This window comes from Nesterenkonia halobia, assembly GCF_039536005.1.
GTDB lineage: Bacteria > Actinomycetota > Actinomycetes > Actinomycetales > Micrococcaceae > Nesterenkonia > Nesterenkonia halobia.
Map to the genome: position 1 here is coordinate 234,395 of NZ_BAAAYG010000005.1, position 57,671 is coordinate 292,065.

Below are 57,671 nucleotides of genomic sequence, written 5' to 3' on the forward strand. Positions count from 1 at the left end.
CCCCCCGCCGCCGACCTCCGGTAGATTGGGCACTGTTCCGCGAGCGGACTGCTCCGATCGAGCCCGGCCCCGTCCGGGGCCCGACGGGGCGACGCTCGGCGAGGCGGCCGGTCTGTGCACCGCCGACCTCGACACCTGCTGATCCCGACCCCAGACCCCGAGGGAGACGTTCCTGCCGATGACGAAGATCATCTACACCCACACCGACGAAGCGCCGCTGCTGGCCACCTACTCGTTCAAGCCGATCGTCGAGGCCTTCGCCTCGACCGCCGGGGTCGAGGTCGAGACCCGGGACATCTCGCTGGCCGGGCGCATCATCGCCCAGTTCCCTGATCGGCTCACCGCCGAGCAGCGCGAAGAGGATGCGCTGGCGGCGCTGGGCGAGCTGGCCAAGACTCCCGAGGCCAACATCATCAAGCTGCCCAACATCTCCGCCTCGGTGCCGCAGCTCAAGGCCGCGATCGCCGAGCTGCAGGCGCAGGGCTACGACCTGCCCGACTACCCGGAGGCCCCGGAGTCCGACGCGGAGCGCGACGCGCGCGCCCGCTACGACCGGGTGAAGGGCTCGGCGGTCAACCCGGTGCTGCGCGAGGGCAACTCGGACCGCCGCGCGCCGGCGTCGGTGAAGGCCTACGTGCGGCAGAACCCGCACCGGATGGGCGAGTGGAGCGGCGACTCGAAGACGAACGTGGCGACCATGGGCGCCGACGACTTCGCCGCCAACGAGCAGTCGGTCGTCGTCGAGGAGGCCGGCACGCTGCGCATCCAGCTGGTCACCGCCGCCGGCGAGACTCAGGTGCTCAAGGAGGAGCTGCCGGTCGAGGCCGGCGAGGTCGTCGACGGCACCGTCATGAGCGCGCAGGCCCTGGACGAGTTCCTCTCCGCCCAGGTGGAGCGCGCCAAGCAGGAGGGCGTGCTCTTCTCCGCCCACCTGAAGGCCACGATGATGAAGGTCTCCGATCCCATCATCTTCGGCCACATCGTCAAGGCCTTCTTCCCGCGGCTCTTCGCCGAGCACGGCGAGACGCTAGCGCAGGCCGGCCTCTCGGCCAACGACGGACTGGCCTCGATCCTCTCCGGCGCCGAGGAGCTCGGCGAGGCCGGCGAGGCGATCAAGGCCGAGGTGCAGCGCGGCCTCGAGGAGGGGCCGCGGCTGTCGATGGTCGACGACTCCAAGGGCATCACCAACCTGCACGTGCCCTCCGACGTGATCATCGACGCCTCGATGCCGGCGATGATCCGCAACGGCGGCAAGGTCTGGGGCCCCGACGGCGAGACCGACGACACGCTGGCGGTCATCCCGGACTCCTCCTACGCCGGCGTGTACCAGGCCGCGATCGACGACTGCCGGGAGAACGGCGCGCTGGACCCGGCCACGATGGGCTCGGTGCCGAACGTCGGACTGATGGCGAAGAAGGCCGAGGAGTACGGCTCCCACGACAAGACCTTCGAGATCGCCGAGGCCGGCACGGTGCAGGTCGTCGACGGCGTCGGCCACGTGCTCATCGAGCACGAGGTCTCCCCGGGCGACATCTGGCGCGCCTGCCAGACCAAGGACGAGCCCATCCGCGACTGGGTCAAGCTGGCCGTCTCCCGCGCCCGCGAGTCCGGCGCCCCGGCGGTGTTCTGGCTCGACGCCGAGCGCGCCCACGACGCGAACCTCATCGGCAAGGTCGAGTCGGCGCTGCAGGAGCACGACACCGACGGCCTGGAGATCCGGATCATGGACCCGGTGGCCGCGACCCAGCACGCGCTGGGCCGTGCCCGCCGCGGCGAGGACACCATCTCGGTGACCGGCAACGTGCTGCGCGACTACCTGACCGACCTCTTCCCGATCCTCGAGCTGGGGACCTCGGCGAAGATGCTGTCCATCGTGCCGCTGATGGCCGGCGGCGGGCTCTTCGAGACCGGGGCCGGCGGATCCGCGCCGAAGCACGTCCAGCAGCTGATGGAGGAGGACTACCTGCGCTGGGACTCGCTGGGCGAGTTCTTCGCACTGGTGCCCTCGCTGCAGAAGTACGCCGAGCAGGCCGACGCCCCGCGGGCGAAGGTCCTGGCCTCGGCGCTGGACCGCGCGACGGCGACCTTCCTGATGGAGGACCGCTCGCCGGGCCGGAAGGTCGGCACCGTCGACAACCGCGGCTCGCACTTCTACCTGGCCCTGTACTGGGCGCAGGAGCTGGCGCAGCAGGACGAGGACGCCGAGCTGGCCGAGGTCTTCGGCCCGGTCGCCGAGCAGATGACCTCCCAGGAGGAGACCATCGTCGGCGAGCTCGCCGGCGTGCAGGGCCACGCAGTGGACCTGGCCGGCTACTACCGTCCCGACGCCGAGAAGGCCGATGCGGCCATGCGTCCGTCGGCGACGCTCAACGGCATCGTGGACGCGCTGAAGCGCTGACCTCGACGCCTCCGACCGTCTCCGACGGCGATATCTGAGCACGGGCCGGCTCCCTGCGGGGAGCCGGCCCGTCGTCGTCTCGTAGGATGGTGACTCGGAGCACGCCGGTGCTCCGCAGCTGAGCGCCAGTTCATCGTCTACCCATCGGAGGGGCCGTGACTTCCCGGATCCATCTCACCCACGCAGCACCGGAGCCGCTGATCGAGGGGCTGAGGGCCCAGGGGGCCGAGATCGTCGGAGCCGACGAACGTCCCACGGGGGTGATCGTCACCGGGATGTTCGCCGAACTGGATCTGGATCGGCTCCTCGAGGACAACCCGCAGGCGGAGTGGGTGCAGCTGCCCAGTGCCGGCATCGAGGCCTATGCCCCGTCGATGGCGCGCTTCCCCGAGCGGACCTGGACCTCGGCGAAGGGCGCCTATGCCGAACCGGTCGGCGAGCACGGACTGCTGCTCACCCTGGCGGCGCTGCGCCGGCTGACCGAGCGGGCCCGCGCGAAGACCTGGGGCGAGGCGCACGGCGAGTCGTTGCACGGGCTGCGCTGCGTCGTCGTCGGCGCCGGGGGAGTGGCCTCCGAGATGGTCCGGCTCTACAAGGCCTTCCGCACCCATGTCACCGTGGTGCGGCGCAGCTCCGCCCCGCTCGACGGCGCCGACCGCACGGTGAGCTTCGACCAGCTGGACGAGGTGCTCGACGGCGCCGACGTCCTCGGGCTCGCCGCCGCCGTCACCCCGGAGACCGAGCGGATGATCGGCGCCGCGCAGCTCGAGCGGCTCGCCGAGTCCGCCGTGGTCGTCAACGTCGGCCGCGGCCGGTTGATCGACCAGGAGGCGCTGGTCTCCACGCTGCGCGCCGGACGGCTCGGCGGCGCGGGACTGGACGTCACGGATCCGGAGCCGCTGCCCGACGGTCACCCGCTCTGGGAGCTGGAGAACTGCCTGATCACCCCGCACACCGCCGACACCCCGGAGATGGTGGCGCCGCTGCTGCGCGAGCGGGTGCTGGCCAACCACCGTCGGCTGCGCGACGGCGAGGAGCCGATCGGCGTGGCGAGTCCCGAGCGAGGCTACTGAGCCGCCGGCCGTCGCGCGCGGCGGCCTGGGCGGCGCCCGGAGACCCGAGGAGGGAGCTCGGCGAGGAGCTCCCCAGGAGAGGAGAAGCAGAGATGGCCCATGTGCTGACGATCGACGGGCGGACCCCGAGCCTCGGCGACGGGGTGTTCCTGGCCCCGACCGCCGCGGTCACCGGAGACGTGGCCCTGGCCGAGGGAGCCTCGGCCTTCTACAACACCTCGCTGCGCGGCGACTCCGCGCCCATCCGCGTCGGGGCCGGGACCAATGTCCAGGACGGCGCGGTGCTGCACGCCGACGCCGGCTTCCCGTGCACGCTCGGCGACTCGGTGTCGGTCGGGCACGGTGCGGTGGTGCACGGATGCACCGTCGGCGACGGGTCGCTGATCGGCATGGGCGCGACGGTGATGAACGGCGCCGTGGTCGGCGAGCAGTCGTTGGTCGCCGCCGGGGCGGTGGTGCTCGAGGGCACCGAGATCCCGCCGCGGTCGCTGGTGGCCGGGGTGCCGGGCAAGGTCCGTCGGGAGCTGACCGACGAGGAGGTCGCCGGCCTGGCCCGCAACGCCGAGACCTACCACCGGCTGCGCGATGCGCACCGGGCGGCGACGGGGGACGACGCGCAGGACTGAGCGCGGCCGGGCCGGAGGGTCCGGATCGGAGCATTCCAGGCCGATGGAGCGGCCCGGGACGAGTGCGAAGGGCCTGTGGAGATCGGTTTGCTCCGTTTTCGGTGATCCGGAACGATGATCGGGTGCGTCCCTCCGGGGCGTCACTGCCGTGCCCCGATCACTCGTCTCAGGAGAGGACCTCATGCCTCAGATCGTTCCGCCCTCCGCCCGCCTCGCCCCGCGCGCCGCCGCCGGTCTCGCCGGCGTCGCGCTGCTGACGCTGACCGCCTGCGGAGGCGGCGGCGAGGATCCCGCCGCCGAGGAGAGCCAGACCCCGGAGGTGCCGCCGGCGCCGGAGTACACCGAGATCGAGTCCGACATCTGGGACACGATGCTCGCCGCCGAGTCGGTCACGCTCTCGGTGGAGCTGTCCGCCGCGTTGATGAATCCGCAGGCCTCGTCGGATGCCGTGGTGGAGCAGGAGTACACCGGCAGCCTCGACGGAACGGCGTCGACGTTCCACGAACTCAACGACGGCGTCACCACGGAGATGAACATGCTCGAGGACGCCATCTACGTCCCGGGCGAGCTGGAGCTGGAGTCCATCGCTCGAGCCTCGGGAGACGCATTCTCGGCTGAGGACTTCGCCGCCGAGTTCGAGGGCAAGTGGGTCGACTACAGCGGACAGGTCGATCGTTCGCAGGCCTCCACCGCCGCCTTCCTGGAGCAGATGCGCTCCAGCATGGAGGACAACGGGGCGGCGAGCAGCCTCGAGGGCGAGGCCGAGACTCGCGAGGGCGAGGACGTCTGGGTCTACACCGGCGGTGGCGTGGAGGCCGTGGTCCGTGCCGGCGACGAGCCCGTCCTGCTGAGCTATGCCGGCGAGAGCGGCGGCGAGTCCGTCGACCTGACCTTCGAGGACTGGGACGCGTCCGAGGGGCCGGAGGAGCCCGCCGAGGAGGACGTGCTGTCCCTCGACGAGGTCCGCGCCATCGTGACCGGCTGATCGGCGGGAGCTGCTCGTGGCCCCGCTGACTTCCGCCGAGCGCCTCCAGGGCGTGCTCTTCCGCAGGAAGGACCCCGACCGACTCATGGTCCGACCCCGACGTGCCGATTCCGCCGGCGTCGTGCTCGCGGCGCTGCTGGCGCTGACCGGCTGCGGCGCCGGAGGAGACTCCGCATCCGGAGAGGAGGCCTCCTCCGGCGGTCCGAGTGCCGAGTCCTCCGCGGAGGATGCGGACACTCCGGACGTCCCGGAGGCCCCGGCCTATGCGGAGATCGAGACCGATCTCTGGGACACCATGCAGCAGGCCGACTCGGTGGCGATCACTGGCGAGATGCCCGGCACTTTCCTGAACTCCGAGGACGACGGCGAGGTGCGGTTGGTCTATGAGTTCTCCGGCGCGGTGGACGGCTCCGACGCGACGTACCGCGCAGTGCGTGACGAGACGGTGATCAGCAGGGCTCGGCTCGTCGGCGACGCCTACTATGAACCGGCCCCGATTCTGCTGGGCTCTCTGAGCCGGGCCGTGGAGAGCACGGAGATCCCCGAGCGCGCCCGCGACGAGGCCGCGGGGAAATGGGTCGAATGGGAGGAGGAGGAAGGCGTCGAGAGCCGGACGACCGAGCGCTTCCTGGAACACCTCCGCCGTGCGCTGGAGGGTCGGGATCCGCTCGTCACGTTCGACGGCGAGACTCGGACCCGCGACGGCGAGGAGGTCTGGGTCTACTCGGACGGCGTCTTCGAGGTCGTCGTCCGCCCCGGGGAGGAGCCGGTGCTGCTGAGCTGCGTCGGGGACGCCCGCGACGGGACCTTCGAGCTGACGTTCAGCGACTGGAACTCCTCGGAGGGGCCGGGGGCGCCTCCCGAGCAGAAGACGATGCCGCGCGCCGAGCTCGGCGAGCTGCTGGCCGGCTGACCCCTCGGCCGGCCGCGGTCAGTGGACGGCCAGGATCCGCCGAGCAGGTGGGCGGCTCCTCGACGCCTCGTGGGAGCTCGCCCAGAGTTCGGCTGAGGACCCGCTCTCGGCCTTTCCTCGAGCCCTCGGCGATGACCATCATGGCCACAGACCGTCCGCCCGGACGGTCTCCACGACCACCCGCGGAGCCGTCCGCGGCGGTCGTCGGCAGAGCCTCCGCGGAGGCATGACGAGGGAGGTGCAGACGTATGGCCGGCACCGATGCGAGCCGGATCCTGTCCGCCGCCGGCGCGCTGGGCGTGGCGTCGATGGCGGTCTTCGGCACGACGGCCTGGGACGATCCGCCCCGGCAGACGGCCGAGTCCGCGGCCGCCGAGGGCGGCGCCCCGGCGCCGTCGTCCGAGGACGACCTCGACTCCGGTGCGGAATCCGGCGACGCCGGAGCGTCCGGCCCGGAGGGCGACGAGCTCGACGGCTGACCCCGACCCTTTCCCACGCGGCCGCGCGAGTCCTCAGCCCGCCCTGCACACGAACGGCCCCTCGTCCGACCCGGCGGAACCGGGCGGACGAGGGGCCGTCGTCATGCGCGGCGGAGCCGCGGCGCGGGAGGATCAGCCGTTCTTGACGGCGTCCTCGATGCGCTGGCCGATCTCGGCGTCGACGTTCTTCCAGTACTGGAAGGCGTTGGAGAGCACCGGCTCCTGCACGCCGTCGGAGAGCGCGCCGGAGACGGTCTCGACCAGGCGGTCGCGCTGGGCGTCGTCGAAGACCTCGCGGACCAGGATGCCCGGCTGGCCGAAGTCATCGTCGTCGGCGCGCAGCGTGTAGGCCTGGCGCACCAGCTCGCCGTCGGTCTCCCAGCCGTTGTCGACCGGGCCCTGCTCGTCGGACCAGGTGGAGCCCTCCACCGTGTTCGGGGCGTAGACCGGCTTGGTGCCGGAGTGGTCGAACCACATGTTGCCCTCGAAGTTGTAGGTGTGGACCTCGTTCTTCGGCCGATTGACCGGCAGCTGCTGGAAGTTGGTGCCGATGCGGTAGCGGTGGGCGTCCGCGTAGGCGAAGTTGCGGCCCAGCAGCATCTTGTCCGGGGAGTTGCCGGTGCCCGGGACCATGTTCGCCGGCGAGAAGGCGGCCTGCTCGATCTCGGCGAAGAAGTTCTGCGGGTTCCGGTTCAGCGTCAGCGTGCCGACCTTGATGCGCGGGTAGTCCTGCTGCGGCCAGATCTTGGTCAGGTCGAAGGGGTTGATCCGGTAGGTCTTGGCGTCCTCGTACGGCATGACCTGCACGTAGAGGGTCCAGGACGGGTGGTTGCCCTTCTGGATGTTCTCGTAGAGGTCGCGGCGGTGGAAGTCCGCGTCGGCGCCGGCCAGGCGCTCGGCCTCCTCATTGGAGAGACCCTCGACGCCCTCGTCGTTGATGAAGTGGTACTTCACCCAGAAGCGCTGACCGTCGGCGTTGTTCCACTGGTAGGTGTGCGAGCCGTAGCCGTTCATCAGCCGCCAAGACGCCGGCAGGCCGCGGTCGCCCATCAGGTAGGTCACCTGGTGGGCCGACTCCGGGTTCTGCGTCCAGAAGTCCCACTGCATGTGGTTGTCGCGCAGGCCCGAGGACGGCAGGCGCTTCTGCGAGCGGATGAAGTGCGGGAACTTCATGGGGTCGCGGACGAAGAAGACCGGCGTGTTGTTGCCGACCAGGTCGAAGTTCCCCTCCTCGGTGTAGAACTTCAGCGCGAAGCCGCGCACGTCGCGCCAGGTGTCGGGGGAGCCCAGCTCGCCGGCGACGGTGGAGAAGCGCAGCAGCGTCTCGGTCTTCTTGCCGGGCTGGAACAGGTCGGCCTCGGTGTACTGCGAGACGTCCTCGGTGACCTCGAAGGTGCCGAAGGCGCCGGCGCCCTTGGCGTGCGGGCGACGCTCGGGGACGTTCATCCGGTTGAAGTGCGCCAGGGTCTCGACCAGGTGGTGGTCGTGCAGCAGCAGCGGACCGTCGGGGCCGACGCTCAGCGAGTTGCGATCGCTGACTGCGGGGATGCCGGCCTGGGTCGTCGACCCGGTGCCGTGCGGGGTGGAGTCGGTGCTCATCACACGTCCCTTTCTTCTCTGCTCGGGTGGATCCTCGGGTGGACGGGGTCAGCGGGAGGCCCCGGAGACCGGCGCGCCGGCCTCCGTCTCGCCCGGGTGCGCCGTGCCCCTGCGTCGCGTCGTGCCGCCGCTCCCGGCGTCGCTCGGACCCGCCGCGGAGGCGCAGTCGTCGCAGATCCCGCGGAAGACGACGTCGGCCACCTCGATGGCCATGCCCAGGCCGTCCGGCGGCGTGAGGCACGGGGCCTGGCCGTGGAGGCACTCGACATCCTCGATCCGCCCGCAGACGGTGCAGATGGCGTGGTGGTGATTGTCGTCGGTGCGGGTCTCGTAGCAGGCCGGGGATCCCGGCGGGTCGACACGGCGCAGCAGCTCGGCGGCGGTGAGGTCGTGCAGCACGGTGTACACCGACTGCACGCTGATCTCGGGAAGGCGCTCGGTGACTGCCGAGTGGATGGCCTCCGCCGGGTGGTGCGGCAGGCTCGCGACGGCGTCGAGCACGGCCAGGCGCTGCCGGGTGACGCGCAGTCCGCGGTCACGCAGCAGACTGCGCCAGTCCGTCTCGGTCGTCGAGCTCATGGCATCCAGTGTGCCGCAGATCTGAGTGATTCACAATAACGCTCGGTGCGGTCGTCAGGGCGGGGTGCGGCCGCGCGGAGTGCGACATCGCTCAGACAGGTCCGTCCTGCCTCACGGGGGTTTAGCGAACGTTGCCGTGATGTTTTGGAACTGCCCGGGGGAGTTTGCCCGCCGTTCATGCTCCGGTGGTGTCGGGGCATGATCGGACTGTCACGGTGATCTGCGGCGTCACCCCGGGAGGCCAGGTCAGCCGCACGTCGGCGCTCTGTGCCGGCGCTCCGCCGGCACGGCGGGCATTCCGGACCAGCCCACGACACCCCTGAAAGGACCCCTGAGTGCCAGTTCGCGAGATGCTTCCGATGCTCGACCACGTCCGTGGCAAGCGCAGCGCCGTCACCTGCGCGCTGAAGTGCGACAACATCTGTGCGCGCGCCGCCTGCAACACCTCGGACAACGACTACTTCCGCGACGTCGCCTCCTCGGCGCTGTCCCGCCGGCAGATGCTCGGCGCCGGAGCCGCCGGCGCGCTGGCCCTCGCCGTCGGCGCCGCCTCCGACGTCGCCGGCGCCCAGCCCGCCGCCGCGAAGTCCTGGGGAGCCTCGAAGCTGACGTTCACTCCGATCGATCCGGTGCATCACGCCGTCGACGGCCTCATCGTCCCGGAGGGCTACACCTGGGAGCCGGTCATCCGCTGGGGCGACGGCCTCTTCCCGGACTCGCCGTCCTTCGACCCGGAGAACCAGAGCGCCGACTCCCAGGCGAAGCAGTTCGGGTACAACAACGACTACCTGGAGATCCAGGAGGTGCCGGGCAGCAACGGCCGGCGCGGCCTGCTCTTCGCCAACCACGAGTACACCAACGAGAACCTGATGTTCCCGGACTCGACGGACGAGGCCACCCGCCGGGCGGTGGGCATGGCCGCCCACGGCATGACGGCCGTGGAGGTCGTCCGGAAGAACCGCAACGACGCCTGGAGCGTCGACGTCGCGGGCTCGCGCAACCGCCGCTTCACCATGCACACCGAGTACACCTTCGACGGCCCGCTGCGCGGCTCCGAGCTGCTGGCCACTGCCGACGACCCCGAGGGCGTCTCGGTGCGCGGGACGATCAACAACTGCGCCGGCGGGCTCACCCCCTGGGGCACCATGCTCTCCGGCGAGGAGAACTTCCACGGCTACTTCGTCTCCGCCGGGACCTCCGAGGCCGACCGCCGCTACGGGATCACCGCCGAGGCCACCGCCCGCGGCTGGGAGATCGACGAGCCGCGCTTCGACGCCCGCAACGCCGGGCATGAGCACGAGAAGAACAAGTTCGGCTGGATCGTCGAGGTCGACCCGTGGGACCCGGAGTCGACCCCGGTCAAGCACACCGGCCTGGGCCGCTTCAACCACGAGGGCGCGACGGTGATCATCGCCGACTCCGGCCATGCGGTGGCCTACTCCGGCGACGACGCCCGCTTCGAGTACCTCTACAAGTTCGTCTCCCGCGACACCTACGTCGAGGGCGACCGTGAGCACAACAAGACCCTGCTCTCCGAGGGCGACCTCTACGTCGCCCGCTTCACCGGCAACTCGCCGGCCGGCGAGATCGACGGCTCCGGTGCGGTGCCCTCCGACGGCGCCTTCGACGGCGGCGGCACCTGGCTGCCGCTGCTCGTCGACGGCGCCTCGCAGGTCTCCGGCTTCAGCGTCGAGGAGGTGCTGGTCCACACTCGGCTGGCCGCCGACGCCGTCGGGGCCACCAAGATGGACCGCCCGGAGGACGTCGAGCCCAACCCGGTCACCGGCCGGGTCTACATGGCCTGCACCAACAACGACGAGCGCGCCACGGCGGGCCACGCCGGCGTCGACGAGCCGAACCCGCGGGCGAAGAACCGCGACGGCCACGTCGTCGAGATCACCGAGCAGGGCGACCAGACCGCGACGTCCTTCGGCTGGACGCTGGTGCTGGTCTGCGGCGATCCCGCGCAGGGCGATGCGACCTACTTCTCCGGCTTCCCGGCCGACCAGGTCTCGCCGATCTCCTGCCCGGACAACGTCGCCTTCGACTCGGTGGGGAACCTGTGGATCTCCACCGACGGCGCCCCCAGCGGCATCGGCTACTGCGACGGGCTCTTCCGCGTCCAGCTGGAGGGCGAGGACCGCGGGCTGGTCGAGCAGTTCCTCTCCGTGCCGGCCGGCGCGGAGACCTGCGGCCCGGTCATCCGCGACACCCAGCGCACCGCCTTCGTCGCCGTCCAGCACCCCGGCGAGGACGGCAGCTGGCAGACCCCGCAGTCCTTCTTCCCGGACTACGTGGACTCCGACGGCGACGGTCGGTTCGCCATGCCGCGCCCGTCGGTCGTCCAGGTCCTGAAGGGCAAGCCCAAGCGCGGCACCGCCGACCGCCGGCAGCGTCAGCTGATCGGCGAGGCCCACTCCGGCGGCGCGCTGCGTCAGGGGCCGGCGCTGGGCTGAAGCACCCGGCCCGTGGCCCGACCGGTCGGTAGAATGGCGCGGAACGACATCGAGGAGCAGCCGGCGGCGCCGGCCGTCGGCTGCTCCGCCCCGCGACAGGAGCGTTGGTGAATCGGGACACACGACGACGCATCACCGCGGCCGAGGTCGCCGAGCGTTCCGGTGCCTCGCGCAGCGCCGTCTCTCTGGTGCTCAACGGCCGAGCCGACGGCAACGTCGCGCCGTCGCTGCAGGAACGGATCCGCGCGGCCGTGGACGAGCTGGGCTACGTCCCGCAGAGCGTCGGACGGTCTCTGCGCTCGCGGAGCACGCGCACCGTCGGCGTGATCACCGACGAGATCGTCACCTCTCCCTTCGCCGGGGGGATCATCAGCGGCGCCGGCGTCGTCGCCCGAGAGCACGGCTTCATGATCATGGTGGCCGACACCGAGGGCGAGGAGGACCTCGTTCGGGAGATGTCCGAGGTCTTCTTCTCGCGCAGTGTGGACGCCCTGATGCTGGCCACCGGCGGACTGGTCGACGTGGCCCCGCCGCAGGAGCTCCTGGCCCTGCCGGCGGTGCTGGCGAACTGCCTGGGCCCAGCCGACGGGGCGCCGAGCGTCGTCGCCGACGAGGCCGGCGGGTCGGTGCAGGCCGTCGAACACCTGCTGGCCCTGGGCCACCGAGACATCGTCCAGCTGGCCGGCACCGAGGACTCGCCGGCCACCGCGCGGCGGCGCGCGGGCTTTCTCCGGACCGCCGAGGGGCGCGCTGCCCCGTGGACGATCCCCTGCGGCTGGGAGATCGACGAGGGATACCGCGCCGCGGCCGCGCTGTTCGACGACGGCGATCCGGACGGTCGACCCACCGCGATCCTCGCCTCCAACGACCGCACCGCTGTCGGTGTGCTCCTGGCGGCGGCCCACCGGGGAATCCGAGTGCCGGAGGAGCTCTCGGTGGTCGGCGTCGACGACCAGGCGCATGTCGCCTCGTGCGTGGTGCCGGCGCTGACATCGGTGGCGCTGCCGCACCGCGGGATCGGTGCCCGGGCCATGGAGATCCTGCTGCACCAGGTGCCGGGCGTCGCCGTCGAGGCGGGGGCCGCCGGGCCCCCGGCTCCCGGCGACGTCGGCGCCGCGGAGCTGATCAGTACGGAGCTGATGGTGCGGGACTCCACTGCCGCAGCTCCCACCAGGTGACGGTGGCCTCCTCCTCGGCCTCCAGCCGCCAGAGCTGTCCGTCGTGCGGTTCGACGCGGAGCGTGCAGGGGGCGTCGTCCGGTCGATAGATCTCCACGATGGAGTGGTCGATGACCAGCCGCTCAGCTCGTCCGGAGAACGCGGTCTCGAGAGGGTCGCCGTGATCGTCGAGCATGATCAGTCGGACGGATGCTCCGCCGGGCGTGTCGGCCTCGACGAGGGCGTCGCACGCCGAGGGCAGGTCCACGGCCGGGGACGTGCCGGTGCCGATCCTGTGTCGGAGGGCCTCGCCGGCCCGCCAGCCCTCGCACTCCGGCGCCGGGGTGCTGATCAGCCGTCCGTCGCGGAGGAACAGTTCGCGCGGCCAGGTCAGCAGGCCGGCCCAGCCGGCGGCATCCGACGCCTCCTGCGAGCGCTCCTCCCGGGCCCAGCCGACGAGCAGGGCTCGGTCGTCGTGGACCAGAACCTGCGGCGCATAGAACGAGTCGCCGTCGTCGACGGCCGCTGTGCTGCGCACCGTCGGTCGCGGCACGGGGTCGTCGCTCGTGGGTTCAGCCACGTCGAGCAGCAGCGCCCGGGTGCTGTTGCGCACGGTGACGCCGTCCTCGTCCGAGTGCCAGCGGCAGATGATCAGCGCCCAGCATCCGGCGTCCTCGAACGGCACCAGCTGCGGACACTCCCAGATCTCGGCGTCGACGTCGGCGGGCGTCTCGGAGGAATCGAGCCATATGCCGCAGTAGGTCCAGTGCCAGAGGTCGGCGGCGTCGTAGAGCAGCACTGCGGCCCGGCCGTCGGCCAGACCCGCGCCCTGCAGCGCCCAGCGGCGTCCTCCGATGGTCAGCAAGAAGGGGTCGCGGACAGCCGTGACTCGTTCGTCGTCGGGCATGCCGGCCGCGACGTGACGATCCGGCCCCCACCGGCGCAGGTCCGAGGATCCGCGGACCAGCGTCACGCGGGAGGAGCCGTCGAACCGCTGCACGCCGCTGTAGACCGCCACGGGGCCCTCGCCGTCGAAGCCCATGACTCCCGACCAGCAGCCGGCGCGGTCCGGTCCCTCCTCGGGCGGGGCGAGGGCGACTGGTTCCTCCGTCCAGGCCACCAGGTCCGGGGAGGAGAGATGGCCCCAGTGGACATTCCGATGCTGCGCCGAGTCCGGGTTGTACTGGAAGAAGACGTGCCAGACGCCGTCGACGCGGCAGAGTCCGTTGGGATCATTCAGCCACCCCGAGGCCGGGCGGGGGTGTGCGACGGGGAACGCCGGGTCCGTGGACGATCGGAGGGTCGCCGCGGGCGAGTCGTGGGGGGAGGAGGTGGTCATGGGGTCCTTTCAGGAGATCGGAGCGGGGATCGGGGCTGGGGACTATTTGCCGGCGCCGGCGGTGAGCCCCTCGCGGAGGTAGCGCTGGCCGAAGAGGAAGACGATCAGCGCCGGGATCATCGACAGGATCACTCCGGCGAGCACCACGGAGATGCTGCCCGTGCCCAGGTTCCCCTGCAGCGAGACCAGCCCCAGCGGGAGGGTGAAGTTCTCCTGGGAGCTGGTCAGCACCAGCGGTCGGAAGAACTCGTTCCAGTGATAGTTGAACGCCAGGATGCCGACGATCGCCATCCCCGGGGCGGCCAGCGGCAGGTAGACGGAGAAGAAGATCCGCCACGGCCCCGCGCCGTCCAGCGAGGCGGCCTCGGCATAGTCGCCGGGCAGGTTCAGGAAGTGCTGGCGCATCAGGAAGGTGCCGAAGGCAGTGGGCACCGCCGGGATGATCAGCGCCAACAGAGTGTCCGCCAGGCCCATGCCGCGGATGAGCATGAACACCGGCACGATGGTGACCTGCACCGGGATCATCATCGTGGCCAGCACCAGGGCGAAGAGCAGCCCGGAGCCGCGGAAGGGCAGACGGGCGAAGACGTAGCCGGCCATCGCCGCAGTGATCATCTGGCCGCCGGCGATCAGCGCGGTGACCAGCGCGGAGTTGGTCACCAGGCGGATGACGTCGATCTGCGCGAACACCTCCGTGTAGGCGGTGAGGTCCGGGCTCAGCGGCAGGAAGTGCGGCGGCAGGTCGAAGGACTCGGCTGGGGCCCGCAGCGAGGTGGAGAGCGTCCACATCACCGGCCCGAGCACCATCAGCGCCGCCAGGCCCATGAAAAGCAGCGCCGCGGCGCGCGACGGCGAGGGCAGACGGAGCCGACGACGTCGGCGCGTCGACGGGCGGCGGGCGGGGGAGTCCGGGGCGGACTCGGAGGCGGCGCGCGGGGCCGCCTGCTCGGAGGTGGACGGGAGAGTGGTCATGACAGGCTCCTCTCGATGGAGAGTCGGCGGGCGGGACGCCTCACTGGTAGAAGACGAAGCGGCGGGAGAGCCGGAACTGGATCCAGGTGATGAGCATGATCAGGGCCATCAGGACCAGCCCTGCGGCCGAGGCGAGGCCGAACTCGAGACGCTGGAACGCGGCTTCGAAGACGACCATCACTGCCGAGCGGGTGGAGTCGCCCGGGCCTCCGCGAGTCAGCACGTAGGGCTGATCGAAGACCTGCAGGGCGGTGATCATCGCGGTGACCGAGGCGACCAGCAGCGAGGGCGAGATCAGCGGCAGGGTGACGTTCTTGAAGGCCTTCCAGCCGCGGGCGCCGTCGATCTCTGCGGCCTCGTAGAGCTCTTGGGGCACGGCGGCGATGCCGCCGAGCAGGATGAGGAAGGAGAATCCGAAGTTCTGCCAGACGAAGACGAAGATGACCACCGCGGCGGCTCCGGTCGAGGTGGTCAGCCAGGGCACCTGGGCGATGCCCACAGTGCCGAGCAGCCAGTTCACGACGCCGAACTGTTCGTTGAACATGTAGCGCATGAAGATCGAGACGCTGGCCGCGGAGAGCACCAGCGGGAAGAAGAACGTCGAGCGGAAGAACAGTCGCAGCCAGACCGGCATGCGTGACTGCACCATCACCGCGAGGAACACCGCCAGGGCGAGCTGCAGCACCACGGCGACGACGACGAAGACGATGGTGTTCAGGAAAGCCGTGCGCACGGTGGCGTCTGCGCCCAGGGCGATGAAGTTGTCCAGCCCGGCGAACTCCGGGGCGGTGATCAGGTCCCACTCGAAGAACGCCAGCGCCAGTGATCCCACGATCGGCAGCAGGGTGAAGATGCCCATGCCCAGCACGGTCGGGGCCAGCAGCAGGATGATGACCCAGCGCTCGGAGCGGCGGCTCCTCCGCGCGCGGGTCTGTGACGGGGAGTCGTCGGCGGAGGGACGCGAGGTGGGGCGCGACGTGCTGCGGGTCGGTGCGGTGTCGATGCTCATGCTGCCTTCTCCATCGCTGCGGTGAGTTCACGATCGAGCCGCTCGAGAGCGGCGTCGAGCTGCGCCGGACCGCCGCCCATTCCGCTGGCGACGTTCCGGGCCAGGGCGTTCTCCACCTCCGCCTGCTGCGGCGGGGCGGGGATCGGACCGGAGGTGGGGAACTGGTCGAGGGTGTCGTAGAAGACCTTCCAGTTGTGCGGTCCGGTCTCGCTGTAGAAGGCTTCGTCGACCATGGAACGGCGGGTCGGCGTCGTCGACGGCGTCGGGAAGGCCGTCTCCATGGCCTCCTTGCGGGCGGTGAAGGAGAGCCAGCGCCAGGCCTGCTCCTTGCGCGTCGACGAGCGGAGGATCGAATAGCCCGCCGTGCCGAACTGGTGGCGCTGTGTCCGCCACTGCGGGAAGTACTGCACGTCGAACGCGTCGGGTGACATGCCGGCTTCGTGCAGGCCCTGGGCCCAGTAGCCGCCGGCGGGAGTGGCGCCGATGCGCGAGGAGCCGAAGAGTCCGACCAGCGCATTGCCGCCGCCCTCCTCCGGGCGGACGCTCAGGTCGTCGGCCACCCAGCCGCGGAGCCGCTCGAAGGTCTCGTGGACCCGGTCGGAGGAGACGTTGGAACCGGTCCACCGATAGCCGCCGCGGCGGGAGGCCGTCTTCTCCGGCGGGTAGAAGGTGTCCCAGAGCCAGTCGCCGCCGTCGAACCGCTCCTCGGTGAGGATGCTGGTGTCATTGGCATAGAGCCAGGGCACGATGCCGCCGAAGAGTCGGTTGGTCCAGTAATAGGGCACGAAGTTCTCGGGCGACTGCGCCTGCATGGTGCGCAGCATCCCCTCGAACTCCTCGACGCCCCAGTCCGGCGCGGGGAGCTCCAGTCCGGCCCGCTGCAGCGCGTCCCGGTTGAGGTACATATTGGCCGCGTTGAAGTCCAGCGGCAGCGCGTAGAGGCTGCCCCGGTACATGAAGGCCTCGACCAGCGCGGGGTGGACGTCCTGGAAGTAGTCGACCATCTGTGGAGCCTCGGAGGTGATCCACTCGTCGAGCGGCTCGGCGAGCCGCTCGGCGAAGAGCTGGGCGCCCTCGGTCGCGAGGTACACCACGTCCGGAGCGGTGCCCGAGGCGACCATCGTGAGCAGCTTGGTGAAGAACCCGCCCCAGTCGGCGGACTGGATGGCATCGATCTGCACGGGGATGTCCGGGTTCTCCGCCATGAAGGCGTCCGCGAGGTCCTGTCGCGCGGCGGCATCCTGGGTGGTCCCCTGGATGGCGACGCGCAGCACGTCCTCGCCGCGGCCGGGGATGTCGGAGCCGGTCAGCCGCGGCCATGCCGCGACGGTGGCGCCCGCGGCGGCGAGCCCGCCGGTGCCGAGCAGAGCTCGACGAGTGATGGACCTGGTGGTCGAGGGGTGGGGCATGAATCCTCCTAACACGTGTGAGGAAACCTACTGTGAGCCGCCCCACATGTCAACGAGGTGGTGAACGGCCGAGAGGTCGGCGGGAGTGCGAGGAGTGCGTCCCGGGCGGGCCCGGCTCGTGCGGGGCGTCCGGTGTGCGGACATCATCGGAATTCGTCCGTCGCGCGGCGCCTCCGGCGTTAGACTGTCTGCGGACTGCGGCACCACGCATGGGCGGCATGCCCACCGGCGTGGCTCCGGGAGCGGGCCCGGCGCGCGGCCTCGGCGAGGCGCGCGGGGGTCCGCGGCGTCGTGCCGCCGTCGTCCCCTGAACTTCCCAGCGAGGAGACCGCGTCGATGACTGCAGCTGAGCCCACCCTCAACGTCAACACCGCGCCCCTGTCCGACGTCGACCCGGAGATCGCCCAGGCGATAGACGCCGAGCTCGGCCGCCAGCGCGGGACCCTGGAGATGATCGCCTCCGAGAACTTCGTGCCGCGAGCGGTCCTCGAGGCCCAGGGATCGGTGCTGACCAACAAGTACGCCGAGGGATATCCGGGACGCCGGTACTACGGCGGCTGCGAGTTCGTCGACGTCGCCGAGAACCTGGCCCTCGACCGGGTCAAGGAGCTCTTCGGCGCCGAGTACGCCAATGTCCAGCCGCACGCCGGCGCCCAGGCCAACGTCGCGGTGATGACCGCCTTCCTCAAGCCCGGCGACAAGCTGATGGGCCTCTCGCTGGCCCACGGCGGCCACCTGACCCACGGCATGAAGCTGAACTACTCGGGCAAGTTCCACGAGGTCGCCGCCTACGAGGTCGACGCGGAGACCGGCATGATCGACATGGAGAAGGTGCGCGAGCAGGCGCTGGCCGAGCGGCCGGACATGATCGTCGCCGGCTGGTCGGCCTACCCGCGGCAGCTCGACTTCGCCGCCTTCCGCGAGATCGCCGACGAGGTCGGAGCGATCCTCTGGGTCGACATGGCCCACTTCGCCGGACTCGTCGCCGCCGGCCTGCACCCGAATCCGGTGCCCTACGCCGACGTGGTGACCTCCACGGTGCACAAGACGCTGGCCGGGCCGCGCTCGGGGCTGATCCTGGCGAAGGAGGAGCACGCGAAGAAGCTCAACTCCGCAGTCTTCCCGGGTCAGCAGGGCGGGCCGCTGATGCACGCGATCGCCGCGAAGGCCATCGCCTTCAAGATCGCCGGCTCCGAGGACTTCAAGCAGCGTCAGCGGCGCACCGTCGACGGCGCGAAGACCCTGGCCGAGCGCCTGACGGCCGACGACGTCACCGCCCACGGGGTCTCGGTGCTCACCGGCGGCACCGATGTGCACCTGGTGCTGGTCGACCTGCGCGACTCCTCGCTGGACGGCAAGCAGGCCGAAGACCTGCTCCATTCGATCGGCATCACCGTCAACCGCAACGCGGTCCCGAACGACCCGCGTCCGCCGATGGTCACGTCCGGGCTGCGCATCGGCACCCCGGCGCTGGCCTCCCGCGGCTTCGGCGACGCCGAGTTCCGCGAGGTCGCCGAGATCATCGCCGAAGTGCTCAAGACCGGCGCCGAGCACGCCGAGGACGGCGTCCCGGCCGCCGAGCTGTCGGCGCTCCGCACCCGCGTGGAGCAGCTGGCGGCCGACTTTCCGCTGTACGAGGGCCTGGAGGAGTGGTGATGGCCGAGCAGATCACACAGACGGCGCAGGTGCTGGACGGCCGCGCCACGGCGAAGGCGCTCAAGGAGGAGCTCACCGAGCGGGTCGCGGCGCTGAAGGAGCGCGGCGTCGTCCCCGGACTCGGCACGGTGCTGGTCGGGGCCGACCCGGCCTCGCAGACCTATGTGGCCGGCAAGCACCGTGACTGCGCCGAAGTGGGCATCCACTCGATCCAGCGCGAGCTCGACGGCGACATCTCCGAGGAGGAGCTGCTCGCCGAGATCGCCGCGCTCAACGCCGACGACGCCTGCACCGGCTACATCGTCCAGCTGCCGCTGCCGGGTCACATCGACACCCAGCGCGTGCTGGAGGCCATGGACCCGGACAAGGACGCCGACGGCCTGCATCCGACGAACCTCGGGCGCCTGGTGGCCTCGGTGCGCGGCGAGCTGCAGTCCCCGCCGCCGTGCACTCCGCAGGGCTGCCTGGACCTGCTCGAGCGCCACGGCCTCGACCTCGACGGCAAGCACGTGGTCGTCGTCGGCCGCGGGGTGACCATCGGTCGGCCGATCGGGCTGCTGCTCACCCGCCGTGAGGTGAACGCGACTGTGACGCTGTGCCACACCGGCACCCGCGACGTCGAGACGCACCTGGCCCAGGCCGACGTCGTCGTCGCCGCGGCCGGGGTGAAGCACATGGTCGACCCGCAGGTGCTCAAGCCCGGCGTGATCGTCCTCGACGTCGGCGTGACCCGCGAGGAGGATCCCGAGACCGGCAAGGCGACGATCTTCGGCGACGTCGCCCCCGGCATCGAGGATGTGGCCTCCTGGTACTCGCCGAACCCCGGGGGCGTGGGTCCGATGACCCGCGCGGAGCTGCTGGCCAACGTGGTCGAGTCCGCCGAACGGCAGGCCGGCTGACGCGCTGAGCGCCCTCCGTCATCGAGTGGCGGCTCCCAGCGGCATCTGACCTCGCGACACGGCGTGTCGGAGGGAGGTTGCCGCTGGGAGCCGCCACTCGATATGTGCGGGGAGGGGCGAGGGGTGCCCGTTCAGCTCCTGCACATCCCGGGGGATCCGCGCGACGACGCGCCGTGCCGTCCCCAGGGCCTGCTCGTCGCCCTCGCACAGGACGGATCATCGGGTCTGCTGGGGCCATGGAGTTCCCGCTGGATGACCGACGCCGCCGACTGCCGTCCACTGTGCCGCCCGGCGGACACACCGTCCGAGACCTGCACGACGCCGCCCTGGACGCCGGGGAGATCCGGCATGCTGTCGGGTACGGTACGCTCACGCCCCTCGGCCGCGGCATCTACGCCGCCGGCGACGTCGACAGGGCCGCGGCTCTGCTCGAGGTCCTCACCGACGAGCGGTGCGCGGCCAGCCACGGGACGGCGGCCGCGCTGCTCGGGCTCCCCGAGCACGAGCTCAGACTCCCGGTCCACCTGACGACGCCGACGGCCGGCTTCCGCGTCCAGCGTCCCGAGGTCGTCCCGCACCGGTCGGACGTCCCCGAGGACCAGATCGTCGAGCGTGCGGGGATCCGCTGCACGAGTCCGGCGCGGACCTGGGTGGATATGGCGCAGACGCTGCCGCCGCTGGGCGCCCTGGTGCTGGCCGATCAGATCCTGCGGCCGCCGCGACGGGAGTTCGGCGAGGTCGGCGAGGCACTCGCCGGTCCCGAGGAGCTGCATGAGGCCGTGGCCCGGCGCCGGGGATCCCGCGGCATCCGGCAGATCCGCCGGGTGGCTGAGCTGGCCCGGGTCGGGGTGGACTCGCCGCGGGAGACGGCGCTGCGCTACGCCGTGCATCGGGCGGGGCTCCCGGATCCTCGGGTCAATCCGCGGATCGGCGACGAGCCGGGGTGGACGTTCCAGCCGGACCTGGCCTTCGACGCCTTCCGCGTCGCCGTCCAGTACGAAGGGACCGCGGTCCACTCGAGGTCCGACCAGGTGCTCCGCGACGTCCGGCGGGCCGATATCGCCGCGGCGCTGGGCTGGCTGGAGGTTCGCATCACCAAGGAGCACAGCGTCGACGACTGGCGGCCGGCGATCCGCAAGATCGTCCAGGCGCTGCTCTCCCGCGGGTGGACCGGGCGCTGAACCGCTCACCGTCATCGACTGGCGACTCCCAGCGGCATCTGACCTCGCAACACGGCGTGTCGCAGGGAGGATCATGCTGGGAGCCGCCACTCGATGCACCGGAGAGGGCCGCCCCGGGCGGAGAGGCTCCCCGGACCCCTCGCCGCTCACCGCAGGAAGAGCCGGCGCATCCGCCACGTCGCCACGCTCAGCCCGACGACGACCATCACCACGTAGTACCCGATGTGCACCAGAGTCATCGCATCGCCGGTGCGGAAGGCGATGTCGCGCATCAGCTCGACGCCGTGCCAGAGCGGCATCGCCTGCACCAGCGCCTGCACGCCGGCGGGATAGACGTCGATGGGGAAGAGGGTGGCGGAGAAGAGGAACATCGGCATCAGCACCATCATCATCCAGTCCATCTGCTGGAACCGGGTGAAGAACGAGGTCACCGCCATGCCGACCGCGGCGAAGCCCAGCGCGATGAACAGCGCGGTGACCCACATCAGCGCTGCCGAGACGCCGTCGACCAGCCCGGCGCCGACGAGCACCGCCAGGAACCCGACCGAGTAGATCGCCCCGCGGAAGAGCGCCAGACCGATCTCGCCGAGCGCGACGTCGACCGGTCCGAGCGAGGTGGCCATCATCGTGCGGAAGAGCTTGGTGATCTTCAGCTTGAAGAACACGTTCCAGGTGGAGTCGAAGATCGCCCCGTTCATCGCCGAGACGGCCAGCAGCGCCGGAGCGATGAACGTCGCATAGCTGATCGTGCCGTCCTGCCCGACGCCGGCCTGCTCGGCCTGGATGCCCGAGATCATCGGGCTGATGCCCAGTCCGAAGGAGGCCAGGAAGAGGATCGGCTCGAGGAAGCCGGAGACGAACAGCACGCCGCGGTTGTTCCGGATCGCCGAGAGCCCGCGGGCGAAGACCGCCCGGATGTTGCCCGAGTACCAGCCGGCGCCCGCCCCGGTGCGGAACTGGGCGACCGGCGCCGGCCCCGCGGGCCCGTCGTCGTCGCGCAGCTCGGCCACCCGGGCCTCGCGGCGGGCGTCGGCCCGGGCGCCGGGGGTGCGGCCTCGCCACTCGGCGAGACCGAGTCGACGGGTGAAGACGTGCACCGTCGTCCACCAGGCCAGCAGCGTGACCATCACGAGGTAGCCGAGATGCGCGGCGATCATCGCCGGCGAGGTCGGCTGGTCGAAGCTGAGCACCCGGCCGAGCTCGTTGGCGTGCCAGATCGGCGAGATCCAGCCGATCGCCTGCAGCGGGCCCGGCAGGTTCTCCAGCGGGTAGAAGGTCCCGGAGAAGAGGAACAGCGGCATGATCACGAAGCGCTGGATCAGCGCGCCGTGACCCTTCTCCTCGCGCAGCGTGGAGATGTAGGCCATGATCGGCACGCCCAGCGCCAGGCCGCCCAGCGTCGCGGTGAGGATCTGCAGCCAGACCAGCGGCGACGACGTCGCGCCGACGAGCACCAGCACGCCGGTGAAGACCGCGGAATGGAAGAGGAAGCGCACGCAGACCGCGAGGATGTGGCCGGACGCGATCTGCGCCGGCGTCAGCGGCGTGGCCTGAGCTCCGTAGTAGAGCCGGCGCCAGGTGAAGCCCTCCAGCACCGGGAAGGCGAACTCGATGCCGGCGGTCATCGCCACTGTCGCGGCGAGCACGCCGGGGCCGATGTACATCAGGTACGACTCCGCGCCGAGCTCCGCGACCGCGGGGGCGTCGCCGACGAGCAGGCCCAGTCCCAGGCCCATGGCCAGGATGTACATCAGCGGCTCGGCGACGGAGCTGGTGACGATGACTCCGGCGTAGGCGCGCATGCTGCGCAGCGTCCGCTCGGCCTGGTGCAGCGCGCCGAGCCGGCGGGTGCGGCGGGTCAGCCGGTCCTTGTCGGCGGTCGGAGAGTAGGGCGCGGCGACGCCGGCGGCCGGGGCGCCCTCGGGACCGGCGTCACTCAACGAGACTCCTGCCGGTCAGCCGCAGGAAGACGTCCTCGAGCGAGGAGCGGCGCACCAGCGAGGTCATCGGGCGCAGTCCGGCGGTGTGGACGGCCTCCAGCGCGGACTCGGCGGCGTCGGCGTAGACCAGCAGCCGGTCGGGGAGGATCTCGACGTGGCTGTAGCCCAGCGGCTCGGCGCGCGGGGCGAGCAGCGTGTCCAGCTGCTCGGCGAGCTCGGCGTTGCGGTCCATCCCGAAGCGCAGCTCCAGCACCTCGCGGGTGGAGTGGGCGCGGATGAGCTCGGACGGGCCGCCCTCGGCCATGATGCGGCCCTGGTCGACGACGATGAGCCGGTCGCAGAGCTGTTCGGCCTCGTCCATGTGATGAGTGGTCAGCACCAGCGTGGTGCCCCGCTCCTTCAACCGGAAGAGACGGTCCCACAGGATGTGCCGGGCCTGCGGGTCGAGGCCGGTGGTCGGCTCGTCGAGCAGCAGGATCTCCGGATCGTTGACCAGGGCGCGGGCGATGGTCAGCCGGCGCTTCATCCCGCCGGAGAGATCCTCCACCCGGGATCCGGCCTTGGCGGTGAGCTGGGCGAACTCGAGCAGCTCGGCGGTCTTGGCGCGCAGCCAGCGCCGGGGCAGGCCGAAGTAGCGGCCGTACATGATGATGTTCTCCCGGACGCTGAGCTCCTCGTCCAGGTTGTCCTGCTGCGGGATCACGCCGAGTCGGGCGCGCACCGCCGGACCCTGCCGCTCGGGGTCCAGGCCGGCGACCCGCATCGTGCCGGAGGTGCGGGCGGCGACGGCGGCGATCATCCGCATCGCCGTCGACTTGCCGGCGCCGTTCGGGCCCAGCAGCCCGAAGGACTCGCCGCGGGCGACGCGGAAGTCGATCCCGTCGACGGCGGTGAAGGTCCCGTACTGCTTGGTCAGCGCCGTCGCGACGATCGCCGCGTCCTCGGCGGCAGCTGATCCGTCCGCGGGCCCGGCGGGGGCGGCCGCGGACTGCGGGCCGGCTGCGGACGCACCGGAGGTGCGGAGAGGACGGGGCATGCCCGGCAGTCTACGGCGGCGACGGCGGCGTGGCCAGGGTCATGCCACAGGATTCCGGGCGGCGAGCCGCCTGTTCGCGGCCGTCGCCGGGCGTCGCCGCCCCGGTGCCGGCGCCCCGGGCTCGGGCCGGGGAGAGGCGTGAGGGAGAGATCATCCTCAGGGGCGATGGATCGGAGCGCCTCATCCGGCAGGATGAGGGATGGATCGTGCTCCGCGCTCGCGGAGCTCTCGGCACGTTCACGAAAGGACGCCCCACCATGTCCGTTCCAGTTCTCGAGACGGAGAACCTGGTGAAGGTCTACGGGCGCGGAGCGGCACGCTTCGACGCCCTGAAGGGCCTGACTTTCGAGATCCACGACGGCGAGTCCGTCGCCGTGGTCGGGAAGTCAGGCTCGGGCAAGTCGACCCTCATGCACCTGCTCGCCCTGCTCGACCGTCCGACGTCCGGCGTCGTCGCGCTCGGAGGCGAGTCGGTCTCGGAGCTGAAGCCGCGGCGCGTCTCGCAGCTGCGCAACGCCTCCTTCGGCTTCGTCTTCCAGCAGTTCTTCCTCAACGCCAACCAGACGGTGCTGGAGAATGTCACCCTGCCGCTGAAGATCACCGGGATGTCGCGCGGGGACCGCCACCGGCGGGGCATGGAGGTGCTCGAGCAGCTGGAGATCGCCGAGAAGGCCAAGAACAAGGCCAAGGACCTCTCCGGCGGCCAGAAGCAGCGCGTCTGCATCGCCCGCGCCCTGGTGAACCGCCCGTCGGTGATCTTCGCCGACGAGCCCACCGGCAACCTCGACTCGGCCACCAGCGAGGTCGTCGAGGACATCCTGTTCAACCTCCACCGCGACCACGGCATCACCCTGGTCGTGGTCACCCATGACGAGGATCTGGCCGCTCGCTGCGAGCGGCGGCTGAAGATGCAGGACGGCGAGATCGTCGCCGAGGAGCACGGCGTGCTCGCCGACCGGCACATCGACACCACCTTCGACCCGGACCAGCTCGGCGTCGACCCCGACGAGCCGCGCGGGCCGAGCCGCGCCGCGACCGGGCAGGACGCCGGGGCCGCCGACGAGGCGACGGAGGAGGAGCACGACGAGGACGGCTCGCCGCTGCGCCGCGGCCGCCGTCGGGCCTCGCGGGCCCGGGACCGTGCGCGGGACACCTTCCGCGACCGCGTGCGCGGCCGGGCTCGCACCGAAGGGGCCGCCGTCGAAGTCTCTGGGGACCCCGAGGAGTCCGAGGACCCGGAGGGCTCCGAGGCCCTGGACGCCGCGGCGACCGCCGGGGCCGACGATGACCAGCCGGCCGACGAGGCGTCGCAGACCCGACGCCGCGGCCGCGACGCAGACGAGGAGGGAACGGCATGAGGGCCGTCGACGTCGCCGGGACCGCACTGTCCAACACCATGCGGTCCAAGATGCGCACCTTCCTGACGGTGATCGCCATCGTCATCGGTGCCTTCACGCTGACCCTGACCTCCGGCATCGGCGCCGGCATCAACCGCTACGTCGACGACATGGTCGCCGGCTTCGGCGAGACCGACGAGATGTACGTGATGCCCGGCGCCGACCAGCAGGCGATGGGCGGGGGCCAGGCCGGACCCCAGGAGTACGACGCCGGCGAGGCCGGCGGGCCCTCCGGCAGCTACGGGCAGTCCATGCTCAGCGAGGAGGACATCGAGTCCATCTCCGAGCTCGACGGCGTCACCGCCGTCGACCCGATCGTCTTCGTCTCTCCGGAGTACCTCGAGATCTCCGACGGCACCCAGTACGCGCTGGACGGACTCGGCGTGCCGGCCGACGCCCCGGCCATGGAGCTCGCCGCCGGCGAGACCCCGGACCCGGAGGCCGACGAGATCACCGTGCCGCGGTCCTGGCTGACCGCCTTCGACGAGGGTGCCGAGGACGCCGAGGAGGCCGACCCGCAGGCGGCGATCGGCGAGACCGTCGACGTCGGCGTGCGCGACATGGCCCAGGAGGTCCAGACCGTGGAGGCCACCGTCGTCGGCGTCTCCGAGGAGGACCTCGCCGGCATCGGCAGCTCGCCGATGCCCTCGCAGGCGCTGCACGAGGAACTCCACGAGCTGCAGAGCTCCGGGGCCCAGGTCGAGCAGGAGGAGAGCTACGCCCAGGCGGTGATCCAGGTCGAGGACCTCGCCGCCCAGGAGGACGAGCTGAAGTCCGAGCTCGCCGACGAAGGACTGATGGGGATGACTCTGGACGACATGCTCGGCGTGGTCCGCGGGATCATCAACACCGTCACCTGGGTGCTCAGCGGCTTCGCGCTCATCGCGCTGCTGGCGGCCAGCTTCGGCATCGTCAACACGCTGCTGATGTCGGTGCAGGAGCGCACCCGCGAGATCGGCCTGATGAAGGCGCTCGGGATGAGCCGCGGACGAGTCTTCGGCCTGTTCTCCATGGAGGCGGTGATGATCGGGGTGATGGGCTCGGTGATCGGCGTCGGCCTCGGCGCGGGGGTCGGGCTGGCGGCGAACGCCGCGCTGGTCAGCGGCCCGTTGAGCAACGTCGCCGGACTGACGCTCTTCGCCCTGGCCCCGGGCGCGCTGATCGCCATCATCGCGCTGATCCTGGTCATCGCCTTCCTCGCCGGCACGCTGCCGGCGGCGCGGGCGGCGCAGAAGAACCCGATCGACGCGCTGCGCTACGAGTGAGCGCGCTGCGCGACGACGCCCGGGCCGAGGCGGTCCGGGCGTCGTCGTGCCTCGGCGTGCCGCGCGGGTCTCCATCCCGCCGGACGCGCCGACATCGAATCTGGTGATCAGTTCGGGTCGGACGGTAGATTCGAGACAGTACAATCTGGAGGAGGAAACATGACACAGCCACCTGAGGGCGAGCCGCAGCAGGGCCCGCGATTCGGCACCGACCCCTACGACCCGTCCGCCGTCGGCGGACCGATGGCCGAGCCGAGGAAGTTCAGCCGGCTCAAGCAGCTGACGCTGCTCAGCCTGGCGATCTTCGTGGTCCAGGGCATCATCGGGCTCATCCCGGCGATGAGCGGATCGATGCGGGACCAGGTCGCCGAGCAGCTGGAGGCCCAGGGGGCGACCTCGGGGCTCTCCGAGGAAGAGCTCCAGAGCATGATCGACATGGGGATCGCCGGCGGACTCGCCTTCGCCATCGGTTCCCTGGTGGTCGGGATCGTCGTCTATGTGATCGTCTACTTCGGTCTCGTCAAGCGTAAGAACTGGGCACGCATCGTGGGCATCATCTTCGCGATCATCGGTGCGCTCTTCTCGCTGATCAACGGTGTCGGCGGCCTCGGCGCCGGCTCGACGGCCACGATGATCTCGTCGCTGCTGCTGCTCGTCGGGGCCGTGGTCGCCATCTTCTGGCTGGTCACCGCGTTCAACGGGCAGGTCAAGGCGTACCTGACGCAGAACGTGCAGGGCTGATCCGAGAGCGGTCTGCCGAGGTGCGGTGTCCGCCCGACGCCCCTGGAATGACGACGGCCCGTCCACCGCACTGGTGGGCGGGCCGTCGTCGTTCCGGGGCGAGGCGTCGTCGGGCCGAGCTCAGCGCCAGCCGAGCCCCGGGGCGACGTGGGTGATGATCGACTCCAGCAGATGAGCGTTGTAGTCGACGCCGAGCTGGTTCGGCACGGTGATCAGCAGCGTGTCGGCTTCGGCGATCGCCTCGTCGCGGGCGAGCTCCTCGATGAGCTGGTCGGGCTCGCCGATGTAGGACCGGCCGAAGATCGCCCGGGTGGTCTCGTCGAGCATCCCCACCTGATCCTGAGCGTCCCGCTGTCCCAGGAAGTAGGCCCGGTCGCGCCGGTCGGTCAGCGCGATGATCGACCGTGAGACCGACACCCGCGGGGCGGAGGCATGGTCATGGGCGGCCCATTCCTCGCGGAAGCCGCGGATCTGGGCGGCCTGCTGGACGTGGAAGGGCTGGCCGGTCTCGTCGTCCTTCAGCGTCGAGCTCATCAGGTTCATCCCCCGAGCGGCGGCCCAGCGGGCTGTGGCGTCGGAGCCGGCGCCCCACCAGATGCGCTCGCGCAGTCCGGGGGAGTGCGGCTCCACGCGCAGGAGTCCAGGAGGGTTGGGGAACATCGGCCGCGGATTCGGCTCGGCGAAGCCTGTGCCCTCCAGCAGTCGCAGCGTCTCCATCGTGTGCCGGCGAGCCATGTCGGCGTCGGACTCGCCCTCGGCCGGGCGGAAGCCGAAGTGCCGCCACCCGTCGACCACCTGTTCCGGCGCCCCGCGGGAGAGGCCCAGCTGCAGCCGCCCGTCACTGATCAGGTCCGCCGCGCCGGCGTCCTCGGCGAAGTAGGCGGGGTTCTCGTAGCGCATGTCGGGGTTGCAACACTGGTCCACGTAAGCTTGGTTGCATGGTCGAACTGGTAGCGCTGAGGAAGACGAACGAGGTGGCGGCCTACGTCCGCGCCTCCATGGACCGCAAGGGCGACCGCTGGACGGTCGATACCCAGCTGAGGAAGATCAAGGCGCTGGCCGAGGCCAAGGACTGGAACGTGGTCGAGGTCTACGAGGACAACGCGGTGTCGGCGACGAAGAAGCGCCGCGCTGGCACCCGGTGGGCAGAGATGCTGGACGACGCCCGAGCAGGCCGGTTCTCGATGGTCGTCGCCGTGGACATGGACCGCCTCCTGCGCAGCACCAAGGATCTCAACACACTGATCGACCTCGGTCTGCGCGTCGTCACCGTGGACGGCGAGATCGACCTCTCGACGGCGGACGGCGAGTTCCGGGCGACGATGCTCGCCGCCCTCGCCCGGTTCGAAGCCCGGCGCAAGGCAGAGCGCCAGATCAGATCGAACGAGCGCCGACGTACAGAAGGCATCCCCACGTCGGCCTGGAAGGCGTTCGGCTGGACGCGCGATGGCGAGTTGATCCCCGAGGAGGCCGAGGCCGTGCGGCGAGCCTTCGACGCGTTCCTCGGCGAGCCGTCGCTGTCGATCCGACGCATCCGCGAGGACCTGAACAGCGCCGGTCACCTCACCGCGCGCGGGTCGGAGTTCTCAGTCGATGCCGTGAGGTACCTGCTGGCGAACCCGCTCTACGCTGGCTACATCAAGCACTACGCGTCGGGCGAGCTGTACCCCGTGCAGGGCGAGGTGTTCCCGCCAATTGTGAGCGAGCAGACGTGGCGGGCCGCGGTTGCGAAGCTGGAGGACAACGTGCGGAGGTCGGCGAGGCAGGGGAACCAGCCGAAGTACCTACTCTCCGGGATCGGCCTGTGCGGAAAGTGCGGGGCGACGCTTGTCTCGGGGACGAACAGCCGCAAGCAGCCGACGTATCGCTGTGGAGAGCACTTCCACCTCACGCGCCAGCGCGAGCCCGTCGATGCGATGGTCACCGAGGCGGTGCTCACCCGCCTGTCCTCGGTGGACGTGCACGACCTGGTGATGCCGCAGGAGGACGGTAGGCCGGACCGCGAGGAGCTGCTGACCGAGCGGAACGCGCTGGTCGAGCGCGTGAAGGAACTGAGCCCGCTGCTGCGCGACATCCATCAGCCGGTCCTTGAGATCACGGCGGCGATCAATGACGTGAAGGCCCGCATCGACGAGATCGACGCGGAGCTGCTCGACCGCTCGGTGTCGGCGGCGGTGAAGCTGCTCGCGGACGTGGACGAGCTGGTCGGAACCGTGGAGCGCCGGGAGATGGTCGAGTCGAAGTGGAAGGCGCTGGATGTGGACCGTCGCCGGATGCTCGTGGACGAGCTGGTGACGGTGACCGTCGCGCCGATCCGGCCCGGTCACGTGCGGTTCGATCCCGACCTCATCCGGATCGAGCCGCGTCGCGATTGACTCATGATTCGACTCGTCATTGCAATGGTGAGTCGAGTCATGGGAGAATCGTTGCAGAGGCGAATGGACAGCGCTTCGTGGTCCGCGGGGGCAGCGAAGTGGCATGTCCCCGGGCTGGCAAACGGAGTGAACCTCGCGTGAGCGAGGGTGAGACACCCCCGGTGAAACGAAAGCAATCCCCGACGGGCGGGCCACCGTCGAAGCTCCGACCGAGAGGTCGCCAAGAGTGAGGGCTCTTGGAACTCCCGAAGAACGATCTTCGGGAGTTTTCTATGTCCTCGACGGACACCCGCACTTTCACGAGCCTTCCGCCTGACCTCGAGCAGGGGCAGGGGCTCCCTGCCCGCGATGAGGGCCTCGCGCCCGTCATCGCCGCCGCCCGCGCTGCGGGTCGCGTGGCTGGTGAGCGGTTGACTCATACTCCGCTGAACCCGCGCCAGCGCGCCACCGTCGCCGCCATGATGGGCGGTGATCGCTGATGAGCGCGAACTCCGCCGCCTTCGATCACCTGACCGGCTTCCGCTGGCGTCAGGGCGACCCCTCCCTCGCCAACATGGAGGCACGGCTCTACGACCTCGGCGTGCTCCGCTCCGTGCTGGAAGAGGCCGTCGAGATCGCCGTCGCCGACGCCCGCGCCGAGGGCGTGACGTGGGCCAGGATCGGCGACGCCCTCGGCGTCACGCACCAGGCCGTGATCAAGCGTTACCGCAAGGGCGGTGGTCGCTGATGCACCCCGACGCCCGCAACCTCAGCACCGATCCCGTCGACCTGACCCCGCCCGGAGGGCCTGGTCTGGCACCCGCCGAAGGCGGGGTGCCCGGTGCCGTTCCGAGCGACGGGAACCGGGCTCTCCCCGTCGGGGACGATTTTGCCGGAAACGGCTATACGGCTGCACCGACCGATTCCGGCGAGTCCGAGATTCCCGCCGATCTCAGCTCTGACCAGGGAACTGTCGCCGCTCTGCATGCGCGGCCCTCCTTGGGTGGCCGCGCATCCGTTTCGGAAACGGCTGCACCGGCGCCTACCTCGGGTGCAAGCGTGGACTTCGCCGAGCTGGACGTGCCGGGGGCCGATCCCGGTGACGAGGTCGAACCGTTCGTCGTCGAGTCCACGCCTGCGCAGGTCGCCGAGGCGAAGGCGTTCTTCGCCGCCGCGAAGACGGCGGAGAGCCCGGAGCAGGCGAAGCGCGCCCGTATGCAGTCACGCGTGTTCTCGGTGATGCAGTACCGCGAGCACCCGGAGACCGGCGAGGTCATGCTCACGCAGGAGCAGATCGACGAGGGCCTCGCGGCGCTGGGCGATCGCCTCCACCGCTGGGCCTACGTGTGGCACCCGTATGACCGCCTGGTCGAGGTGGACGAGGGTACAGGCGAGACGGTGTGCTGCGGGATCAAGGGCCTGCACGCTCACATGGTGTTGTGGGTCGCTGATGCTGATGGTCCGCGTCCTACGATCCGCACCGTCTCCGACGCCTTCTCGATCCCCTCGGCTCGCGTGAAGCCGCCAAAAGAGACTGCCGAGCAGGAAGGCACCGAGCACAAGGGCCGCGGCGCGGCAGAGAAGGCGTTCTTCGATCTCGCTGAGTACCTGCCGCATGAGTCGCGGGGGAAGAACGCCATCCCGGGCATCCACCAGCCGGAGCGGCACTACCTCGTGGACAAGACGCAGGAGGGCATGCCTGGCAAGTACCAGTACGGCCGGGGCCGGATCGTCGCGAACTTCGATTTCGGGCGGGAGCTGGACGCGCACATGGCGATGCGCCGCAACGCCGCTGAGGGCGGAGGCAGGGCGAAGCTCAGCAAGCTCTTCCAGGCCGTGGGCAAGGGCTCGCTGACGCTGAAGCAGGTCCGCGATCAGGAGCCCGCGATCTACTTCGCGAAGGGCAACCTGGCGCACTTCCAGAAGCTGCGCGGCGACTTCCTCGCGTATCAGGACGCACCGGAGTCGGTCATGAACTTCTACGTGTTCGGCGAGGGCGGCACGGGCAAGGACCTGCTCGCGAAGGCGCTGGCTCGCGCTCTGGCCCCGGATGCGGACAAGCCGTACTTCAAGGTGGGCGGCGAGAACGTCTCGTGGGAGGGCTACGACGGCGAGCCGGTCGTGATCTGGGAGGACACGCGCGTCGGTGACATGATCCGCACGGCCAAGAGCCGCGGGATGCTCTTCCGCATTCTCGGCCCGTGGCGCGAGCCGGACGAGAAGCCGATCGTGAACATCAAGGGATCGAAGACTCAGTTGCTCAACCGGGTGAACATCGTTACGGGTCCCGAGGGCTACGAGGAGTTCCTCCGCGGCTTGGCTGGCGAGTACGAGTCGATGCAGGGCGGCGTGCGGGTCAAGCACCAGGCGGAGAACCTCGGGCAGGGGTTCCGCCGCTTCCCGGTGATCATCCCGGTCGCCGAGCGCGAGTTCTCGATCTTCGTGAACTCCGGTGTGCTCAACGGCACCCGCGAGTACCAGCGTTATGAGCGGTACGAGCACATGCGCCAGGACCTGGAGTTGCTGGCGCGCAGGTGCAAGGCGATCAAGGACACCGCGGAGCGCGAGCGCGTGCGCGGAGAGATCGAGGCGCGCACGGTCGCGCCGATCGTGGAGCAGCACGACCGGATAGCGCGCCCCGAACTGGAGGCGATCAACGGGGACGAACTGTTCGCGGAATTCGCTGGAGTCGGCCAGCCGATCCAGCCGAGCGCTGAGGAGATCGCCGCCGCCGAAGAGGCGGCGAAGTGTGACCGTGAGGTCGTCGAGGAGCAGCAGCGCAGGCGGCTCGCCGAGCTGGAGGAGCACAACCGTGAGTTGCAGCTCTGCACGTGTTCCACTCCGCAGGCGGGCGTCTACGCGCGGCATGGGGATGAGTGCCTGGCGCTCTCCGAGGATGAGCGTCAGCGCCGCGCTGAGGCGAAGCAGAAGGTGCTCGATGCGAAGGTCGCGCGGCTCCGCGCGAACGGCGGTCTGCTGGTCGCGGGAGGTGCGGCATGAGCACCGAACTCGATGGGCACTTCCAGGGGATCGAAGGGGGCGCAGCCCCCTCGCAAGCAGGCAAGGAGGACATGAGCGCCAGCGAAATGTCCGACGCGCCTACTGCTTGCCACTCTGGCGTACAGGCGGAGCAGCAGGCCGACTCCCGGGTGAACACCGGTCGGGCTGATGCGGAGGCTGTGCGCCAGAGTCACGGCGGCGCGGAGCGTCGTCGTGGCAGCGGCGGGCGGCTCGATACGCGCTTCGATGACGCCACGCTCGGGGCGGTTCGCACTCGTGCGAAGCGGCTCGGGCTGGCTCCGAGCACGTGGGTGCGGACCGTCGTGCGCGATGCGCTCCATGCATCTCGGAGCGAGGAGCTGGACGCCGCCGTGGCCGCGCACCTGCTCGGGGTCGAGGAGCGCGTGCAGGCGTCTGCTGATGCTCGGGAGCTGGCCGCCCAGGTGCGCCCGCTCGCGATCAACGTCAACGACCTGGACCGCCGTGCTCGCGCGGGTGAGCCGGTGTCGCTGTCGGCGGAGGTGCCCGAGCTGATCGAGCTGCTCCGCGAGATCCGCGCCCTGCTCGGTGATCGGGCGGCCTCATGAGCACGACACATTACAGTCCGAGCGCCAGCGCCGCCGACACCGAGCGCTACATCCGGGGCAAGGAGGACGAGCGCGGCGTCGCGATCACGTGCGACGTGCCGGGAGGCCCCGGCGCGTTCTCGGCGCGCGCCCGCGCGCTCACCCAGAACACGAAGCGCGACGTCGAGGCGCTGCACTACAGGCAGTCGTTCAGCGACGAGGAGTTCGACCCGAAGAATCCGGAGGACGTGCAGCGGGTGAACGATCTGGGCTATCAACTCGCGAAGAAGATGCACCCAGATTCCGACTGCCTCGTGGTCAGTCATGTGGACGGACGCGGGAAGAAGCCGCACAACCACATCTTGGTCATCAACCACAGCAATCGGACGGGAAGAGCGCTCAGCGACTACCGCACGTTCCACGACCGCAAGGCCGGGAACCAGCGGGGCGTTCAGTCAGCGAACGACGAACTCATGCGCGAGCACGGTCTCTCGGTCGTGAAGCGTCTGGAGCACGCACCGAAGGACTGGGAGCTGCGCCGCGAGGACTTCGCCGAGGGCGGGCTCGACCGCGAGATGGGCGACCGGATGAGCGCCGCCCTGGCTGATCCCCGTGCGGTGGACAAGGCCGGTCTCGAAGCGGTGATCGAGGAGCAGAACCAGCAGCTCGGCGATGACGGGGAGCGGGTGCCGCGGATGCGCCTCCACACCGCCATCAGCAAGCGAGGGAAGAACGTCGGCAAGGAGACGTGGACGCTCTACATCGAGGACCGCCGCGGCGAGTCCGGGCGTGCCGAGCGACGCAAGCGCACGAGTGCGCTCTCGACAGATTTCACCCCGGAGGGCGCGCGGGCGTTCTTCGACTACCACCAGCAGCAGGAGGAGCAGGAACATGAGCGCAGCGCTCGACAGGCTGAAGCAGCAGAACGCGCAGAGCGGATCGCAGCAGCAGCTCGACAGTCCGGAGACGATGGAGGCGTTGACCTCGGTCCTCGCCGCCGTCGAGGCGCAGAACGCGAGGCTCGACCGGCTGGCCGAGCAGCAGAAGAAGCTCGCGGGGTTCGTGAAGGTCATGGACGAGGAGACGACGAGGCGGCTGGAGCGGATCACGGCCCCGGCGTCAACCTCCTCGCCCTCCAGCGACGTGTCCGCGAGGATCGCGAGTATCGAGAGCAGGCAGAACGAGATCGCGAGCACGCTCGGCGAGTTCGCGCAGAGTCTCAACGGCGAGAGCTTAAACGCCGCGTCGCAGAGCTTGGTCGCGGAGGCGCAGAGGAACCACGTGGCTACGGCATCGGCGATTGAGGGGCTCAAGGCGCAGGCCGCGGCGAACCAGAAGCTCGTCAGACAGGTCGGCTGGGCGGTGCAGCGGATCGAGAAGCACACCGAGGAGCGGGTCCAGAAGGCCGTCGAGCAGGTCACCGGAGAGGCTTCGACCACGATGACCGCGAACCTCGACGCGTCGAACGAACGGGCCGAGCGGATCATCGCCGCCACCGCGAAGCTGGAGGCCCGGCAGCTGTGGTCGGCCGCCGCCGCGATGTGCCTCGCGCTCCTGCCGGTGGTGGTCGTCATCGCTGGGCTCTGGATGGGCATCGCCGGGCTCATCACCGGCGCTCAGTGGGCGCTGGACGTGGACGGTAGCGTGTGGCTCGGGATCGGGCGCTGGCTCGTGATCGCCGTGGGCCTCGCGGCGGCCGGCTACGGGGTCTTCGCGTCCGTCCGCTGGGTTGTTGGTCTCGTGGAGACCTGGAAGGGTCGCGGGATGCCGACGTGGCCGAGCTGGCGACGATGACTGGAGCCACTCGAACTACTGACCCCGGTCAGTAGTCGAACGATTGCCGCAGCCGCCGGTCGAGCGACGTCGGTGCCGCGGCAGTCGGCGGAGGACGATCGCCGCTGTGACGGCCACCCCGACTGCGATCCCGGCACCGATGAGCCAAGGGTTGCCGAGGAAACCTCCGATACCTGCAAGGGCTCCGCCCGCGGCGAGGAGAGGCAGGCCGCAGCAGATCAGCAGCGGAAGCGCGCAGCATGCCAACAGGAGCAAGCCCGTCCCAGCACCGACAAGCACGCCCGCGCGATGCGAGTCGTGGCCCTTATCGCCGCTCATCGTCTGTTCCTCTCCCAGCTGAGCGTTCCCCCCGATTGTCTGCGTGCGCGTTCACGCGCAGCACGACAGGAGCGACGGATCGGTGGTGAAGGCCTTGGCGGCGATCCGGATGCCCTCGGCCATGGTCAGGTAGGGGGCCCAGGCGTCGGCGACCTCGGCGACGGTCTTGCCGAGCACGTGGACCCCGGCGGCGGCGAGCTCGCCGGCGTCCTTGGCGACGGCGGTGATGCCGAGGATCTTCCCCGTGTCGGCGTCCACGACGATCTTGACGAAGCCGCGGGTGTCGCGGTTGACCAGGGCGCGGGGCACGTGGTGCAGGGGCAGGACGCGGCAGTCGCAGCGGATCCCGGCGGCGACGACGTCCTTCTCGGTCATCCCGACCGCGCCGATCGCCGGGCCGGTGAACGTGACCCTCGGCAGCCGGGCGTAGTCCACGGCCCGGTCGGCGTCGGTGAACGCGTTCTCGGCGACGAGGGTGCCGTGCTGGGCGGCGACGTAGACGAATTCGGGGTGGCCGGTCACGTCGCCCGCGGCCCAGATCCGCGGGTGGGAGGACTGCATCCGGTCGGAGACGACCACCTCGCCGAGGTCCCCGGTCTTGACCCCGACCGCGTCGAGGCCGAGCCCGTCGGTGGCCGGTCGTCGTCCGAGGGCGAGGAGCACCTGGTCGGCGCGGAACTCCTCCCGGCCGCCGGCGACGTCCGCGGTGACGACGGCCTGCCCGGTCGCGGCGTCGCGGGACACCCGCGTCGGCAGCGCGCGGCGGACCACCCGGATGCCCTCGTCGGCGAACACCTCCTGCAGCGTCCTGGACACCTCCGGCTCCTCCTTCGACGCGAGCCGGGACCGGGCCAGCACGGTGACCTGGGAGCCGAGCCGGGCGAACAGCTGCGCCTGCTCCAGGGCGACGTAGCCGCCGCCGAGCACGAGCAGGGACTCAGGGAGTTCGGTCAGCTCCATCGCCGTGGTCGAGGTCAGGTACCCGGTCTCGTCCAGGCCGTCGATCGGCGGGGCCCACGGCCGAGAGCCAGTCGCGACCAGGTAGTGCGCGGCCTCGATCGTCTCGGTGCTGCCGTCGTCCTCGGCGACCTGGAGGACCGGTGCGTCGGGGGTGCCGGCGAACGCGGCGTCCCCGCGGCGGACGGCCCACCCGTAGGAGTCGGCGACGTCGGCGTACTTCTCGCCCCGCAGCGACTCGACCAGCGCCTGCTTCCCGGCGATCAGGGCGGGCATGTCCACCGGCCCCGCCGTCGTCTCGATCCCCGGGAACCGGTCGGCGGCGTCGGCCGCGGAGTGCCATGCGTCGGCCGCGGCGATCAGGGCCTTCGACGGCACGCAGCCGGTGTTCACGCAGGTGCCGCCGAGCGTCCCGCGCTCGATCATCACCACCGACTTGCCGAGCGTGGTCGCGCGGATCGCGGCGGCGAACGCACCGCCGCCCGATCCGATGATGGCGAGGTCGTACTTCGTGGGCATCGCAGCTCCTGTCAATACTTGGACTTCCGGTCTATCTCAGCCATACTGGACCTTCCAGTGCAGGGGAAGGTCAAGAGGACTTCTGCCGAAAGAACAGGGGGCCTGCGATGCGCATCGGGGAACTCGCCGAGCGGGCGGGAACGACGGCGAAGACGCTGCGGTTCTACGAGGAGCAGGGCCTGCTGCCCCCGGCCGAGCGCACGCCGTCCGGATACCGCGACTACGCGCCCGAGACGGCCGCCCGGATCGACTTCGTCCACCGCGGCCAGGCCGCGGGCCTCACCCTCGCCCAGATCCGCCAGATCCTCGAAATCCGCGACGGCGGCGCTGCTCCCTGCGAGCACGTGCGCGACCTCCTCGACGCGCGCCTCGCCGAGATCGAGCAGCAGATCGCCCAGCTCACAGCGCTCCGAGACACCATCGCCGAGCTCAGGCACGACGCCGCGCAGCCCGACCCCGACTCGTGCAGCGCGGACCAGGTCTGCCGATACCTGTAAACGGCAGAGCCGTTCGCGCCAACGCCACAACCCCGACATGCGCTAGCGCATGTCGATCACGCCGGTGCCCAGCTCGATGCGCTCGGTGCGCGCGCCGGCGGCGGCGAGCAGCGGGAAGGGAGAGGCCAGCTGGCGGGCGAAGTGATGCACACGGTAGGCGGCCTGGTCGACGCCGAGCTCCTCGGCGGCGACGGCCAGCTCCACCGACTGCTGCAGCGCCTCCTTCGCCGACTGCGTGCCCGAGTGCGGCGATGGAGTCCAGTGGCCGAAGGAGAGGAATCCGAGAGTCTTCACGTCAGCGGCAACTCCGGTCCGGAGGAGGCTATTCCGTCGGCGGGTCGGCGGGCCGGTCGTCGCCGTCTCCGACGCCGACGGCGACGTGTTGCGGATCACGTTCCCCGCCCCTAAAATGAATCCTGATCATTAAAACGACCGACGATCAGGAGGCCCCCATGACGGAGCGGCTGAAGAACTTCATCGACGGCGCGTTCGTCGACGTGCCGGGCGGCGGCGAGGTCCCGGTGGTGCACCCGGCCACGGGCGAGCAGGTGGCGGTCTCGCCGATCACGGAGTCCGCCGGCGTCGACGCCGCGTTCTCCGCGGCGCAGGCTGCGTTCGGCGGCTGGTCGACGACGACGCCGGGGGAGCGGCAGCGCTGCCTGCTGCGCCTGGCCGACGCCGTCGAGGCGGATGCCGACCGGCTCGTCGAGGCGCAGCATCGCAACACCGGACAGCCCAAGGCGATCATCGCCGAGGAGGAGGTGGCCGCCGGGGCGGACCAGCTCCGTTTCTTCGCCGGGGCTGCCCGGCTGCTCGAGGGGCGCGGCGCCGGCGAGTACATGGAGGGATTCACCTCCTATGTGCGCCGGGAGCCGCTGGGCGTCATCGCCCAGGTCGCCCCGTGGAACTTCCCGCTGATGATGGCGGTGTGGAAGCTCGGCCCGGCTCTCGCCGCGGGCAACACCGTGGTGCTCAAGCCGGCGGAGACGACGCCGGAGTCCACGCTGGTGCTCGCCGAGCTGATCGCCGAGATCTTCCCGGCCGGAGTGGTGAACATCGTCCTGGGCGACGGGTCCACCGGTGAGCTGATGAGCCGGCATCCGGCGGCGGCGATGGTGGCGCTGACCGGCTCGGTGCGGGCGGGACGTGCTGTGGGCGCCGCGGCGGGCGAGGAGCTGAAGCGATCGCATCTGGAGCTGGGCGGCAAGGCCCCGGCGGTGGTCTTCGCCGATGCGGATCTGGCCGCCGCGGCGAAGCAGCTGGTGGAGTTCGGCACCTTCAACGCCGGGCAGGACTGCACGGCGGTGACGCGTGTGCTGGTCGAGGAGTCGGCCCATGACGAGCTGGTCGAGCATCTGGTCGCCGCCGCCGAGGCGACGGTCACCGGTCGGGCGGACGAGTCGCAGAACGACTTCGGGCCGCTGAACAACGCGCGGCACTTCGCCGCGGTGCGCGATCGGGTGGCCGCCGTCCCGGCGCATGCCACAGTGCGCACCGGCGGTCGGCCCGTCGAGGGGTCGGAGGGCTTCTTCTACGAGCCGACGATCATCTCCGGCGTGGCCCAGGACGATGCGCTGGTCCAGGAGGAGATCTTCGGGCCGGTGCTGACCGTGCAGTCGTTCTCCGGCGAGGAGGAGGCGCTGCGGCTGGCCAACGGCGTCGACTACGCGCTGGCCTCGAGCGTGTGGACCGCCGACCACTCCACGGCGATGCGCGTCTCGCGGGGGCTGGACTTCGGAGCGGTCTGGGTCAACACCCATCTGCTGCTGGTGGCCGAGATGCCCCACGGCGGGTTCAAGGCCTCCGGGCACGGCAAGGACCTCTCGGTCTACTCGCTGGAGGAGTACACCCGGGTCAAGCACGTGATGCACGCGCTGGACGGCTGAGGCCCGCGGGCCGGTGCGTCAGCGGGAGGGATCTCCTCGCTCGATGCGGCGGCGCAGCCCGTCGATCAGCGCGTCCAGCGTGAGCTCGAAGGCGTGGTCGGCCACCTCGCGGGCGTCGGATCCGCGGGCGGCCGCGGCCGCGGCGAAGCGCGGGGCCAGGTCCGCCCGGTGGCCCGGGTCGAAGATGTCCGCCGGAGCCGAGGCGTCGTAGGCGGCGCCGAAGACCAGCGCCTCGACGCCGACGATCAGGTCCACAGCCTCCGCCCCCGGCACGCCGGCGTCCTCCAGGGCGCCGGTGACGCGCTCGTACATCTGCAGCGACTGCGGAGCGTCGGCCACGGGCAGGACCGCCATGATCGGGATGAGCGCGGTGTGGCGGATGTAGCAGTCCCGGTAGGAGCGCGCCCAGACGCGCAGCGCCTCCGGCCAGTCCAGCGTGTCGAAGCCGGTGCAGTCGATCTGCTCGTTGAGCCGGTCCTGGATGAGCACCAGCACGTCGCGCTTGGAGCTGACGTGGTTGTAGAGCGCCGAGGTGGACACGCCCAGCTCGCGCGCCAGGCCGGCCATGGTCAGGGAGCGGTAGTCCCGGGTGCTGACGATCCGGATCGCCGCGGCGGTGATCGTCGAGCGGGAGAGCACCGGCGAGGATGGCCGGCCGCGGCCCCGCGCGCTGCCGGCCTCCTCGCCGGAGGCCGCGCTCGGGCTCGAGCTCCGGGCGGCTGCGTCCGACGTCGGGTTCTGCTCCGAGCTCACGTGGTCGTCCTCCGGTGTCTGGTGAAGATGTCAGGCGATGATCCGCCGGGGCGTCCGGCGAAGCCCGGCGGCGCCCCCACAGTCTAGAAGCAGCCGGTCCGTCCGCGGCGGGGTTGACAAGCACCGCGTCGTGCCGCTTAATGAATATAGTTCATTAATACGTGAAGGAGAACACAGTGTCAGCCACTCGAACCATCGGAAGCGTCGAGAGCCTGGAGCGCGACGTCGTCGTCGTGGGTGCGGGGCCCGCCGGGCTGCGGGCGGCGCGCGCCCTGGAGCAGGCCGGTCGCAGCGTCGCGGTGCTGGAGGCCCGGGACCGCGTGGGCGGCCGTACCTGGTCGGCGGAGATCGACGGCGCCTTCCTGGAGCTCGGCGGCCAGTGGGTCTCGCCCGACCAGACCGAGCTGCTCGGCCTGCTCGAGGAGCTGGGCCTGGAGACCTTCCCGCGGCACCGCGAGGGGGCCAGCGTCTACCTGGCCCCGGACGGCTCCCGGCATGAGTTCACCGGCGCGATGTTCCCCGCCGGCGAGACCGCCGTCGCGGAGATGGAGCGGATCATCGGGATCCTCGACGAGCTCGCCGCCGCGATGGACCCGGCGCGTCCCTGGGCCCATCCGCAGGCCCGCGCGCTGGACACCGTCACCTTCGCCGAGTGGCTGCGCGCGCAGACCGACGACGTCGCCGCCCGCGAGAACATCGCGATCTTCCTGGCCGGAGGCATGATCACCAAGCCCGAGCACGCCTTCTCCGCGCTGCAGGCCGTCCTCATGGCCGCCTCGGCGGGCTCCTTCAGCCATCTGGTCGACGAGGACTTCATCCTCGACCGCCGCGTGATCGGCGGCATGCAGGGCGTCTCGCAGGCCATGGCCGAGCAGCTCGAGCCCGGCACCGTGCACCTGGAGACCCCGGTGCGCACCATCGCCCACGACGCCACCGGCGTGACCGTCTGGTCGGACCGGCTGACCGTCCGCGCCCACCAGGTCATCGTGGCGGTGCCGCCGACGCTCTACTCGCGGATCAGCTTCGAGCCGCCGCTGCCGCTGCTGCAGCAGCAGATGCACCAGCACCAGTCGATGGGCCTGGTCATCAAGGTCCACGCCGTCTACGACCGCCCCTTCTGGCGGGAGAAGGGCCTCTCCGGCACCGGGTTCGGCGCCGCGGAGATCTGCCAGGAGGTCTACGACAACACCAACTACGGCGATCCGCGCGGGACGCTGGTCGCGTTCATCTCCGACGAGCAGGCCGACGCGATGTTCGCCCTGCCCGCGGCCGAGCGGCGCGCGCAGATCCTCGAGTCGCTGGCCCGTCACCTGGGCGGGGAGGCCCGCGAGCCGCTGGTCTACTACGAATCGGACTTCGCCTCCGAGGAATGGACCCGCGGAGCCTATGCGTCCAGCTTCGACGTCGGCGGCATCGTCCGCTACGGCGCGCACCAGCGCGAGCCCGTCGGACCCGTGCACTGGGCCTGCTCGGACCTGGCCGCCGAGGGCTTCCAGCACGTCGACGGCGCCCTGCGCCAGGGACGCCGCGCCGCCGACGACGTCCTCTCCCGGATCGCCGAGCCGGCCACGGCCTGACCCGACCTCGCACCAGCCCGGGACGCGACGCCGTCGCCGCCATACCGCCGCCATACCGCCGTCACCCTGCCGAGAGGGAGAGCATGACCCACGACGCCAGCCCCCGTCCTGCGCCGCCCGCAGGCCCCCAGCCCGAGCCCCGGTCGGATGCTCCGCTGCGCCGGATCGCCGTCGGCTTCGGCGGCGACGAGCGCAGCCGCGACGCCGTGCGGCTCGGCGCCGCCCTCGCCCGAGCCGCCGGCGCCCGACTGGACATCGTCCTCATCGTCACGCAGGACGACCCCTTCACCGCCGTCTACCCGCCGGTGGGCAGCATCTCCGGCATCGTCGCCGATCAGGGAGCCGCCTGGCTCCGCGAAGCCGAGGAGATGGTCCCGGCCGACGTCGACCTCACCGCCCTCGTGCGCAGAGGCGCCTCAGTGGCCGAAGGGCTCATCGCCGCCGCCGAGGAGCGCGGCGCCGACCTGCTGGTCACCGGCTCCGGCGTCGGCGCCGGCCGCATCACCGCCCATCCGGCCGTGGAGGCGCTGGTGCACAGCTCGCCGATCCCGCTGGCCCTGGCCCCGGCCGGCTACACCGGCACCGACGGCGTCACCGACGTCTTCGCCGCCGTCTCCGGGACCTCGGGCCGCCACCAGGTCGTCGACGCGGCCACGGACTGGGCGGACCAGCTCGACGCCGAACTCGTGCACGTCACGCTGCGGGCGGGCGAGTCGGCCCCGCATCCCGACGCCGGCGCCGAGACGGGGGCCGACACCGGCACCGAGGCCGACGCCGCGGAGCAGACCCCGCGGGCCGTCGTCGCCGTCGGGCGGACCCTCGCCCAGGCGGTGCGTCGCGTCGACTGGCCGCAGGGGGCGCTGCTGCTCATGGGCTCCTCCCGGCTGGCCGGACGACGGCGCCTCTTCCTGGGGACCGTCGCCGCCCGGATCCTGAGCCGGCTGCCGATCCCGATGATCGTCATGCCGCGGCACGAGCACGAGACCGACCAGACCCTCGAGACCGATCACACCGCCCATGCTCCAGGGGACGCCGTCACGGCGCCCCCGGCGGGCACCGCCCGCTGAGGGAGGAGAAGGACCATGACCCAGCAGACCAGCACCGACCCCCGCCCCGGCCCCGGAGGGGCCGTCGACGGAACGGGCCGCGACACCGACCACAGCAAAGGGCTCAGCCGCGGCGCGATCGGCGCGCTCGGCGCCGTCGTCATCGGGGTGTCCACGATCGCCCCGGCCTACACGCTCTCCGGCGCCCTCGGCCCGACGGCCTCCGCCGTGGGCGAGCACCTGCCGGCGGTGCTCATCGTCGGCTTCATCCCGATGATGCTCGTCGCCCTCGGGTACCGCGAGCTCAACCGTGCCATGCCCGACTCCGGCACCACCTTCACCTGGGCCTCGAAGGCCTTCGGCCCCTGGATCGGCTGGATGGGCAGCTGGTGCCTGCTCGCGGCGACCATCCTGGTGCTCTCCAACCTCGCCGGCATCGCCGTGGACTTCTTCTACCTGGCCCTGAGCCAGCTCGCCGGCGTCGAGCAGATCGCCGAGCTGACGCGCAACGTGCCGGTGAACATCCTCACCTGCCTGGTCTTCATGGCGGCCGCCGCCTGGATCTCCTGCCGCGGCATGGAGGCGACCAAGACGGTGCAGTACGTGCTGGTCTCGTTCCAGGTGCTGGTGCTCGGCTGGTTCGCCGTCGCCGCCTTCGGGCACGTCGCCGACGGCACCGCCTTCGACGCCACGCGGCTGTCCTGGGAATGGTTCAACCCGCTCGGCGTCTCCTCCTTCTCGGCCTTCGCCGCCGGCATCTCGCTGTCGGTGTTCATCTACTGGGGCTGGGACGTGGTGCTGACGATGAACGAGGAGTCCCGCGGCACCACGACGACGCCGGGCAGGGCCGCAGTGCTGACGATCCTGGTCGTCGTCGGGCTCTACACCCTGGTCACCCTGGGAACGCTGGCCTACGCCGGCGTCTCGACCGGAGAGCGCGGCCTCGGCAACCCGGAGATCCAGGGCAATGTCTTCGCCGCCCTCTCGGGACCCGTGATGGGCCCCTTCGCGATCCTCATCTCCCTGGCGGTGCTCTCCTCCTCGGCCTCCTCGCTGCAGTCGACGATGCTCTCCCCGGCCCGCACCATGCTGGCCATGGGCCACTACGGGGCGCTGAGCGAGAAGTACGCCCGGATCAGCCCGAAGCACCAGACCCCCGCCTACGCGACGGTCGTCGCGGTGCTCATCGCCTCGGTCTTCTACGCGGTGATGCGCGTGGTCTCGGAGAACGTCCTCTGGGACACCATCACCACGCTGGGGATGATGGTCTGCTTCTACTACGGCGTCACGGCCCTGGCCTGCGTCTGGTATTTCCGCCACGAGGCGACCCGCTCGGTGCGGGAGTTCCTCTCCAAGCTCGCGGCCCCGCTGGTCGGCGGGATCCTGCTGCTGATCTTCTTCTTCCAGACCGCCTGGGACTCGATGGACCCGGCCTACGGCTCGGGGTCGGAGATCGGCGGAGTCGGGCTGGTCTTCATCCTCGGCGTGCTGATCTTCGTGCTCGGCGTGGCCGCGATGCTCTACCAGCACCGGCGTCGTCCGGAGTTCTTCCGCCGCCGCTTCGAGACGTCCGAGCACCTGACCGTCTGAGCGGCGCGGGCCGCGGCACACTGGTCATCGCCCCGCCTCTGCTCGCGGCGCCGTCGCCCTCCCCGTCCTCGTCCCCGACCTCACCGCGGCACGCACCGTCGCGTGCCGACTGCAGGAGAGCCCTATGACCTCCACCGCCCCGTCCTCGTCCTCCCCCTCCTCGACGGCCGCCGTCACGGTCATGCCCCCGGAGTGGGCCCCGCACGACCGCACCTGGATGGCCTTCCCCCCGGCCAACGAGACCTTCGGCCCGCAGGGCTCGGAGTCCCTGGCCCGGGCGCGGCGGGCCTGGAGCCGCGTGGCGCGCACCATCGCCGCCGCAGAGCCGGTCGCCGTGCTGGCCGACCCCGCCGACGTCGACGCCGCCCGGCGGGCGCTGGGCGAGGTCGCCGAGATCCTGCCCGTCAGTCTCGACGACGCGTGGATGCGCGACATCGGACTGACCTTCGTGCACACTGCCGCCGGCGACGTGGCCGGCGTGGACTGGCTCTTCAACGGCTGGGGCGACCAGCCCTGGGCCCCGCACGAGCGGGATGCGCAGGTCGGCGCCGCGATGGCCGGGCCCGCCGGCGTCGAACGGATCGGCAGCCGGCTGGTCAACGAGGGCGGAGCCTTCCACGTGGACGGTCGCGGCACCGTGCTGCTCACCCGCACCGTGCAGTGCGACCCGGACCGCAATCCCGATCTGACCGCCGAACAGATCGAGCAGGAGATCCACGCGCGGCTGGGCACCCGCCACGCCGTCTGGTTCCCGCGCGGGCTGACTCGCGACTACGAAGAGTTCGGCACCCGCGGGCACGTCGACATGTTCGCCTGCTTCACGCCGTCCGGCGCAGTGCTGCTGCACCGTCAGGACGACCCGGCCCACCCCGACCACGAGGTCACCCGGCAGATGCGCGAGGTCCTGGAGGCCGCGGCCGACGCCGCCGGCAGGCCGCTGCGGATCATCGACGTGCCGGCCCCGCGCACCCTCCGCGACGAGGGGGAGTTCGTCGACTGGACCTACATCAACCACTACGTCGCCGACGGTGTGGTGGTGCTCTGCGGCTACGACGACCCGCACGACGAGCAGGCCGCGGCGATCCTCGCCGAGGCCTATCCGGACCGGCGGGTGGAGCTGGTCGACGCCCGCGACATCCTGCGCTTCGGCGGCGGGATCCACTGCATCACCCAGCAGCAGCCGCGGGCGCGCGGCGCAGAACGCGCGGACGGCGCGGACAGCGAGGTGCGGGGATGAGTGCAGGATTCGACGTCGTCGAGGCGACGATCCCGCAGCTGCGCGCGGCGCTGGAGCGAGGCGAGACCACCAGCGAGGAGCTGGTGCGCGCCCACCTGGCGCGCATCGAGTCCTACGACCGGTCGGGCCCGAGACTCAATGCGGTCCCGGTGCTCAATCCGGAGGCGCTGGCCGAGGCCCGCGCCTCGGACGCTCGACGCGCCGCCGGCGAGGCGCGCGGTCCGCTCGAGGGCATCCCGTACACGGCGAAGGACAGCTACCAGGCCGCCGGGCTGCCGGTCTCGGCGGGGTCGCCGGCCTTCGCCGAGCTCATCGCGCAGCGGGACTCCTTCACCGTGGAGCGGCTGCGCGCCTCCGGGGCGGTGCTGATCGGGCTGACCACCATGCCGCCGATGGCCGACGGCGGCATGCAGCGCGGGCTGCACGGCCGGGCCGAGAGCCCCTACTCGCAGGACTGGCTCACCTCGGCCTTCGCCTCGGGATCCTCGAACGGCTCCGGCACCGCGACGGCGGCGAGCTTCGCAGTCTTCGGCCTGGCCGAGGAGACCTGGTCCTCCGGACGGGCCCCGGCCTCGCACAACGGGCTCTGCGCCTACACTCCGTCCTGGGGCATGATCTCCATCCGTGGCAACTGGCCGCTGGTGCCGACGATGGACGTGGTGGTCCCGCACACCCGCACGATGACCGACATGCTCGAGCTGCTCGACGTCATCGTCGTCGACGACGCCGAGACCCGCGGCGATTTCTGGCGGGTCCAGCCGTGGCTCGACCTGCCCCGGGCCAGCACCGTGCGTCCGCGGACGTTCACCGCGCTGCGCCAGAACTCCGCCGAGGAGGCCGCCGCCGCCCTGGACGGGCTGCGCATCGGGGCGCCGGGGATGTACCTGAATGCCGACCCCGAGGCCGGCACTTCCGCGCCCGATGCGCACGGGGTCACCGGCATCGGCGGATCCACCGGCCGACCGGTGACCACCCGTGCCAGCGTCCTCGAGCTCTGGGAGGCCGCTCGCCGGGACCTCGAAGGGCATGGCGCCGACGTGCGGCTGACCGACCTGCCGGTGGTGACCAACTATGAGGGCGACCGGCCCGGGGCGCCGACGATCGCCTCCCGCGGGCTGGTCTCCCGCGCGTACCTCGCCCGCGAGATCCGCGACCTCTCCGCCTGGGCCTGGGACGACTTCCTCGCCGCCAACGGCGACCCGCGGCTGCACCGGCTGGCCGACGTCGACGGTGCGCGGATCTCTCCGCCTCCCGAGGGCGCGCTGCCGGACCGCTACGACGGATTCGACGACGACATCGCCGCCTATCCGCACATCCTGCGCGAGCATCCGGATCTGCGGATGGAGGACATCTCGCACCTCGCCGAAGGGCTGCACGGGCTGGTCCGCACGCGGGAGGTCGACCTCGAGCAGTGGATGGAGGAGCTGGGCCTGGACGTGCTGGCCTTCCCGGCGATGGCCGACGTCGGCCCGGCGGACGCGGACCGGAACCCCGCCTCCGCCGACCTCGCCTGGCGCAACGGCGTCTGGGTGGCCAACGGGAACCTCGTCTGGCGTCATCTGGGCATCCCCACGGTGACGGTGCCGATGGGCACGATGGCCGACACCGGGATGCCGGTGGGGCTGACCTTCGCCGGCCGGGCCCACGACGACGTCGCCCTGCTGCGCGTCGCCGCCGCCTTCGAGGCGCTCGGATCCCGGCGCACCGAGCCTCCCCGCACTCCGCGGGCGGCGTCGGGAGAGACTCCGGCATAGCTCGGCGGCGAGCCGCTGACGTGGGGTTCGCGGCTCCGTACAATGGCCGTGGGCCGCGGGCGCGGCGCCGCGAGGCGCGAAGCTCCCGCAGCGCCCGAGGACCGTCCCGCCGAACCATCACCCTTGGCGTCGCATCCGGCGCCGCATGCGGCGTCATCCCGACGCCGGCGAGGAGAGACATGAGCGACCTGCCGCAGACCACTGCGGGCCTCGACGAGACCCGCCGCACCACTGTCATGCGCCGCTACGTGCTGGATCCGGCGCTCGTCGACGAGTTCGTCGACTTCCTGCGCACCGAAGTGTTCCCCGCCCGCGAGGAGCAGGGCTTCACCGTGGAGTCCGTCTGGCTGTCGGCGGAGCGGGATGTGCTGACCTGGTTCGTCAGCCGCTTCGGCACGCCGGAGGAGTTCGACGCCGCCGAGCGCGCCTGGGAGGAGTCCGAGGAGCGCGCCCGGATCTTCGCCGAACGTCCCAAGTACGTGCTGGAGAAGGACGTCCGGAACGTCACGCGGCTGCGCTGAGCCCGTCGGCGGCCTGGTGCCGGCGGGCGGCCACCACGGCGGCGGCCAGGGCGGCCAGGCTGAACAGCGCGATCGTCGAGGCCGCGGCCACCGCGCCGGCGTCGGCGCCCTGCGCGGCGCCGACGCCGAAGTACACCGCAGTGACCACGGCGATGCCCAGCGCGGTGAACAGCCGCTGGGCCGTCTGGGCGACGCCTCCGGCGGCGCCGGCGATCCGCACCGGCACCTGACGCATGGACAGCGTCTGGGCGCTGGGGATGATCATCGCCTGGCCGACGCCGTTGACGGCCAGCGGCAGCGCGATCATCCAGAGCCCGCCGTCGCCGCGGCCCAGCAGCCAGGCCGCGCCGGCCAGGGCAAGCATCGAGATCGCCGCGAGCGCCGTGCCGACGACCATCAGCCGTGGACCGGCGCGATCCACCCGGCGCCCCACGGCGGAGGAGAGCAGCATGACCATCACCGCTCCGGGCAGCGTCACCAGCCCGGCGGTGAGCGCCGAATGCCCCAGGCTCTCCTGCACATGGACGGCGACCACCGCCCAGGTCGCCGGCATGCCGGCGAAGTACAGCGCCAGCACTGTGGTGTTCACCGTGTAGCCGGGCACGGCGAAGAGCGCCAGGTCGACCATCGGGGCCTCCGGGTCCCGGCGGCCCAGCCGGTGCTCCCAGCCGATCCAGAGCCCCAGCAGCACCAGGCCGGCCAGACCCAGCAGCATCCCGGCGGGGCTGCGGAACTGGATGAACGGCAGCATGACCAGCACGACGGCGGCCGCCAGCAGCAGCACGCCGATCGGGTCGAGGGCGCGCAGCCCGGACCGTCGCCCCGGTCCGGCAGCCCGCGCCGTCCGCGCGGCCGGCGCGTCCGGCTCGGCCGTCGTCTGGGCGGCCGCCTCCGGCGTCGCGGAGCTCGACGGGGCCGCGGCGCCCCGCGGCAGCCAGAGCAGCGCCAGCACCAGGGCGACGCCGGTCAGCGGCGCATTGATCAGGAACGTCACGCGCCAGCCGACCTCGGTGGAGGCCGCGTCGATGATCAGCCCGCCGATCGTCGGTCCGGCGGCGACGCCGAGACCGATCACCGTGCCCATCAGTCCATAGGCCCGTCCGCGGGCGGCGCCGGTGAACAGCCGCTGGATCATCCCGATGATCTGCGGGACGAGCAGGCCGGCGCCCAGGCCCATCAGCAGCCGCGCGGCGTTGAGCACCAGCGCGTCGGGCGCGGCCGCGGCGAGGACCGAGGAGGCGCCGAACACGCCGGTGCCGAGCAGGAAGAACAGCCTGCGGCCCCACAGGTCGCCGGCGCGGCCGGCCGGCACCAGGACGACGCCGAAGGCCAGCGCGTAGCCGGAGAGCACCCACTGCAGCGCCGACGAGGTCGTCTGCAGCGACTGCTCGATCGCCGGCAGCGCGACGTTGACGATGCTGATGCTCATCAGCGAGGCGAAGAGCGGCGCCAGCAGGGTGAGCATCGTGCGCAGCGGGTGGGCGTCGGCCGCACCGGAGGTGCCGGAGGCGCCGGTCGGAGACCCGGGCCCGCCGGCCGGCGTCCCTCGGGCTGGAGAGGAGGACGTCATGTCCAGGACAACCTCGGTCCCGCGGCCGCCATTCCGGGCGGCCCGCCGTCGGCCGCGCCTCAGGGGCGGTGAGCCGCGGCGGAGCCGACTCGCGCCCGGCCGGTCGATTCGCCATCGATGCCGACGGGCGGGGATAATCGGGACCATGGGTTCGATCGATCGTGCCGCCGACGGCGGCGACCAGCACGGCTCCACCGGTTCCGGCGAGGAGAGCACCTCGCGGCCGCAGGACGCGGCCCGCAGCTTCGGGCGGCGCTCCTCCGGAATGACCTTCGCGGTGATGGTCACCGTGCTGCTGGTCGCGCTGGTCTTCGCGGCCAACCAGAACGACGTCATCGGCTGGATCATCGTGGTGATCTCCGGCGCCTGGCTGGTGCTGGCCGGCATCCTGGTGTTCTCCGTCCGGCGCGGCGCCCAGAAGGTCGGGCAGACCCTCGACTCCGCCCGGGCTGACGCCGCGGCCCGCCGCACGACCGACGGCGGCGGCACCGCGGTCATCGACGAGGACGCCCACCAGCGGAACATGAAGCTGGACCACTCCTTGAAGATCGTCCAGGTCCAGCGCCGCGTGGTCGCCCAGGAGCTCGCCAAGGGATCCGAGGCCGACCTGGAGATGGCCGAGCGGGCCCTGGACACCATCGAGACCACGGCGCACAACGGCCGGGACATGCTCGCCGACGTGCTCGGCGGCTCCGGCTCGTCCGGAGCCTCCTCCGCCGGCTCCGGCGCGTCCGCGGAGGAGGACCGCGGAGCGTCCGGGGACGAGCGGCGGGGCCGGCGCCGCGGCGACGGCCCCGAGACCATCTCCGGCGACGTCGTCGAATGACGGCGCGCCCGGCGGGCCGGGCGTCCCGTCCGCGCGGCACGCCCGGCACGCTCTGCACACCCTGACGGCCCAGCCCGCACCTGCGACGAGAGGATCGACGTGACCGACCAGACCAGCGACTTCGGCGAGCACCCCCACCGCATCGTGGACCCCAAGGACGACGGCGTCACCCGCATCGCCTCGGTGAACGTCAACGGCATCCGCGCCGCGGCCCGCAAGGGCATGGGGGAGTGGCTCGCCGACCGGGAGATCGACGTGCTGGCCCTGCAGGAGGTCCGCGCGAACGAGCAGATCCTCACGAAGCTGGTGGCCGAGATGAGCGAGTCCACCGGCCAGCAGTGGCACATCCATGAGGAGGAGGCCGCCGACAAGGGCCGCGCCGGGGTGGCGATCCTCTCGCGCAGCGAGCCCGCGGCGGTGCGCAGCGGCATCGGCGACGGCCACCCGCAGGACCAGGGCCGCTGGGTCGAGGCCGACTTCACCCTCGGCGACGGGTCGACGCTGACAGTGGCCAGCGTCTACGTCCACTCCGGCGAAGTCGGCACCGAGAAGCAGGAGCACAAGATGCGCTTCCTGCAGCACATGCGCGACACGCTGCCGGCCCTGGCCGAGGGCGCCGAGCACGTGCTGGTGGTCGGCGATCTGAACGTCGGCCACACCGAGCTGGACATCAAGAACTGGAAGGGCAACCGGAAGAACTCCGGCTTCCTGCCCGAGGAGCGCGCCTTCTTCGACGCCTACTTCGGCGACGAGGTCGGCTACGTCGACGTCGCCCGGCGGCTGGCCGGCGAGGTCGAGGGGCCCTACACCTGGTGGTCGTATCGCGGGAAGGCCTTCGACAACGACACCGGATGGCGCATCGACTACCAGATGGCCACGCCGCGGCTGGCCGAGCGGGCCGAGAAGTCCGTGGTGGACCGCGCGCTGGACTACTCGCTGCGCTGGTCCGACCACGCTCCGCTCGTCGTCGACTACCGTCTGCCGTAGGCTGACTTCCGTTCCGTCCCGCCCAGTGAGGAGCCTGACATGGTGACCGCCTTCGTGATGATCCGGACCGATCCGCACCGCATCCCCGAGGCCGCCCAGGAGATCGCCGACATCGACGGCGTGCGCTCGGTGTACTCGGTCACCGGCGACTGGGACCTGGTGGCCATGGCGGAGATGCCCGACTTCGAGCAGCTGGCCACGCTGATCCCGGACCGCATCTCCAAAGTCGAGGCGATCCGCGACACGGAGACGATGCTGGCCTTCCGCACCTACTCGAACCAGGACCTCGAGGCCGGCTTCGCCCTCGGCCTGGACGAGTGAACGCCCGGGCCGACGGCGATCGTGCCCTTGATACTCTGACCGCACTGAGACTGATCCGGCCGCGGGCCGGACGCGAGCCTTCCACGAGGAGACCATGACTGAGGGGACGACAGGCCCGAGCGCCGAGCTGGTCGGCGTCGGCGAGGAGCACCGGGTGCTCTCCGGCATGCAGCCGTCGGCGGACTCGCTGCATCTGGGCAACTACGTCGGGGCGCTGCTGCACTGGGTGAAGGCCCAGGACACCTACGACGCGTTCTTCTTCATCCCGGACCTGCACGGGATCACTGTCCCGCACGAGCCGGAGGAGCTGCGCACCCGCACGCGCAACACCGCCGCCCAGTACATCGCCGGCGGCATCGACGTCGAGCGCTCCACGCTGTTCGTCCAGTCCCACGTGCCCGAGCACGCCCAGCTGGCCTGGGTGCTGACCTGTATCACCGGCATGGGCGAGGCCTCGCGGATGACGCAGTTCAAGGACAAGTCGGCCAAGCAGGGCGCCGACCACGCCGGCGTCGGACTGCTGACCTACCCGATGCTGATGGCCGCCGACATCCTGCTCTACCAGCCCGACGGCGTGCCGGTCGGCGAGGATCAGAAGCAGCACGTGGAGCTGGCGCGGAACCTGGCCCAGCGCTTCAACCACCGCTTCGGCGAGACCTTCCGGGTGCCCGAGCCGTTCATCCCCGAGATCGGCGCGCGGGTCTACGACCTGCAGCAGCCCACGGCGAAGATGTCGAAGTCGGCCGAATCGCCCAACGGACTGCTGAACATCATGGACACCGACAAGAAGATCGCGAAGAAGATCAAGTCTGCCGTCACCGACGACGGCACCGAGATCCGCTTCGACCCGGAGACCAAGCCGGGGGTGTCGAACCTGCTGAGCATCTTCTCGGCGGTGACCGACCGCAGCGTCGAGACCCTGGAGGCCGAGTACGCCGGGTCCATGTACGGGCACCTGAAGGTCGATCTGGCCGAGGCCGTCGTCGCCGCCGTCGGCCCGGTGCGCGACCGGGCGCTCGAGCTGCTCGACGACCCGGCCCAGCTCGACGCCCTGCTGGCGACCGGCGCGGCCAAGGCGCGGGCGACGGCGGCGCCGGTGCTCGCCGAGGTCTACCGGAAGGTCGGCTTCCTGCCGGCCTCCTCCTGAGGAGCCGACGGTGACGGGCCGGCGTGCGGGGGACTCGCCGCGATGACCCACGCCCGCCGATCCGAGGAGCCCGCCGAGCGCCCCGGCGGGGCCGCCGGTCGGGCCGCTGGACGGGTCCGGGCCGCGCTTCACCGGCTCGACCGCAGCCCGGAGATCGAGCCGATGATCCACCCGCTGGATCTGGCCGCGCTGCGTGAGCGGGAGCACCGGACCCGCGAGGCCCGCCGTCGGGCGCGTGACGAGGAGGCCGGCCCCGGCGCGCGGCTGGGCGCCTGGATCGCCTGGGCCTACGCCCGCGTCGACCTGACTCGCGGCATGCGGGTGGTCAACCTCTTCCTCTTCCGCTACGGCACGGTGATGGCGGCCGGCGCCGCCTACATGATGTTCTTCTCGGTCGCGGCGGCGGTGGTGGCCGGGTTCGCGGTGACCGGACTCGTCGTCGGCGGCGATGCCGAGATCCAGGAGCTCATCACCACCTCGGTCAATACAGTCCTTCCGGGCGTCGTCGACGTCGGCTCCGGCGGGCTGGCGACCCCCGAGCAGCTCTTCTCCACCCGCGGGCTGAGCTCCACGCTGATCATCTCGCTGATCGCGATGATCGTGACCTCGCTGAGCTGGGTGCACGGGCTGCGGTCCGGGATCCGCAGCATCTTCGACCGGCCGCTGATGGCCGAGAACGTGCTGTTCGTCAAGATCCGCGACCTGGGGATCATGCTGGTGCTGGGCACCATGCTGCTCGCCGCCGGGGCCATGGGCATCATCGCCTCGGGACTTCTGGAGGCGGTGATGGATCTGGTGGGGTGGGGCGACGACGGTGCCCAGCAGCTGCTGGCCCGGTGGCTGACCCTGGCCGCGGCCTTCGTGCTGGACGTGCTGGTCGCCGTGCTGCTGATGCGTGTGGCCTCACGGATCGTGATCCCGGTCTGGGCGCTGTGGCAGGCGGCGCTCATCGCCGGTGTCGGGGCCTCGCTGCTGCGCGTGCTCTCCGCGGAGCTGCTGGCCAGCACGACGGCCAACCCGATCCTGGTGCCCTTCACGACGGTGCTGGGGCTGTTCTTCTACTTCTTCCTGTTCTCCCTGGTGTACCTCCTCGCCGCCGCCTGGGGCGCCGTGGCCGCCGCGGAGCGCGACCGCCGCCGCGAGGAGCCGGCCGCGCGCGCCTGACACGTCGCGTGGCTGTGAGATGTCGTCGGGCTGTGAGATGTCGTGGCGCTATAGCCCGACGACATCCCACAGCCCGACGATACGCGGTGCGGGGCTGGGGTCCGGAGCCGACCCGAGCCCCGGCAGACCTGAGCAGACCTGGGCACGACTGAGCAGGCCTGTGCAGGACTGCGCGGGTTCGTCCACAGGGAGCGGGATCCGGGCCTCGTCGTCCGGCGTCATCCGGCAGATTGGACGCATGGGGACCAGGACGACGTCGACATCGCGCACAGTGCGCCTGCTGCGCGCCCGGCGGCTGGACGACGGTCTGCACTCCGGCACCGCGCTCAGCGATGCCGTCCGCGCCGGCCGGATGCTGCGGCTGCGGCGCGGCGTGTATGTGGAGGTGAGCGACTGGGTGCGCACCCCGCCCTGGGACCGGCATCTGATCACGGTGATCGCGACGACGGCGCAGGAGGGCGACGTCGTCTTCTGCCGGGAATCCGCCCTCGCCCTCCACGGTGTGCCGCTGCTGGAGGTGCCGGACGCCGTGCGACGGCGCTGCACCAGTCGCGGCGCCGCCCGCCGCGTCCCGGCCCCGTCGATGACCGGCTCACGCTCGAGGGGACAGGTCCGAGGCATGCTGGCGGCGGCGACGGGGCCGGGGGAGCCTGTGCCGACTGAGACGATCTGCGTCGGGCTGCCCACGCACCGTCTGGAGCCGACTCTTCCAGCGGGGATGAGCCGATCCGCGGCGCGTCGGGCTCCGGACGGGGGAGAGCCGGCCCTGCCGCGGGAGGAGCTGGACGCCTCCGTCGTGCCCTGGTGCGCCGCCGACGTCGCCGCGTACGTGGTGGAACCGCTGGCGCTGGCGGTGGTGGACACGGTGCCGCGGCTCTCCTTCGCGGAGGGAGTGGTCATCCTCGACGCGGTGCTCGGCGGGCATACTCGCAGCGGGGCGAGGGTCGAGGTCGCGGAGCTGGCCGCGTGGACCGATCGCCTCCCGTCGCGGCGCCTGCGCGAGCGATGGGACCGTGCCCTGGCCGCCGCCGATCCGCGGGCGGAGTCGCCGGGCGAGTCCTGGTCGCGGGTGCGACTGGACGAGCTGGGATTCGAGCTGCCTGAGCTGCAGTCGAGGATCGACGTTGAGGACCGGACGTACTGGGTCGACGTCGAATGGCTGGGCGCCGGGATCGCGGGCGAGTTCGACGGAGGCATGAAATACACCCGTGCGGCCCGGTTGAGCGGCCAGGACCCCTCCCAGGTGGTGTATGCGGAGAAGATCCGGGAGGACGCGATCCGCTCCACCGGACGGGACATGGTGCGTTGGGGATGGGCGGAGCTGAGGCATCCGGAGCGGCTGGCCCGCCTGCTCGTCGTCCACGGCGTGCCGCGTCCTCGAGCAGCCGGCCGCTGACGGCGCGATCGCTGCGGTGTTCATCGTAGGACTGTGAGATGTCGTGCCGCTATAGCGCCACGACATCTCACAGCCCGACGACACTTTCGGCGAGACGGGCCCACGCACGAGGGGCGGGGCCCCTCCGGCGTCTGTGCCGGCGGGACCCCGCCCCTCGTCGTGCGGGCGTGCTGTGCCTCGAGAGCTCAGGCCGCGCGGGTCAGGATGGCCGTCTTGACCTCCTGGATGGCCTTGGTGACCTCGATGCCGCGCGGGCAGGCGTCGGTGCAGTTGAAGGTCGTGCGGCAGCGCCACACGCCCTCCTTGTCGTTGAGCACCTCCAGGCGCATGTCGCCGGCGTCGTCGCGCGAGTCGAAGATGAACCGGTGCGCGTTGACGATGGCGGCCGGGCCGAAGTACTGCCCGTCGGTCCAGAAGACCGGGCAGGAGGAGGTGCAGGCCGCGCACAGGATGCACTTGGTGGTGTCGTCGAAGCGCTCGCGGTCCTCCGGGGACTGGTAGCGCTCGGCGGACGGCGCCGGGGAGTTGGCGATCATGAAGGGCATGATCTCGCGGTAGGACTGGAAGAACGGCTCCATGTCCACGATCAGGTCCTTCTCGACCGGCAGACCCTTGATCGGCTCCACCGTGATCGCCTGGGAGGTGTCCAGGTCCTTCAGCAGCGTCTTGCAGGCCAGCCGGTTGCGGCCGTTGATGCGCATGGCATCGGATCCGCAGACGCCGTGGGCGCAGGACCGGCGGAAGGACAGCGAGCCGTCCAGCTCCCACTTGACCTTGTGCAGGGCGTCGAGCACGCGGTCGGTGCCCTGCATGGTGATGGTCCACTCGTCCCAGCGGGCCTCGTCGGAGAACTCCGGGATGTAGCGGCGGACCTTCAGCGTGATGTCGAAGGTCGTGATGCCGCCGCCGGTGGACTCGGGGAGGTCGACCGTGGAGGCGGGCTCGGCGGCTTCGGTGGTGGTGCTCATCAGTACTTACGCTCCATCGGCTCGTAACGGGTGAAGACGACCGGCTTGGTCTCGAAGCGGATGCCCTGGGTCCCCTCGGTGACCGCCTCGGGGTCCTTGTAGAGCATCGAGTGCAGCATGAAGTTCTCGTCGTCGCGGTCCGGGAAGTCCTCGCGGAAGTGTCCGCCGCGGGACTCCTCGCGGTGCAGGGCCGCGACGGTCATGACCTCGGCCAGGTCCAGCAGGAAGCCGAGCTCCACGGCCTCCAGCAGGTCCAGGTTGAAGCGCTTGCCCTTGTCCTGGATCTGGACCTTCGTGTACCGCTCGCGGAGGTTCTCGATGATGCCGAGGGCCTCCTTGATGGTCTTCTCGGAGCGGAACACCTGCATGTTGGCGTCCATGGTCTCCTGCAGCTCGGCGCGGATGGCGGCCACCCGCTCGCCGCCGTCGCCGTCGCGGACGGTCGAGAGCATGGTCTCGACGCCGCGGGTAGGGTCCTCCGGCAGCTCGACGAAGTCGGCCTCGGCGGCGTACTCGGCCGCGGCGATGCCGGCGCGCTTGCCGAAGACGTTGATGTCCAGCAGCGAGTTGGTGCCCAGGCGGTTCGAGCCGTGCACCGAGACGCAGGCGACCTCGCCGGCGGCGAAGAGTCCCGGCACGGTGGTGTCGTTGTCCTGCAGGACCTCGGAGTCGATGGTCGTGGGCACGCCGCCCATCGCGTAGTGGCAGGTCGGGAAGACCGGCACCGGCTCGGTGTAGGGCTCGACGCCGAGGTAGGTGCGGGCGAACTCGGTGATGTCGGGCAGCTTGGCGTCGATGTGCTCCGGCTCGAGATGGGTGAGGTCCAGGAGCACGTAGTCCTTCTTGGGCCCGCAGCCGCGTCCCTCGCGGACCTCGTTGGCCATCGAGCGGGCGACGATGTCGCGCGGGGCCAGATCCTTGATGGTCGGGGCGTAGCGCTCCATGAACCGCTCGCCGTCGGCGTTGCGGAGGATGCCGCCCTCGCCGCGGGCGGCCTCCGAGAGCAGGATGCCCAGGCCGGCCAGGCCGGTGGGGTGGAACTGGACGAACTCCATGTCCTCCAGCGGCAGGCCGGCGCGGTAGGCCAGAGCCATGCCGTCGCCGGTCAGCGTGTGCGCGTTGGAGGTGGTCTTGAAGATCTTGCCCACGCCGCCGGTGGCGAAGACCACCGACTTGGCCTGGAAGACGTGGATCTCGCCGCTGGCGAGGTCGTAGGAGACGACGCCGGCGGTGCGCTTCTCCGTGCGGGTGGTCCCGTCCTCGTCGGTGACCTCCTCGTCCACGGTGAGCAGGTCGAGCACGTAGAACTCGTTGTGGAACTCCACATTGTGCTTCACGCAGTTCTGGTACAGCGTCTGCAGGATCATGTGGCCGGTGCGGTCGGCGGCGTAGCAGGCCCGGCGCACGGCGGCCTTGCCGTGGTCGCGGGTGTGCCCGCCGAAGCGGCGCTGGTCGATCTTGCCCTCGGGGGTGCGGTTGAACGGCAGCCCCATCTTCTCCAGGTCGAGGACGGCGTCGATGGCCTCCTTGGCCATCACCTCCGCGGCGTCCTGGTCGACCAGGTAGTCACCGCCCTTGACGGTGTCGAAGGTGTGCCACTCCCAGTTGTCCTCCTCGACGTTCGCCAGGGCGGCGCACATGCCGCCCTGCGCGGCGCCGGTGTGCGACCGGGTGGGGTAGATCTTGGTCAGCACGGCGGTGTGGGCGCGCTGGCCGGATTCGATGGCTGCGCGCATGCCTGCGCCGCCGGCGCCGACGATCACGACGTCGTACTTGTGAACCTGCATCAGCTTGGGTGCTCTCTCTGTGAGGGT

46 protein-coding genes and 3 pseudogenes are annotated in these 57,671 nt (G+C 71.1%); 34 read left to right on the top strand and 15 right to left on the bottom strand.

Going from position 1 to position 57,671, the window contains the following annotated elements; all coding sequences use genetic code 11:
- The first annotated feature begins 178 nt into the window (after positions 1–178).
- The 6 genes from ABD652_RS07670 (at position 179) to ABD652_RS07695 (ending at position 6,474) form a co-directional block, all read left to right on the top strand.
- The gene (locus tag ABD652_RS07670) at positions 179–2,398 is read left to right on the top strand and encodes an NADP-dependent isocitrate dehydrogenase (protein ID WP_344719901.1); all 2,220 of its coding nucleotides are present in this window, start codon (positions 179–181) and stop codon (positions 2,396–2,398) included.
- A gap of 155 nt (positions 2,399–2,553) precedes the next feature.
- Positions 2,554–3,471, top strand: coding sequence for a D-isomer specific 2-hydroxyacid dehydrogenase family protein (locus tag ABD652_RS07675; protein ID WP_344719903.1), 918 nt, complete (start codon positions 2,554–2,556; stop codon positions 3,469–3,471).
- A gap of 92 nt (positions 3,472–3,563) precedes the next feature.
- Complete coding sequence (locus ABD652_RS07680) at positions 3,564–4,097, top strand: gamma carbonic anhydrase family protein (RefSeq protein WP_344719904.1); 534 nt, start codon at positions 3,564–3,566, stop codon at positions 4,095–4,097.
- Between the two features lie 181 nt (positions 4,098–4,278).
- Positions 4,279–5,082, top strand: a complete 804-nt coding sequence (locus tag ABD652_RS07685; RefSeq protein WP_344719906.1) for a hypothetical protein — start codon at positions 4,279–4,281, stop codon at positions 5,080–5,082.
- 16 nt (positions 5,083–5,098) lie between these two features.
- Positions 5,099–5,995, top strand: coding sequence for a hypothetical protein (locus tag ABD652_RS07690; protein ID WP_344719908.1), 897 nt, complete (start codon positions 5,099–5,101; stop codon positions 5,993–5,995).
- Positions 5,996–6,243: 248 nt separating this feature from the next.
- Positions 6,244–6,474, top strand: a complete 231-nt coding sequence (locus ABD652_RS07695; RefSeq protein WP_344719910.1) for a hypothetical protein — start codon at positions 6,244–6,246, stop codon at positions 6,472–6,474.
- Positions 6,475–6,606: 132 nt separating this feature from the next.
- On the opposite strand, the gene ABD652_RS07700 is transcribed toward ABD652_RS07695, so the two are convergent.
- Positions 6,607–8,073, bottom strand: coding sequence for a catalase (locus tag ABD652_RS07700; RefSeq protein WP_344719912.1), 1,467 nt, complete (start codon positions 8,071–8,073; stop codon positions 6,607–6,609).
- Between the two features lie 48 nt (positions 8,074–8,121).
- The gene (locus tag ABD652_RS07705; protein WP_344719914.1) at positions 8,122–8,652 is read right to left on the bottom strand and encodes a Fur family transcriptional regulator; all 531 of its coding nucleotides are present in this window, start codon (positions 8,650–8,652) and stop codon (positions 8,122–8,124) included.
- Positions 8,653–9,002: 350 nt separating this feature from the next.
- Between ABD652_RS07705 and ABD652_RS07710 the strand changes: the two genes are divergently transcribed.
- A complete protein-coding gene (locus ABD652_RS07710; RefSeq protein ID WP_344720454.1) occupies positions 9,003–11,108 on the top strand; it encodes a PhoX family protein in 2,106 nt (701 codons plus the stop codon).
- A 107-nt stretch (positions 11,109–11,215) separates the two neighbouring features.
- On the top strand, positions 11,216–12,286 hold the full coding sequence (locus ABD652_RS07715; protein ID WP_344719916.1) for a LacI family DNA-binding transcriptional regulator: 1,071 nt from the start codon (positions 11,216–11,218) through the stop codon (positions 12,284–12,286).
- Here ABD652_RS07715 and ABD652_RS07720 read toward each other — a convergent pair.
- The 4 genes from ABD652_RS07720 to ABD652_RS07735 form a co-directional block, all read right to left on the bottom strand.
- A complete protein-coding gene (locus ABD652_RS07720; RefSeq protein ID WP_344719918.1) occupies positions 12,234–13,604 on the bottom strand; it encodes a glycoside hydrolase family 32 protein in 1,371 nt (456 codons plus the stop codon). The genes ABD652_RS07715 and ABD652_RS07720 overlap by 53 nt on opposite strands.
- Before the next feature lie 42 nt (positions 13,605–13,646).
- The gene (locus ABD652_RS07725; RefSeq protein WP_246160973.1) at positions 13,647–14,429 is read right to left on the bottom strand and encodes a carbohydrate ABC transporter permease; all 783 of its coding nucleotides are present in this window, start codon (positions 14,427–14,429) and stop codon (positions 13,647–13,649) included.
- A 187-nt stretch (positions 14,430–14,616) separates the two neighbouring features.
- On the bottom strand, positions 14,617–15,585 hold the full coding sequence (locus ABD652_RS07730) for a carbohydrate ABC transporter permease (RefSeq protein ID WP_344719920.1): 969 nt from the start codon (positions 15,583–15,585) through the stop codon (positions 14,617–14,619).
- The gene (locus ABD652_RS07735; protein WP_344719923.1) at positions 15,582–16,994 is read right to left on the bottom strand and encodes an extracellular solute-binding protein; all 1,413 of its coding nucleotides are present in this window, start codon (positions 16,992–16,994) and stop codon (positions 15,582–15,584) included. Before ABD652_RS07735 ends, ABD652_RS07730 begins: the two co-directional genes overlap by 4 nt.
- Before the next feature lie 336 nt (positions 16,995–17,330).
- Between ABD652_RS07735 and glyA the strand changes: the two genes are divergently transcribed.
- The 3 genes from glyA to ABD652_RS07750 all read left to right on the top strand — a co-directional run bounded on the left by glyA (position 17,331) and on the right by ABD652_RS07750 (position 20,730).
- Positions 17,331–18,650, top strand: a complete 1,320-nt coding sequence (glyA, locus tag ABD652_RS07740; RefSeq protein WP_344719925.1) for a serine hydroxymethyltransferase — start codon at positions 17,331–17,333, stop codon at positions 18,648–18,650.
- 11 nt (positions 18,651–18,661) lie between these two features.
- Positions 18,662–19,549, top strand: a complete 888-nt coding sequence (locus ABD652_RS07745) for a bifunctional methylenetetrahydrofolate dehydrogenase/methenyltetrahydrofolate cyclohydrolase (protein ID WP_344720457.1) — start codon at positions 18,662–18,664, stop codon at positions 19,547–19,549.
- Positions 19,550–19,785: 236 nt separating this feature from the next.
- Entirely contained in the window at positions 19,786–20,730 is a 945-nt protein-coding gene (locus ABD652_RS07750) for a hypothetical protein (protein WP_344719928.1), read from the top strand.
- Positions 20,731–20,876: 146 nt separating this feature from the next.
- Here ABD652_RS07750 and ABD652_RS07755 read toward each other — a convergent pair whose 3' ends face one another.
- A complete protein-coding gene (locus ABD652_RS07755; RefSeq protein ID WP_344719930.1) occupies positions 20,877–22,670 on the bottom strand; it encodes an ABC transporter permease in 1,794 nt (597 codons plus the stop codon).
- Positions 22,663–23,706, bottom strand: a complete 1,044-nt coding sequence (locus ABD652_RS07760) for an ABC transporter ATP-binding protein (protein ID WP_344719932.1) — start codon at positions 23,704–23,706, stop codon at positions 22,663–22,665. Before ABD652_RS07760 ends, ABD652_RS07755 begins: the two co-directional genes overlap by 8 nt.
- 257 nt (positions 23,707–23,963) lie before the next feature.
- On the opposite strand from ABD652_RS07760, the gene ABD652_RS07765 reads away from it, so the two are divergent.
- The 3 genes from ABD652_RS07765 (at position 23,964) to ABD652_RS07775 (ending at position 27,109) form a co-directional block, all read left to right on the top strand.
- A complete protein-coding gene (locus tag ABD652_RS07765; RefSeq protein ID WP_344719934.1) occupies positions 23,964–25,064 on the top strand; it encodes an ABC transporter ATP-binding protein in 1,101 nt (366 codons plus the stop codon).
- Complete coding sequence (locus ABD652_RS07770; protein WP_344719936.1) at positions 25,061–26,368, top strand: ABC transporter permease; 1,308 nt, start codon at positions 25,061–25,063, stop codon at positions 26,366–26,368. Before ABD652_RS07765 ends, ABD652_RS07770 begins: the two co-directional genes overlap by 4 nt.
- Before the next feature lie 159 nt (positions 26,369–26,527).
- Positions 26,528–27,109: a hypothetical protein gene (locus tag ABD652_RS07775; RefSeq protein ID WP_344719938.1), complete on the top strand. Its 582-nt coding sequence runs from the start codon at positions 26,528–26,530 to the stop codon at positions 27,107–27,109.
- Positions 27,110–27,229: 120 nt separating this feature from the next.
- Here the strand turns inward: ABD652_RS07775 and ABD652_RS07780 are convergent.
- Positions 27,230–28,012, bottom strand: a pseudogene (locus ABD652_RS07780) (LLM class flavin-dependent oxidoreductase); the annotation flags it as partial.
- 35 nt (positions 28,013–28,047) lie between these two features.
- Between ABD652_RS07780 and ABD652_RS07785 the strand changes: the two are divergent.
- From ABD652_RS07785 to ABD652_RS13960, 6 genes and pseudogenes are all read left to right on the top strand, one after another.
- The gene (locus tag ABD652_RS07785) at positions 28,048–29,484 is read left to right on the top strand and encodes a recombinase family protein (RefSeq protein WP_005464717.1); all 1,437 of its coding nucleotides are present in this window, start codon (positions 28,048–28,050) and stop codon (positions 29,482–29,484) included.
- A gap of 478 nt (positions 29,485–29,962) precedes the next feature.
- On the top strand, positions 29,963–30,211 hold the full coding sequence (locus tag ABD652_RS07790) for a helix-turn-helix domain-containing protein (protein ID WP_005464721.1): 249 nt from the start codon (positions 29,963–29,965) through the stop codon (positions 30,209–30,211).
- Positions 30,211–32,463: an RNA helicase gene (locus ABD652_RS07795; RefSeq protein WP_083852949.1), complete on the top strand. Its 2,253-nt coding sequence runs from the start codon at positions 30,211–30,213 to the stop codon at positions 32,461–32,463. The genes ABD652_RS07790 and ABD652_RS07795 overlap by 1 nt, the downstream gene beginning before the upstream one ends.
- Positions 32,460–33,050 (top strand): hypothetical protein, encoded by a 591-nt coding sequence (locus ABD652_RS07800; protein ID WP_005464726.1) that lies wholly within the window; start codon positions 32,460–32,462, stop codon positions 33,048–33,050. Before ABD652_RS07795 ends, ABD652_RS07800 begins: the two co-directional genes overlap by 4 nt.
- Positions 33,047–33,508, top strand: a pseudogene (locus ABD652_RS13955) (relaxase/mobilization nuclease domain-containing protein); the annotation flags it as partial. The gene ABD652_RS07800 and the pseudogene ABD652_RS13955, both read left to right, overlap by 4 nt.
- Before the next feature lie 412 nt (positions 33,509–33,920).
- Positions 33,921–34,823, top strand: coding sequence for a hypothetical protein (locus ABD652_RS13960; protein WP_425574558.1), 903 nt, complete (start codon positions 33,921–33,923; stop codon positions 34,821–34,823).
- A gap of 369 nt (positions 34,824–35,192) precedes the next feature.
- Here the strand turns inward: ABD652_RS13960 and merA are convergent, their stop codons facing one another.
- Entirely contained in the window at positions 35,193–36,617 is a 1,425-nt protein-coding gene (gene merA / locus ABD652_RS07815; RefSeq protein ID WP_005464728.1) for a mercury(II) reductase, read from the bottom strand.
- Between the two features lie 107 nt (positions 36,618–36,724).
- Here merA and ABD652_RS07820 point away from each other — a divergent pair, with 107 nt between their 5' ends.
- Entirely contained in the window at positions 36,725–37,114 is a 390-nt protein-coding gene (locus ABD652_RS07820) for a heavy metal-responsive transcriptional regulator (RefSeq protein ID WP_005464729.1), read from the top strand.
- Positions 37,115–37,159: 45 nt separating this feature from the next.
- Here ABD652_RS07820 and ABD652_RS07825 read toward each other — a convergent pair.
- Positions 37,160–37,408, bottom strand: a pseudogene (locus tag ABD652_RS07825) (LLM class flavin-dependent oxidoreductase); the annotation flags it as partial.
- Positions 37,409–37,566: 158 nt separating this feature from the next.
- Here ABD652_RS07825 and ABD652_RS07830 point away from each other — a divergent pair.
- The gene (locus ABD652_RS07830; RefSeq protein WP_344719955.1) at positions 37,567–39,000 is read left to right on the top strand and encodes an aminobutyraldehyde dehydrogenase; all 1,434 of its coding nucleotides are present in this window, start codon (positions 37,567–37,569) and stop codon (positions 38,998–39,000) included.
- A gap of 18 nt (positions 39,001–39,018) precedes the next feature.
- On the opposite strand, the gene ABD652_RS07835 is transcribed toward ABD652_RS07830, so the two are convergent.
- A complete protein-coding gene (locus ABD652_RS07835; protein ID WP_344719957.1) occupies positions 39,019–39,753 on the bottom strand; it encodes a TetR/AcrR family transcriptional regulator in 735 nt (244 codons plus the stop codon).
- 176 nt (positions 39,754–39,929) lie between these two features.
- Between ABD652_RS07835 and ABD652_RS07840 the strand changes: the two genes are divergently transcribed.
- From ABD652_RS07840 to ABD652_RS07865, 6 genes are all read left to right on the top strand, one after another.
- Entirely contained in the window at positions 39,930–41,330 is a 1,401-nt protein-coding gene (locus tag ABD652_RS07840) for a flavin monoamine oxidase family protein (RefSeq protein ID WP_344719959.1), read from the top strand.
- A gap of 83 nt (positions 41,331–41,413) precedes the next feature.
- Entirely contained in the window at positions 41,414–42,397 is a 984-nt protein-coding gene (locus tag ABD652_RS07845) for a universal stress protein (protein WP_344719961.1), read from the top strand.
- 15 nt (positions 42,398–42,412) lie between these two features.
- Positions 42,413–43,966, top strand: coding sequence for an APC family permease (locus ABD652_RS07850; RefSeq protein WP_344719963.1), 1,554 nt, complete (start codon positions 42,413–42,415; stop codon positions 43,964–43,966).
- A gap of 124 nt (positions 43,967–44,090) precedes the next feature.
- Complete coding sequence (locus ABD652_RS07855) at positions 44,091–45,203, top strand: agmatine deiminase family protein (RefSeq protein WP_344719965.1); 1,113 nt, start codon at positions 44,091–44,093, stop codon at positions 45,201–45,203.
- The gene (locus tag ABD652_RS07860; protein ID WP_344719967.1) at positions 45,200–46,957 is read left to right on the top strand and encodes an amidase; all 1,758 of its coding nucleotides are present in this window, start codon (positions 45,200–45,202) and stop codon (positions 46,955–46,957) included. The genes ABD652_RS07855 and ABD652_RS07860 overlap by 4 nt, the downstream gene beginning before the upstream one ends.
- A 179-nt stretch (positions 46,958–47,136) precedes the next feature.
- Positions 47,137–47,478: a hypothetical protein gene (locus ABD652_RS07865; protein ID WP_344719969.1), complete on the top strand. Its 342-nt coding sequence runs from the start codon at positions 47,137–47,139 to the stop codon at positions 47,476–47,478.
- On the opposite strand, the gene ABD652_RS07870 is transcribed toward ABD652_RS07865, so the two are convergent.
- Entirely contained in the window at positions 47,462–49,048 is a 1,587-nt protein-coding gene (locus tag ABD652_RS07870) for an MFS transporter (RefSeq protein WP_344719971.1), read from the bottom strand. The genes ABD652_RS07865 and ABD652_RS07870 overlap by 17 nt on opposite strands.
- A gap of 145 nt (positions 49,049–49,193) precedes the next feature.
- Here ABD652_RS07870 and ABD652_RS07875 point away from each other — a divergent pair, with 145 nt between their 5' ends.
- The 6 genes from ABD652_RS07875 to ABD652_RS07900 all read left to right on the top strand — a co-directional run bounded on the left by ABD652_RS07875 (position 49,194) and on the right by ABD652_RS07900 (position 54,889).
- Complete coding sequence (locus tag ABD652_RS07875; protein ID WP_344719973.1) at positions 49,194–49,874, top strand: hypothetical protein; 681 nt, start codon at positions 49,194–49,196, stop codon at positions 49,872–49,874.
- A gap of 99 nt (positions 49,875–49,973) precedes the next feature.
- Positions 49,974–50,861 (top strand): exodeoxyribonuclease III, encoded by an 888-nt coding sequence (locus ABD652_RS07880; protein WP_425574560.1) that lies wholly within the window; start codon positions 49,974–49,976, stop codon positions 50,859–50,861.
- A gap of 39 nt (positions 50,862–50,900) precedes the next feature.
- Positions 50,901–51,182 carry an Lrp/AsnC family transcriptional regulator gene (locus ABD652_RS07885; protein WP_344719975.1) on the top strand — a complete coding sequence of 94 codons (282 nt, stop codon included), beginning with the start codon at positions 50,901–50,903 and terminating at the stop codon, positions 51,180–51,182.
- Between the two features lie 94 nt (positions 51,183–51,276).
- Positions 51,277–52,329, top strand: coding sequence for a tryptophan--tRNA ligase (gene trpS / locus ABD652_RS07890; RefSeq protein WP_344719977.1), 1,053 nt, complete (start codon positions 51,277–51,279; stop codon positions 52,327–52,329).
- Positions 52,330–52,371: 42 nt separating this feature from the next.
- Complete coding sequence (locus ABD652_RS07895; protein ID WP_344719979.1) at positions 52,372–53,493, top strand: YhjD/YihY/BrkB family envelope integrity protein; 1,122 nt, start codon at positions 52,372–52,374, stop codon at positions 53,491–53,493.
- A gap of 238 nt (positions 53,494–53,731) precedes the next feature.
- Positions 53,732–54,889 (top strand): hypothetical protein, encoded by a 1,158-nt coding sequence (locus tag ABD652_RS07900; protein WP_344719981.1) that lies wholly within the window; start codon positions 53,732–53,734, stop codon positions 54,887–54,889.
- A gap of 185 nt (positions 54,890–55,074) precedes the next feature.
- Here the strand turns inward: ABD652_RS07900 and ABD652_RS07905 are convergent, their stop codons facing one another.
- Positions 55,075–55,857 (bottom strand): succinate dehydrogenase iron-sulfur subunit, encoded by a 783-nt coding sequence (locus ABD652_RS07905; RefSeq protein WP_344719983.1) that lies wholly within the window; start codon positions 55,855–55,857, stop codon positions 55,075–55,077.
- The gene (sdhA, locus tag ABD652_RS07910; RefSeq protein WP_344719985.1) at positions 55,857–57,644 is read right to left on the bottom strand and encodes a succinate dehydrogenase flavoprotein subunit; all 1,788 of its coding nucleotides are present in this window, start codon (positions 57,642–57,644) and stop codon (positions 55,857–55,859) included. Before sdhA ends, ABD652_RS07905 begins: the two co-directional genes overlap by 1 nt.
- Positions 57,645–57,671: the final 27 nt, after the last annotated feature.

Coding starts and splice junctions, on each gene's coding strand:
- ABD652_RS07670 (WP_344719901.1), top strand. CDS start 179: ATGACGAAGATCATCTACACCCACACCGACGAAGCGCCGCTGCTGGCC.
- ABD652_RS07680 (WP_344719904.1), top strand. CDS start 3,564: ATGGCCCATGTGCTGACGATCGACGGGCGGACCCCGAGCCTCGGCGAC.
- ABD652_RS07685 (WP_344719906.1), top strand. CDS start 4,279: ATGCCTCAGATCGTTCCGCCCTCCGCCCGCCTCGCCCCGCGCGCCGCC.
- ABD652_RS07695 (WP_344719910.1), top strand. CDS start 6,244: ATGGCCGGCACCGATGCGAGCCGGATCCTGTCCGCCGCCGGCGCGCTG.
- ABD652_RS07700 (WP_344719912.1), bottom strand. CDS start 8,073: ATGAGCACCGACTCCACCCCGCACGGCACCGGGTCGACGACCCAGGCC.
- ABD652_RS07705 (WP_344719914.1), bottom strand. CDS start 8,652: ATGAGCTCGACGACCGAGACGGACTGGCGCAGTCTGCTGCGTGACCGC.
- ABD652_RS07710 (WP_344720454.1), top strand. CDS start 9,003: ATGCTTCCGATGCTCGACCACGTCCGTGGCAAGCGCAGCGCCGTCACC.
- ABD652_RS07720 (WP_344719918.1), bottom strand. CDS start 13,604: ATGACCACCTCCTCCCCCCACGACTCGCCCGCGGCGACCCTCCGATCG.
- ABD652_RS07725 (WP_246160973.1), bottom strand. CDS start 14,429: ATGGGCCTGGCGGCGCTGATGGTGCTCGGGCCGGTGATGTGGACGCTC.
- ABD652_RS07730 (WP_344719920.1), bottom strand. CDS start 15,585: ATGAGCATCGACACCGCACCGACCCGCAGCACGTCGCGCCCCACCTCG.
- ABD652_RS07735 (WP_344719923.1), bottom strand. CDS start 16,994: ATGCCCCACCCCTCGACCACCAGGTCCATCACTCGTCGAGCTCTGCTC.
- glyA (WP_344719925.1), top strand. CDS start 17,331: ATGACTGCAGCTGAGCCCACCCTCAACGTCAACACCGCGCCCCTGTCC.
- ABD652_RS07750 (WP_344719928.1), top strand. CDS start 19,786: ATGGAGTTCCCGCTGGATGACCGACGCCGCCGACTGCCGTCCACTGTG.
- ABD652_RS07760 (WP_344719932.1), bottom strand. CDS start 23,706: ATGCCCCGTCCTCTCCGCACCTCCGGTGCGTCCGCAGCCGGCCCGCAG.
- ABD652_RS07765 (WP_344719934.1), top strand. CDS start 23,964: ATGTCCGTTCCAGTTCTCGAGACGGAGAACCTGGTGAAGGTCTACGGG.
- ABD652_RS07770 (WP_344719936.1), top strand. CDS start 25,061: ATGAGGGCCGTCGACGTCGCCGGGACCGCACTGTCCAACACCATGCGG.
- ABD652_RS07775 (WP_344719938.1), top strand. CDS start 26,528: ATGACACAGCCACCTGAGGGCGAGCCGCAGCAGGGCCCGCGATTCGGC.
- ABD652_RS07785 (WP_005464717.1), top strand. CDS start 28,048: ATGGTCGAACTGGTAGCGCTGAGGAAGACGAACGAGGTGGCGGCCTAC.
- ABD652_RS07790 (WP_005464721.1), top strand. CDS start 29,963: ATGAGCGCGAACTCCGCCGCCTTCGATCACCTGACCGGCTTCCGCTGG.
- ABD652_RS07795 (WP_083852949.1), top strand. CDS start 30,211: ATGCACCCCGACGCCCGCAACCTCAGCACCGATCCCGTCGACCTGACC.
- ABD652_RS07800 (WP_005464726.1), top strand. CDS start 32,460: ATGAGCACCGAACTCGATGGGCACTTCCAGGGGATCGAAGGGGGCGCA.
- ABD652_RS13960 (WP_425574558.1), top strand. CDS start 33,921: ATGAGCGCAGCGCTCGACAGGCTGAAGCAGCAGAACGCGCAGAGCGGA.
- merA (WP_005464728.1), bottom strand. CDS start 36,617: ATGCCCACGAAGTACGACCTCGCCATCATCGGATCGGGCGGCGGTGCG.
- ABD652_RS07820 (WP_005464729.1), top strand. CDS start 36,725: ATGCGCATCGGGGAACTCGCCGAGCGGGCGGGAACGACGGCGAAGACG.
- ABD652_RS07830 (WP_344719955.1), top strand. CDS start 37,567: ATGACGGAGCGGCTGAAGAACTTCATCGACGGCGCGTTCGTCGACGTG.
- ABD652_RS07845 (WP_344719961.1), top strand. CDS start 41,414: ATGACCCACGACGCCAGCCCCCGTCCTGCGCCGCCCGCAGGCCCCCAG.
- ABD652_RS07850 (WP_344719963.1), top strand. CDS start 42,413: ATGACCCAGCAGACCAGCACCGACCCCCGCCCCGGCCCCGGAGGGGCC.
- ABD652_RS07855 (WP_344719965.1), top strand. CDS start 44,091: ATGACCTCCACCGCCCCGTCCTCGTCCTCCCCCTCCTCGACGGCCGCC.
- ABD652_RS07860 (WP_344719967.1), top strand. CDS start 45,200: ATGAGTGCAGGATTCGACGTCGTCGAGGCGACGATCCCGCAGCTGCGC.
- ABD652_RS07865 (WP_344719969.1), top strand. CDS start 47,137: ATGAGCGACCTGCCGCAGACCACTGCGGGCCTCGACGAGACCCGCCGC.
- ABD652_RS07870 (WP_344719971.1), bottom strand. CDS start 49,048: ATGACGTCCTCCTCTCCAGCCCGAGGGACGCCGGCCGGCGGGCCCGGG.
- ABD652_RS07875 (WP_344719973.1), top strand. CDS start 49,194: ATGGGTTCGATCGATCGTGCCGCCGACGGCGGCGACCAGCACGGCTCC.
- ABD652_RS07885 (WP_344719975.1), top strand. CDS start 50,901: ATGGTGACCGCCTTCGTGATGATCCGGACCGATCCGCACCGCATCCCC.
- trpS (WP_344719977.1), top strand. CDS start 51,277: ATGACTGAGGGGACGACAGGCCCGAGCGCCGAGCTGGTCGGCGTCGGC.
- ABD652_RS07895 (WP_344719979.1), top strand. CDS start 52,372: ATGACCCACGCCCGCCGATCCGAGGAGCCCGCCGAGCGCCCCGGCGGG.
- ABD652_RS07900 (WP_344719981.1), top strand. CDS start 53,732: ATGGGGACCAGGACGACGTCGACATCGCGCACAGTGCGCCTGCTGCGC.
- ABD652_RS07905 (WP_344719983.1), bottom strand. CDS start 55,857: ATGAGCACCACCACCGAAGCCGCCGAGCCCGCCTCCACGGTCGACCTC.
- sdhA (WP_344719985.1), bottom strand. CDS start 57,644: ATGCAGGTTCACAAGTACGACGTCGTGATCGTCGGCGCCGGCGGCGCA.